Source organism: Marinomonas ushuaiensis DSM 15871 (assembly GCF_000521805.1).
Classification (GTDB): Bacteria; Pseudomonadota; Gammaproteobacteria; order Pseudomonadales; family Marinomonadaceae; genus Marinomonas; species Marinomonas ushuaiensis.
Genome location: NZ_JAMB01000010.1, coordinates 1 through 57,671, shown reverse-complemented (window position 1 = coordinate 57,671; position 57,671 = coordinate 1). Strand labels below are relative to the sequence as shown.

Sequence of the window (57,671 nt, the reverse complement as noted above, 5' to 3'; positions counted from 1 at the left end):
TAGGCATTGATTCAACGTTAGAGATTGATTACAAATCTGTTCCTATAAGCCAAGGCGATGTTTTTCTATTAACCACAGATGGGATTTACGACTTCCTAACAGAATCACAGATTACTGACTGTATTTCACAATCAAAAATTCTGAATGATGCAGCAAATCAACTTATTGAACTTGCACTAGCTGCAGGCAGTGATGACAATTTAAGCGTACAAATTGTTCGTGTTGAACATATACCAAACTATCAACTGGACGAAGTTCAACAACAGGTTAATGGATTGCCTTTGCCACCACCCTTATCGGCCAGAATGATACTGGATGGTTATGAAATCATTAGACCTATCTATGTGAGTAGTCGAAGCCATGTATTTCTCGCACGTGATATAGAGTCATCTCAAACGGTTGCATTAAAAGTGCCTTCTATTGAACTAGGTAATGATCTTGCTTACCTTGAAAGCTTTATGTTGGAAGACTGGATCGCCAAGCGCATCACTAATCCACATGTAGTCAAAGCAATCGAACCAACTCGAAAACAGAATTACCTATATATCGTAACCGAATATATTGAAGGGAAATCATTGGCTCAATGGTTGATTGACAACCCAAAACCTACCTTAGAAAAAACTCGAAATATCATCTCTCAAATTGCTAAAGCCTTACAGGCATTTCATCGCCAAGAAATGATTCATCAAGACATTCGCCCTGCCAACATCATGATTGATGATACGAACACCATAAAGATCATCGATTTTGGTTCAACTCATATTGCAGGCGTATCAAATACAGAAGAGGAAGTGTTAAAAGGCACCATGCGTTATTCGGCACCTGAATATTTTTTAGGACAACCTGGAACCGCACAATCCGATATTTATGCACTTGGTGTGATTACCTACCAAATGCTATCAGGCAATAAATTTCCCTATGGCGTTAACATTGCTCAGGCAAAAAGTGTAGCAGCACAGCGCAGAATCAATTATACCAGTTTGATTAATGATGAATCCGAACTGCCTTTATGGGTCGATGATGCATTGCAGAAAGCAGTACAAATAAACCCTTTAAAGCGCTATGAAACCTTGTCTGAATTCATCTACGATTTACACCATCCGAACAAAATTTTTCTAAATCGAACTCGACCACCATTAATTCAGAGAAACCCCGTTATGTTCTGGCAAGGTGTCTCTTTTAGCTTACTATTGATCATTGCTTGGATGATCTTAGGTAAATAGCAAAGTCGCCTATTACAATAAAATCATGCAGCAAACATAACTCTATTTCGACCAGCATTTTTAGATGCATAAAGTGCATAATCAGCAAGTCGTAGAACATGATCGATGTCTGTTTTATCTTCGGATTTAGCACAACCGATAGACGTTGTGATACTACCGTACACATCGGTATAACTTGGAATAGTCATATCCTCAACGGACTGTAAAATATTATTTGCAATCTCGGACATTTCGGGCGCTGTCTTTTGACTAAAAAAGAATGCAAACTCTTCTCCGCCTAAACGGCAAACTAAATCTCCTGGACCAACAAACTTATTCATAATCAAAGCAAACTCGACCAATACTTTATCGCCCATTTCATGACCCTCTGTATCATTGATTTTTTTGAAATGATCAATGTCTACCATCAAAACCCATGACGATAATTCACTAATATCAGACTTTTCTTTTATTAATGCCTCTGTCGCTTTCTCCATAAAGTGACGACGATTAGGAAGCTGAGTTAACTCGTCTGTCATCGCCGAAAGCTGTAATGCTTTTTCAACTTCACGGCGTTTTCCGTCCACTTGCTCTTGAACAATTGCACTTACAACCACCAAAAGGGCGATAAACCAACAAATAGAAACAACATAGATGCCGAAAACACTATTTTGGTCTGAATTCATTAACGAACGAATCACCAAATAGCCAATAATTAATGGAACAAAGTATCCCAACACAATCTGTATACGAGCAATTCTGCCACCGATATATGGAGATAAAATCGCACGAACCCCACCATTATCAGCAGTTATAGCTAACGTTCCCAAACATAAAAACACACCAAACGTCGTCGATAATAACGACATAGCGCCATAGAATGAAGTCAAACCATAGGCGTAACCTGTGATGGAAATCATAGGTATACATAAAGCAGTAAATGACAAAAGTTGAGAATAATTAGCTTGTCGAAAAATATACAACAAATGGGCAATTGCGAGCAGCAGCAACATGAGCGTTGTATTCATACCCATTGAGTTATTTTTACCCTGCATCAAGTCTTCATAAACCACAGACTCGAAAAGCATAAAAATTTGAGAAAAATCAGATATATAAAAAAAACTAGCTAGGTGAGTAACACAAATAACAATAGAGGCTATTGCTAAAAAAAATGAAAATCGATTACTTAACATTCGACCATGTATTTCAAGACCAAACCCTAAAAGTATAACAACCAAAGCTGTTAATGGATTAGTTGCTGGTTCAGTAGCAATAGGTCGATAGAGAAATTCAATACCAAAAGCATACCCAGCAAGTGTTACCATGCCTAATAAAGCTGTCGCCAAACCAATTTTTCGACCTACTTTTTTTACAAAATCACTTAAGTTCGTTTCTTTTACCTGTTCATTCTTTAACCCAGAAATGGGATGAATAACCGACATGAAAAGTTCCAATATTATGTTTTAATGATAACAATGCTAAAAATAAACAGGTAAAATTTTAATCCAACAATATTTTATCTATCCACATCAATCTCAATCTCAATCTCAATCTCAATCTCAATCTCAATCTCAATCTCAATCTCAATCTCAATCTCAAAAAAACTTAACATAAAGACCATTTTAAGTCTTTTAAAATTACAATTCACTTACCTAAAAGCTCTATATAAAGCCAAAAAAAACGCCCGATGAATTTCATCGAGCGTTTTCAATATGTCGTCATTAGCCATATTGACTAAATCAATTCATTTGGCTCTTCTTCCGCCACGTTAGCTTTTTCTGCTACTGGTTTATCTTTAGGCAATAAATCTTCACGAACCTTAGCTTCGATTTCTTGAGCAATTTCTGGGTTTTCAGATAAAAATTGAGCGGCATTTGCTTTACCTTGCCCAATTTTATTACCTGCGTAGGCATACCAAGCTCCGGCTTTATCGACAAAACCTTGTTTGACGCCTAGATCAATAATCTCACCCATGCGATAAATACCCGCACCATAGTGAATTTGGAATTCGGCCTGTTTGAAAGGAGGTGCAATTTTGTTTTTCACCACTTTTACGCGTGTTTCATTACCTATGACTTCATCACCTTGTTTCACCGAACCAATACGACGGATATCCAAACGTACAGAAGAGTAAAATTTCAGTGCGTTACCACCGGTTGTGGTTTCTGGGCTACCAAACATCACACCAATTTTCATACGAATTTGGTTAATGAAAATAACAAGACAGTTAGCATTCTTAATAGAACCGGTTAGTTTACGCATTGCTTGTGATAGCAAACGTGCTTGAACACCAACAGATGAGCTACCCATTTCGCCTTCGATTTCAGACTTAGGTACAAGAGCCGCTACTGAGTCAACAATGATAACGTCAACACTGTTAGAACGTACCAACATATCAACAATCTCAAGTGCTTGTTCACCCGTATCAGGTTGAGAGATTAGAAGGTCAGCAATATTGACGCCTAGTTTCTCTGCATAAGAAGGGTCCAATGCGTGCTCCGCATCAATAAAGGCACAGGTTTTACCTTGCTTTTGAGCTTCCGCAATAACACTTAATGTTAATGTTGTTTTACCTGATGATTCTGGACCGTAGATTTCACAGATTCGGCCATAAGGAAGACCGCCTGCACCTAGCGCAATATCCAAGCCTAAAGACCCAGTAGAAACAGTATCAATATCAAGTTTTGCACCCTCACCCATTTTCATGATGGCGCCTTTACCAAATTGACGCTCGATTTGAGAAAGCGCTGCGTCTAGGGCTTTTTTCTTGTTGTCTGCGATAGATGACATAATGAAATCCTTGTGGCTAATTTTCGTTGGAGTAACTCTATCGTTTTTTTTTGAGAATCTCAAGAAATACTGTATATAAAAACAGTATTATTTTTATACGTTTATTAATAGCTCTTCTACACCTTCCAATGCTGCTAAAACAGTCGCTTCTCTAATCGCTTGGCGATCACCAGAAAATTGATGACGTACAACCTTAGCCTCTTGCCCTACGATCTGCCAACCTATGTATACACAACCGACAGGCTTTTCTACAGAGCCACCAGCCGGCCCAGCGACGCCGCTCACCGCAACAGAAAAACTACCGCCTAGCTGTAAAGCACCAGCACACATTTCCGTTACTGTTTGTTCAGAGACAGCACCAAAAGCCGCTAACGTCTCGGCTTTAACTGACAATCCTTGCATCTTGGCTTCATTTGCATAACTAATAACACCACCATAAAACCAAGCTGAACTGCCAGCTATTTCTGTACACACAGCACCAATGAGACCGCCCGTACAAGATTCTGCTGTCACTAGAAGATGACCTTTGTCTTGTAATAAGCCACCAATGCGTTTTGCTATTAATGTCATTTTTTGCATCTGATTCATTACGTCTATCCCTTAAATACTGTGCGAATATCCCGTAGAATAACGCTCTATTTTTCAGATCACAATCGAGCAGTACAATGAGTAAGACATCAGCAGATAATCACACGCCTATGATGCGCCAATACTTCGGCCTCAAATCTGAGCATCCAAACCAACTGCTATTTTATCGTATGGGCGATTTTTACGAAATTTTCTATGATGATGCAAAACGTGCCTCTCAATTACTTGATATCACCCTCACATCTCGCGGACATTCTGGCGGAAAGCCTATTCCAATGGCAGGCATCCCTTATCACGCTGCAGAGAACTACATAGCACGCTTAGTTCGCATGGGCGAGTCTGTTGTGATTGCAGAACAAACGGGAGATCCAGCCACAAGCAAAGGCCCTGTAGAAAGAAAAATAGCTCGAATTGTGACACCTGGCACCATCAGTGATGAAGCCTTCCTAGAAGAAAAACGTGAGAACCTTTTACTCTCGCTTGCCCACCAGACACGTAAAGGCTTAGATGTGTTTGGATTCTCTTATCTAGACATGGCCAGCGGCCGTTTTTGTTTATTTGAAGTAGACGGTCACGAAGCGTTGTCTAGTGAATTACAACGTTTGTCTCCTATGGAAATTCTGATTTCTGAAGATTTCCCAGCACGAGATCTATTAAAATTAGAAAAAGGCGTTTCCGAACTTGGACCTTGGCATTTCGACTATGAGTCCAGCTACCGCCAATTAATCCAACAGTTTAATACTAAGGATTTATCCGGTTTTGGTTGTGAACCGTTAACCTCTGCAATTGCTTCGGCTGGCGCGTTACTGCAATACGCGAAAGATACTCAACGTTCAGCATTACCTCATATTCAATCTATTATGGTTGAACACAAAGACGACTCGGTATTAATTGATGGTGCCACTCGACGCAATCTAGAAATTGATGTCAATTTAACGGGAGGCACAACTAATACACTTGTTGAAGTATTAGATGAATGCGCAACACCAATGGGCAGCCGTTTATTAAAACGTTGGTTGCATACGCCGATTCGTGACCTCAATGAAATTCAATCTCGCCAACAAGCCGTTGCTGCGCTAAAAGAAAACCAAACCTATTACAACTTTACAACGCCTTTGAAAAAAGTCGGAGACTTAGAACGCATATTGTCACGAGTTGCTTTACGTTCTGCACGTCCAAGAGATTTATTACGTCTGCGACTTGCACTAGAAGCCGTACCTGACATTAATGAATTACTCACAAATTCAAAGTCAGAGCGTTTATCTCAACTTAATCAGCGCATTATTGCTCAGCCAGAAATAACGGCCACTTTGATAAAAGCTTTGGTCGAAAACCCACCTTCCGTGGTTCGTGACGGCGGTGTTTTTACCAAAGGATACGATGACGAACTTGACGAGTTACTGTCCTTATCGACTAACGCATCCGATTACCTTGCTGAAATGGAACGCAGTGAAAAAGAACGCACAGGTATCAGCTCACTAAAAGTAGGTTTCAACCGCGTCCACGGTTATTACATTGAGATTAGCAGACTGCATTCAGACCAAGCACCAGTAGAGTACATTCGTCGCCAAACATTGAAAAACGCTGAACGCTTTATTACGCCTGAATTGAAAACCTTTGAAGACAGAGCGTTAAGCGCGAAATCTAAATCGCTGGCAAGAGAGAAAGAACTCTATGAAGCCTTATTGGATTTGCTGAACCAGACATTAAGCGAGTTACAAACCACCAGCCAAGCGCTTGCTCAGCTCGACATACTCAATAACTTTGCTGAGCGTGCAGATGCCTTGAATTTAACCTGCCCAACTCTTCACAATAATGGTGGTATTCAAATCACTGGTGGTCGCCATCCTGTGGTTGAGGCGGTTATCTCTGAAGCTTTTGTACCCAATGACCTTGAACTCAATGAAAAACGTTCGCTGTTGATGATTACAGGTCCAAATATGGGTGGTAAGTCCACTTACATGCGTCAAATAGCCTTGATTACTTTATTGGCTCATACGGGCTGTTTTGTACCAGCTGAATCCACCTCTATTTCGGTGGTCGATCGTATTTTCACTCGTATGGGATCATCCGATGACCTTGCCGGTGGACGTTCAACCTTCATGGTCGAGATGACAGAAACCGCCAACATTTTAAATAACGCCAGTAAAAACAGCTTAGTGTTAATGGATGAAGTCGGACGCGGCACCAGTACTTTCGACGGATTGTCTTTAGCCTGGGCGGCGGTTGATTATTTAGCAAAAGAACTGAAATGCTATGTCCTTTTTGCCACACACTATTTCGAGTTAACTACGCTTGCTGATCAATTAGAAAACGCCGCAAACGTTCATTTAACCGCAACAGAATATGAAGACGACATTGTCTTTCTTCATAAGGTTCACGAGGGGCCAGCGAGTCAATCTTATGGACTGCAAGTAGCCCAGTTAGCCGGTGTTCCTAGAGGCGTGATCAGTCATGCGAAACTAAAGCTCAAAGAGTTAGAAGTCGTAACAGGTATTGATGCACCGATTAATATTTCTGACAACAGTATTGCGGCAAAACCATCAGCGAAAAAAATAGAAGAAAACAGTTTAGCGTACCACCCAATGCAAGCGGATCTATTTGCTCAGGTAGAACAAAGTACATTGAAAACAGCTATAACCGAACTGGATTTAGACAATATGACGCCTTTAGAGGCGATGAATGCCCTCTATAAGCTAAAGTCTCAATTATAAGTTGGTATAAGCTAATATCAGATAAATGTAGAGTATTTACGATTGTTGCTTGCTGACAAATGGTCTATACCTCTAAAATAGTGCGCAATCATTTTTATAGCTTGTAAGGAGAAGTCGAATGGCTTTCATCGTTACCGATAACTGCATTCGTTGCAAATACACAGACTGCGTAGAAGTTTGTCCTGTTGACTGTTTCTACGAAGGCCCGAATTTTTTAGCAATTAACCCTGACGAGTGTATTGATTGCGCCTTATGTGAACCTGAGTGCCCAGCAAATGCTATTTTCTCTGAAGACGAACTGCCTGAAGATCAAGAAGTGTTCGTAGAATTAAATAAAGACCTTGCTATGATTTGGCCAAATATAGCTGAGAAAAAAGACGCACTTCCTGATGCAGCACAATGGGATGGCGTAGAAGATAAATTAGAGCATCTAGAACGCTAATTACCGCTTCTCACAAAAAAAGCGACTTACATGTCGCTTTTTTTATGTGTGGAATATATTTATAAACAAAAAAAGGTGACCAAAGGCCACCTACATTTTGCTTAAATCCCTTTCAGCTACTCATCCTATAAGTAAAACATCACTGTTTTTTTCTTCCATGAAGAATCCAAATGATCCATTTTAGCTTTCCATTGCTCTCGAACATCCAGTTCGCTCTTTAAACACTATTCTAGGTGTTATTATGCATTCCATATGCTCATCTTCATTCTTGAAGTCCATTTGAATTTACACAATTTAACAGGTTCGAACTTACAATCAAGCACAAGAAAAAAAGGAGGAAATCTATTTTAATCATATATATCAATAGGTTAAATTTTAATTGATTGCGATGTTGCTTTAATTTACATGAAAAAAAGAAAACACCTACAGCCATGTAGGAAAGGGATTACGAATGATTTTAATTCAGAAATAAAACTATAAGTCACACAGCAACAAGAAACTCATCAACCCATTTAACAGCGGCAAAATATGTTACCTTCAAACCATCGAAATCTTGTTGATTTTGAATAGTACCGCCATTGCTATAACACTCAACTAGATTCAAAGCATCACCAACTCGACCAGATCGGTGAATAATTGCGTTAATAAATTCGCTAGGTAAAGGCAATTCGCCAAGAACAGTCTCTAACTTGATTCCGGTACAGACATCTATCATAGATAACATACCCGCAAGAAAGTATTTATCTTGATTATCATAACCCCGGCTTTCAGCAAACAGCTCAGCGTGCTTGGCTCGAACCATAATCTGCTCAAGCAATACACCTCTGTCTCCTACCATTTCCGACATTAGTAGTAGATTTGTTAATGACTTTAGTTGATTGACACCAATTAACATTATGGCTAAACGAACAGAATCGACAGAAGCAACCAACCCTGTCATAGGAGAGTTTAAATAACGCAGCAACTTATGCACTAACCCAGCATCTTGACTAACGATTTGCTCTAATTCAGCGATATCACTTGATGTATTTAATAACGAAGACATGAGCTGTAACAACGTCATGCTGTTCACTTTAGAGGCTTTGCTTGTAATCATTTCAGGTTTTTCAAAAAAGTAACCTTGAAAGTATTCTATGCCAAGTAAACGACAGAACTGATAGTCCTCCCAAGTTTCCACCTTTTCAGCAATGATTTTGACGTCAAACCCTCTAAGCGCTTCAACTTGCTTGTGGATACCATCATGACCCAAGGCTAAAACATCTAATTTTATGTAATCTGCCAACTCAACAAAAGGCGTTAATTTACTCTCAAAGACAAAATCATCTAAAGCGATAGAACAGCCTTCCTTGGACCAACGTCGTAAAGAAGACAATAAAACAGCATCAAACCCTGCATTCTCTAACACTTCGACCACGACATTATCTTTATTGATCGGTATGCCACTAGGACTCAATAAACAAGCTCTAGGAAAGTTAATAAAGGCTTTATTTGATCCGACAATATTTTCCATACCTATTTCAAAAATACTGGCAGAAATAACTTGAGCAGTTGCACTGACGTCATCCATTACATCCGCTTCAATCGATGTTGCACGCTTTCTATATAGAAGCTCATAACCCATGACTGTAAGGCGACTGTCTACAATTGGCTGCCGTGCTAGCGCAACATTTGAGTAATCTAACAATACATTGTCTGTCATATAATTTTCGTCTCAAGAAAAAGTGTAATCATCCTATTTCTACAGTGTCTCAATATTGTCTTAAAATTGCCATTGGGCACAGACAATAAACTTGGTAATATAAGTAACTATATAAATATAAAATATCTATCTGTGGGGAAAAAAATGCCAGTATATCGCTCCAAAACAACCACCTCAGGCCGTAATATGGCAGGTGCTCGTGCTCTATGGCGCGCAACAGGAATGAAAGACGACGATTTTCAAAAACCAATTATTGCCGTCGCGAACTCTTTCACTCAATTTGTACCAGGTCATGTCCACCTTAAAGATATGGGACAACTTGTTGCTCGTGAAATAGAAAAGGCCGGTGGCGTTGCCAAAGAATTTAATACTATTGCTGTTGATGACGGTATCGCAATGGGTCATGACGGCATGCTATATAGCCTTCCGTCACGTGATTTGATTGCTGACTCTGTTGAATACATGGTGAACGCACACTGCGCTGATGCGTTAGTTTGTATCTCAAATTGCGACAAAATCACTCCAGGAATGCTAATGGCCGCTATGCGTCTGAACATTCCTGTTATTTTTGTTTCTGGTGGACCAATGGAAGCCGGCAAAACAAAACTATCAGAGCATAAGCTTGATCTTGTTGATGCTATGGTAATCGCTGTTGATGATAGCGCGAGTGATGAAAAAGTTGCTGAATACGAACGTTCTGCATGCCCGACCTGTGGCTCTTGTTCTGGTATGTTTACAGCAAACTCCATGAACTGCTTAACGGAAGCGCTCGGTTTGAGTTTGCCAGGCAACGGCACAATGTTGGCAACACATGCTGACCGTCGCAGTTTGTTTGAAGAAGCAGGACACAGAATTGTTGATATTACAAAACGCTTTTACGAGCAAGATGAAGCGCATTGGGCACCAAGAGCCATTGCATCATTTGAAGCCTTTGAAAACGCTATGACGCTTGATATTGCCATGGGCGGATCATCTAATACCATTCTGCATTTATTGGCCTTGGCGAACGAAGCTGGTGTTGATTTCACTATGAAAGACATCGACCGTTTATCACGTAACATTCCTCAACTCTGTAAAGTAGCCCCAAATTCGCCGCTGTATCATGTTGAAGACGTTCATAGAGCGGGCGGCATTTTCGCATTATTAGGTGAGCTTGATCGTGCCGGTTTATTGCACAATCAAGTACACACGGTGCATTCTAAAACCATGGAAGAAGCATTAAAAACGTGGGACATCATGCGTTCACCTACGCCAGAAGTAATGCAATTCTACAAAGCTGGCCCTGCTGGTATTCCAACACAAACTGCGTTCAGCCAAGCGACTCGCTGGCCAACACTAGACGGAGATCGTGAGAACGGCTGTATTCGTTCTCTAGAGCACGCTTTCTCACTAGAAGGTGGTCTAGCGATACTTTATGGCAACATTGCTTTAGATGGCTGCGTGGTTAAAAGTGCTGGCGTAGACGAATCCTGCTTGGTCTTCGAAGGTCCAGCTCATATCACTGAGTCACAAGATGAAGCGGTTAAAAACATCTTGGATGATAAAGTTAAAGCCGGCGACGTCGTTATTGTCCGCTACGAAGGCCCTAAAGGCGGGCCGGGAATGCAAGAAATGCTTTACCCAACGTCTTACATCAAATCCAAAGGATTGGGCAAAGCCTGTGCACTGTTAACTGACGGTCGTTTCTCTGGCGGCACATCTGGTCTATCAATTGGCCACGTTTCTCCAGAAGCGGCATCAGGTGGAGCCATTGGCCTCGTTGAAAATGGTGACATTATCCGTATCGACATTCCAAATCGTACCATCAATGTTCTACTTTCTGATGAAGAACTTGCCACTCGTCGAGCGGCAATGGACGCAAAAGGAAAAACAGCGTGGAAACCTGTGGAATATCGCCCCCGTAAAGTCACACCAGCACTAAAAGTCTATGCGCATTTTGCGACCAGTGCCGACAAAGGCGCTATACGAAACTTAGATTTACTAGAAGATTAGTTATCTAGCTCTAAGTAACGTCATTTGGTTACATGATTGATCATGTAACCAAATTAATAATATAAAATGGCTATGGGATACTGTATTTCATAGCCATGTTTTTTTAAACCACACCCTTTAGAGTATTTATGCTTAGCTACCGCCATATCTATCATGCAGGTAATCATGCCGACATTTTGAAACATCTTGTCGTCAGTCAAATATGCCGTCACTTCGTCAAAAAAGACGCGCCTTTTTTTTATTTGGACACACATGCAGGTATCGGCCAATACTCACTGAGTTCTGAGCAAGCACAAAAAAACAAAGAGTTTCACTCAGGCATTGCTCGCTTACTAACAGAAAAAAACTTACCTGAACCCGTTGATGCTTTGTTAGATATCGTCAGAGAAATGAACACTAGCGATGATTTAGAGTATTACCCCGGCAGCCCAAAAATTGTAGATTACTATGTGCGCCAGAAAGACAAGTTACACTTATGCGAATTGCATCCAAATGACTATCCAACACTAGCGGCGTTATTCCCGAATAAACGCAAAGCCAATGTTTCAAAGAGTGATGGATTTGCTGCTGTTAAAGCCATGTTACCTCCACCACAAAAACGCGGTTTTGTCTTAATGGATCCTCCATACGAGGTTAAAAAAGACTACCAGTATGTTGTACGTGCATTGGAAGACGGATATAAGCGCTTTCCTCAAGGTACTTATGCTATCTGGTATCCAGTATTAAACCGTCTACAAGCAAATGACTTAATACGCGATGTAAAAGCGACTAATATTCGAAGTGTGTTATTACTTGAACTTTGTATTCGAAACACAGAGCAAGAACGAGGCATGGCAGGAAGCGGTATGATTATCGTCAATCCACCTTGGACTTTAGAAAAAGAAGCCAAAGAATTTCTACCTGCTCTTAGCAAAATTTTGGCAGAAGATGATGAAATGAGTTACCAAGCTACCTGGATTACACCGGAATAATCAACACACTATTATAAGGAGAGCGTCATGAACACACCTTTTAAATTGGCTTTTAAACGCATGCCAACGCCTGCTTTTATAATAGAAAGTAGCACAGGAAAACTACTGTCATACAATCGTAACTTTGAAGCGTTTTTTGAAAAATTTAATGCGACACCAGCGACGACTTGGGACACACTTTGTGAAGATGCCGCGACATCAGCCAATTGGCAAGTCCTCAATGAGACTATTAGAACAGGAAAAATTGACCGCTGCGAAAGCTTGATCCGTGTTGGTGATAAGCTCATTAATATGCAATTAGAGTTACAGCATCTTGGGGAATCTGTACTGGCTTGTGTTTACGAAACAGACCATATGGATCTTTCTGCCGCTGAAAATACATTACTCAAATTTGCTTTGACTGAATCGTCTGCAGGTCTTTGGATTTGGGAAACAGACTCTGATCTCGTATCTTGCTCTAAATCCATTGCCATATTGTTAGGCTGCTCGCCAGAACAAACACCACGATCCACACCTGAGTGGCATGCTCGCGTACACCCTGATGATGTGAAAAAACTAGACACACTTGTCAACGAACACGTTACCCACAATCAAGACTATTATGAAGTTGAATACCGCATACGAAAGGACGACCTGACTTATCTATGGGTAAAAGAACGAGGTAGAACTTACACTAAAAATGCAGATGGCCACATCAAAAAAATCATTGGTTTTGTTGTTGATATTAGCCATCAGAAAGCGCTTGAAGAACACCTTAGAAACCAAGCAACCTTTGACGAACTCACTGGATTATTAACCAGAGGCGCGGCTCTTACTCACTTCAAAAAACAATTGGGACTGGCAAAACGCCAATACACACCACTGACAATGGCAAAAATACATCTTGATGCGAACAGTCGACTCTTGGCATTACCCATGGAAGAACGCAATATTGCGATTCAAACTTCGGCCAGATACATTTATAAAAAAATTCGAGAAGCTGATGTATTAGCTAGAGTAGAAGACGATAAATTGCTTTTACTGTTACCCAACACTAGCGTAAGAGATGCCAAAACACTGCTTAACCACATTATTAACCCAACAAACGATGAACAAAAATTGCTGAAAGAAGGCAATTCTGATTCAGTCGATTTCTGTATTGGCATCGCCACATTCCCAGAAGACGGTGAATCCATCGAAGAGTTAGCACTCAGTGCAAACCAAGCCGTAGAAGAAGGTCAAGCTAAGCAACAGAAAATCGTTGTGAACTAGAAAAGACCTTGTTAATAACGCCATACATTATATGGCGTTATTAATTTTTTTATAAAAAATTACCCTTTCGATTTCCATACTACTTTAACAATGCTACTCGGCACTGGTTCTTTGATAGACGGAAAAACGGTAATCGTAAGGATTCGGCCCTTCCGCAGCAAAAGCCTCTTCACCCATTAATGTAAACGACGGCCAATCCACTTCTGGAAAAAATGCATCGCCTTTTACATCTGCATCTACATGGGTAATATACAAACGATCCGCTCGCTCAAGTGCTAATTCATAAATTTGTGCGCCGCCAATGACCATGACTTCTTCTTGACCATTCACCAGACAAATATCTTCGCCAAGTGAAATAGCGTCCTCTAGCGATGTCACCACATCAATACCTTCTGCTTGATAAGAGGCGTCTCGGCTGATCACAATATTACGACGACCAGGTAATGGTTTACCAATGGACTCAAATGTTTTGCGCCCCATCACAATAGGCTTCCCCATGGTCGCTTGCTTGAAATATTTTAAATCATTCGGCAAGTGCCAAGGCAACGAGTTATTGATACCGATAGTTCGGTTAGTAGACATAGCGACAATAAGTGACAGCATATAAAGGCCTTATTTCGAGTTTCAATTCTGGTATAGTTGGAATCATTTTATTATACCTATCGCGAGTCAGATTGCATTTGCTCGATCTTCTACATTCGCACTCAGAAAAGGCATCACATGAAACAATATTTAGACTTATGCCATCGCATCGTCAATGAAGGCGAATGGGTAGAAAACGAACGCACAGGTAAGCGCTGCTTAACGGTTATCAATGCTGATCTTACTTACGATGTCGGTAAAGGTGAATTCCCTCTTGTAACGACACGTAAAAGTTACTTTAAATCTGCTATTGCTGAAATCATTGGTTATTTAAGAGGTTATGATAACGCGGCGGATTTTCGTGCACTGGGTACAAAAACATGGGATGCCAACGCCAACTTAAACGATGTTTGGCTAAACAACTCGTTTCGTAAAGGCAAAGACGATATGGGTCTTTGTTATGGCGCTCTTGGTCGTAACTTTCCAACCGCAGACAACAGTGGAAAAATCGATTTATTAAAGCAAATCATCGACGATTTAACCCGTGGTGTGGATAACCGTGGGGAAATCCTCACATATTATCACCCAGGAGCTTTCCACATGGCGTGCTTACGCCCTTGCATGTACAGCCATCACTTCTCATTGCTTGGCAATACGCTTTACCTTAATAGCACCCAGCGAAGCTGTGACGTCCCCTTAGGACTAAACTTCAACATGGTTCAAGTTTACGTACTACTTGCTATCGTTGCGCAAATTACAGGAAAGAAACCGGGTCAAGCTTTCCATAAGATAGTAAATGCTCACATTTACGAAGACCAACTAGAACTGATGCGTGACGTTCAACTTAAGCGTGAGCCCTACCCTCTGCCTAAACTCAAAATAAACCCTGAAATAAAAACGCTAAAAGACATCGAAACTTGGGTCACAATGGACGATTTCGAAGTCGAGGATTATCAATTCCATGAAGCCATTTCTTACCCTTTTTCGGTGTAGTAACAACTTAAACAGAAATAAATAAAACCCAAAGCGGCGAGCTATTCTTGAAATCTAAGATTAAGCTTGCCGCTTTTTATTTGTATTAGGATCTTTATTACTACTCACTAGGCCTTGATACAGCACTATTTGAGTTTCGATAAAACCAAGCGTATTGTTTCTCCGAAAGTCGATTCATAAGGCGGGCTAACAAAGCGATAGCAATGATACCAAAGGTAAGTCTTAGCCATAAAACCGTAAATAAATCCGCGCCCATAAGCAGCATTAACAAAGTATCTTCAATCAAACTGTGAGATAGACCTAAAAATGCCATGGTTAAAAAGATATCTTTGTTATCAATATGGCCCGTCTTGGATTCACGAATCAAGATGCTGCCACCAAATGACAAGCCTAACGTAAGTCCAATAACAACAATGTTTGATGCCTTCGTACCAATTCCAAGTAAACGCAATAAAGGTGACAATAAAATATGAATAATTTTTTCAATACCAAGATAATTTAATATGCGAATAATAAGCGTTAATATAGCAATAATAATCAATGCAGCAATGAATGTTTGGCCTTGCATCACCAACCAACTCACCCAATTTGATTCGTGACTATCTGGCTTCCACAGAGTATTAATGGGTGTTTGTAGTACATCGAGCGCACTGTAGCTATGATGCAATAAAAAACCAAACAACATAGCTCCACCTATACGCAACACCAAAGTAAACCTGAGTTTTGACCCTACTGCTTTTGCGATCGCAGCTTCTATAGGTAAACCATGAGAAACCAGCATCATGGTGCACAATACGCTAACCTGAGCAATCGTTAGTTGCTCAGCACCACCTAATTGATAAAAAATAGCCATCCCTGCATATAAATTACTGCTCATAGCAGTCACCCAAACTAAACCCATTTCTCCCGGCAACCCGAACCAAACCATAATAGGGCTAATCGATTCACCTAAAATACTTATCCAACCCAATAGCTCAATGATTCTTACTACCAGCAAAATTGGCACCATAATTTTTACCAAGCTCCAAAATATACCTAGTACGTCAAACACCCAACGCCCTATCGCAGTTTTCTCACACTGATAAAAGAGAGCATCTGCAATATGGTTAATTTTGCTATGAAGGTAACGAATCATCTGATTGCCTATGAATGATAATGTAATTAAAGAAGAATTAGATTAGCAAGATACAAAATAATTAATGCTTTATATTCACGATTTGAGAAACTATAATTTCTTATACCTTAATTTTAAGAAATATAATTAATGAAACTACATCCAATAGATATTCGTATTCTAAAAGAGCTGCAGCAAAACGCGGATCAAACGAATTTAGCATTAGCCGACAAAGTCGGTTTGTCAGCTCCTGCATGTTTAAAGCGTGTGCACAAACTAAAAGCAGAAGGCATTATAGAACGCGTTGTTGCAATTGTTTCTTCGAAAGCCATTGGCCGACGTTTAAACATGGTTGTAGAAGTAAAAATGACCACAGATGACCTTGCCATTGCCAATCTATTTATTGAAGCGGTCAATCAGTCGCCTGAAGTAAAGCAATGCTATAAGGTAACGGGAGAAGTGGATTTTGTATTAATTGTGAATGTAACGGATATTTTTGAATACGAAGAGTTTTGCCAGCGAGTCATTTACGCCCAGCCTTGTATGAAAAAATTCACAACATTACTCAGCTTACACTGTACAAAGTTCGACCTTTCGCAAGGTGGTTTATCATCTATTTACAACACACCCAAGACTTGAGCTCACACTACGAAATCAAACAAAAAGGCACCAACAAGTCATCTTGTTGGTGCCTTTTCTCAACCGTAAAGATTAATTCATTTCTTAGAGAACTTTTCCATAAGGCTATCAGCCAGCTCTACGTTTTTATTCTCTTGCAATGCTTCTGCCGCTACTCTTAACGCTTTCGCATCACTAATAAGTAGGTTTCGATCTGAATCAAAGTAATCTTCTGGAAGATTTTTCTTTTGCTCTGTTCCCCAATAGCGCAACATCTCAGCAATCATCTCATCGTCTAACTTAAGCATTTTTTGAACACGATCTGAGACTTTACGATATTTTTTAGCCTTCAAATCGTCACGATTATATTGACGCCAAATCTTAAATAGCTCTTTGTAATGACCTTTGTATACCGAAGCAGGAACACATGATTTCATCAACAGTTTTTCTGCTGCCAAAACCTTTCCTTCCTTCTTCAATTGCATTGCTTTTTTATAGCCTTCAAGTAACTCTGCTTCAGTTGGAGCGACTGGTTCTTTATCTTGTAATATTTCAGTTTCCGAGGCTTTAACTGTCGGTTCTTTTGATGTTTTTGGTTCTGTAGTCGCTGGAACAACAAGCTCTTCCGACTTTACAACAGGCTCTTCATTTTCAGAAACAACGTCATTTTTAATTTCTTCAGGTGATTCTGTTGCAGGCTTTTTCACTAATTTGCTTAGAAGCCAATTCCATATATTCATTAATATCCCCTTAATAACCTTAAAGTTTCATTTAATAGCGAAAATTGATTGTGAAAAATTGATTCGTGGTGAAATGTAGACGTACCAATCAAATCGCATTTTAATTGACGAAATAAGGTCGTTATTGCTTATGAAAATTGAAAAACTCAATACAATTATATGAATCTTCTGTTGTTTTTTGCAACTCTAGAGCTCTTATTGTTCATTCTATAACCTCTTTTCAAGATAACTAAATAATAGCCATTCTTTAGAATTGCAAATAAGATGGTGAGATTATAACCAAATACTGCTTCTATGGAATAAAAAACCAACTAGGTCTCTGGCCTTTTTAGTGCCACAAAGTTGTCACTTCAACATTCTAGTTTTGTGGAAACTTCTTAAATTTGAAACCAGCAATAATTAATGCAATGCCACCAACAACCATAGGAAGTGATAAGACTTGCCCTTGCGTCACCCAGTTAAATGCTAAGTAACCGATTTGAGCATCTGGCTCTCTTACAAATTCAACTAAGATTCTAAACAGTCCATAGAAAAGTAAAAACATGCCAGAAACACAATAGCGTGGTTTGGACTTTTGCGAGAATAACCAAAGAATACAAAACAGCGCAACGCCTTCTAAAGCAAACTGATAAAGCTGAGAAGGGTGACGAGCCAGCTGCAATGGATCATTTGGAAAAACCATAGCCCAAGACACATCACTTGGTTTACCCCATAGTTCACTACCAATAAAATTTCCTATGCGACCTGCACCCAATCCAATAGGAATGAAAGGCGCAAGGAAGTCAGTAACATCAACAAGGTGTTTGTTATAGCGGCGAGCAAAGAAATACATGGCAGCGATAACACCAAGCAAACCACCATGGAAAGACATTCCTCCTTCCCAAATACGAACCATAACAAGAGGATTATCAACAAAAGCAGGAAATTGATAAAAAAGAATATAACCAATTCGTCCACCCAATATAACGCCCAGTGCACCATAAAAAATAGCATCACTGACCATATCCGGTGCCCAAAGACCATTGGATCGTTTCGCTCGATACATACCAAGTACATAGGCACTCGCAAAACCGATTAAATACATGATGCCATACCAATGCACCGAAATCGGCCCTATAGATATAGCAATAGGATCAACTGCTGGATAAGAAATCATAATTTAAAAGCGAACCTCAGAAATAGACATTAGTTTTCGTTTGTTTTGGCAGGACGAATCAAGCGCTCGATATTCGCTTCACGCATAAGCCGTGTCATGGTCTGTGTGACCGCTTCTGCATGAGATAGTTTCATGACTTCGTTTAACATATATTGTGCTTGTGCCATGGAAATATTTCGTATGACAGCTTTCACTTTAGGCAGGCTCGTCGAGCTCATAGATAATACATCGTACCCCATGGCCATCAATAAAATAGCGCCCATGGGATCACCTGCCATTTCACCACAAACGCTCAGGCCAACACCCTCGCCTCTTACTTGGTCGACAATGCTAAATAAAGCACGCAGAACAGAAGGATGAAAAGAATTATAAAGATCTGCGACACGCGGATTATTTCGATCTACTGCTAATAAATACTGTGTCAGGTCATTACTACCAACAGACAAAAAATCAACCAATTCAGACAATTCTTTAACTTGATAAACTGCGGCCGGAATTTCTATCATCACGCCCACTTTAGGCATTTTGACGTTATAACCTTCTTCTTTTATTTCAGCGTAGCCTCGACGAATCAAAGCTAATGCTTCTTCCACTTCAGCAACATTGGAAATCATGGGAAGCATGATTTTTAAATTATGTAGGTCTGCACTGGCTTTAATCATGGCTCGAATTTGCGCCATAAAAATTTCCAAATGATCCAATGTTACTCGGATACCACGCCAGCCTAAAAATGGGTTTGCTTCGTTTATTGGAAAATAAGATAACGCCTTATCACCACCAATATCTAAGGTTCGAACCGTTACCGGTGCTGGAGCAAAGCCTTCTAACTGCTGACGATAAATAACAACTTGTTCTGCTTCAGTAGGAAAACGATCTCGTACCATGAAAGGTACTTCAGTTCGGTAAAGCCCAATCCCTTCTGCGCCACGATCCAGAGATCTCGCCACATCAGCCGTTAACCCTGTATTTACATACAAAGCCAAACGATAACCGTCTAGTGTTTCACAAGGCAAATCTTTGAGCGTCTCATACTCTTCTTCTAACAAACGCTCTTCATCAACGATTTGCTGATAATTTTCGATTAATGCTTCAGAAGGATAGGTATAAATTTTTCCCAAATAACCATCAACAATCAGATCGACTTTATCTAATTGAGCATAAGGTAAATCAAGCGCGCCCATGACAGTCGGTATACCCATCGCACGTGCCAAAATAGCCACATGAGAGTTACCCGAGCCCATGACAGATACAAGACCTTTAATTTTGTCGATTGGTATTTCGCCCAACATAGACGCAGTAAGCTCTTCACCAACAATAATCGATGGCTCGCTGAATCTTTCAACAATATTCGGCGCTTTTTCTTGGAGATGAGAAAGGATGCGACGTCCAAGATCGCGAAGATCCGAAGCTCGTTCCCGTAAGTACGGGTCATCCATACGGTTAAACTGGCCAATATGAGCCAAAATAACGTGGCGTAATGCGCCCTGCGCCCAATTACCTTCTTTGATCTTTTTGACAACTTCCCCAGCAATAGAATTGTCATCCAATATTTTCAAATATACATCGAACAGCGCTTTTTCATCTGCAGAAAGATGTTGGCTGATTCGATTACTCGCACGTCGAATGTCTTGCCTTACAGCCTCAAGTGCTTGATAGAAATCTTGAATCTCTTCGTCAAAATCAGTAGTACGTCGATCTGGAATAACATCTAGATCAGCAGGAGGAAAAACCACCACACCACGACCAATCGCTACGCCAGAGCTTCCTGGAACGCCTTTGTAACGAAAGTCGAAACCTTTCGGCGCTGTATTAGCATTAAGGTTCGCAATGGCTCCTGTCGCTTCAGCGTGAGCAATAACACCTGCTAATTGAGCCGACAGAGTAATAAGAAAGGCTTCCTCCCCTTCATCAAAACGACGTTTGTCTTCATGCTGAACAACCAACACGCCCAAGACTTGACGATGATGAATAATAGGAACACCAAGAAAAGAACGGTAGCGCTCTTCTCCTGTACCTTGTAAATAATGGAACGAAGGGTGAATGTGAGCGTCTTCTAAGTTAACAGGTTCGGCTCTTCGTCCGACCAAACTCACCAAACCTTCGTCAGACTTTAGACTAACTGTTCCGGCAACATCCGCATTTAAGCCACGAGTTGCCATCAAAACATATTCGGATGTGGAGCCATCTACCAAGTAAATCGAACACACTTCTGCGCGCATAGACCTACGGACACGTCGGACAATAATATCCAACGCCGCCGGTAAAGATTCCGCCGCAGTAACTTCTTGTGTAATTCGCCTTAGCAAATTTAGCATAGCTCTCCTATTGTCTTAATTAGCCGTCACATTGATTATTCGATGAGTTTACCACTTTTTCCAAGCGACGATGTGCGCTCGGAATAAGCTCTTTCAAAGCTCGACGATAAACATCTTTTTTGAACGCAACAACTTGACCAAGTGGGTACCAATAACTTACCCAACGCCAACCATCAAATTCAGGGCATTCTGTTCCATCTACGCACACTGAAGCATCGGGGCAACGAATAGACAGAAGAAACCACTTCTGCTTTTGCCCAATACATAAAGGTTTACTGTTGTGTCTTAACATGCGTTTAGGAAGACGATAACGCAGCCAACCTCGGGTTTTACCTATAATTTCAACCTGATGAGGATCAAGCCCTACTTCTTCTTTAAGTTCTCGAAAGAGTGCTTCTTCAGGTGTCTCATCGGATTTAATACCGCCTTGGGGGAACTGCCATGCATTTTGCCCAACACGTCTTGCCCAGAGAAGTTGTCCACGCTCATTCATCAGTATGATGCCCACATTCGGTCTGTATCCGTCTGCATCAATCACGAGCCATCACCTTCTAATATAAGAATAAATTAGATTCATTGTTCCATAATTCGCCCATCTGCACAATTAAGACTAATGTTATTTATTGTCGTCAGAGCTATAATCCATGCATATTTGAAGAATTGAGGACAGCTTGTGACACTCGCAATATTTGATCTAGACGGGACTTTATTAAACGGCGATAGCGATTACACTTGGGGACAATTCCTTGTTGAAAAAGGCTTAGTCGACACCCAAACCTATAAAGACGCCAACGATAATTTTTTTCTACAATATCAGGCTGGCAGCCTCGACATTCAAGAATACTTAGCATTTAGCCTAGCGCCTCTAACACGATTTTCTGGTGCTGAACTGATAGAGCTCCATGCCACCTTTATGAAAGAAAAAATACAGCCAATGATGCTAAAAAAAGCAACAGATTTGCTACAACATCATAAGAATCAAGGTCATTTCTTACTGATGATAACAGCGACCAATCAGTTCGTTACAGGCCCTATTGGCGAAGCATTGGGCATGGATCATATCATTGCGCCAGTCCCAGAAATCATTAATGACCGCTACACAGGCAAAACCGTAGGCATTCCAAGTTTTCAAGAAGGAAAAGTTACACGCTTAAATGACTGGCTAACTGAAACAGGGTATTCAATGGAAGGCAGTTACTTTTACAGTGATTCACGCAATGACCTGCCACTACTAGAACTTGTTACTCATCCTGTTGCGGTTGATGCTGATGAAACGCTGACTAAAATAGCCGAAGAACGTGAGTGGCCTCACATTTCTCTACGTGACTAGATACCAGCAAGCACAGATTAAAAAATGCCAATAAAAAAGCGCGATTGAAAAACTTTCAGTCGCGCTTTTTTTTAACAATAAGATTTTTTAACAATAAGGTCCTTTAAAAAACAAAGTCGTTATAAACCCATATTATTATGAATGCGATAAAACAGAGCTTTTAGATACTCAGTCTCTTCAATCGCAGGATGTACTGGATGATCTGGCGCTTGAGTACCGCGATAAACCAACTGAGAAAATCGCTCTAACTGACGACTATTACTACGAACAAGATCATGTAAACGTGCGGTTTCAAGATGCATAGAACAAGACGCCGAGACAAGAATACCGCCTTTCGCAACCAATCTCATCGCTAGCTGATTCGCTCGGTGATAAGCCCCCTCGCCCGCTTTAATGTCTTTACGACGAGCAATAAATGCAGGCGGATCCATAACAACAACATCGAAACGCTGCTTATCTTCAATCAAAGAAGACATCGCCTCAAAAGCATCCCCATGCATGAGGTTAGAAACCCCTTCATATTGATTCAGTTTTAAGTTTCCATTAACATAATTTAGTGCACTTTCAGATGCGTCAATAAAAGTGACATCCGTTGCGCCTGCTGAAGCGGCTTGAACTCCCCAGCCACCAACATAAGAGAAAACATCTAGAACGCGTTTGCCGTCACAAAAACCTTGCATAGTTTTGCGGTTTTCACGGTGATCATAGAACCAACCAGTTTTCTGTCCATCCCAAACAGGCGCTTCAAATAACACGCCATTTTCTTGTAGGAAAACCGTTTCTGGTACCGTACCGAAGGCTTCCTCTACGTAAGTTTCCAACCCTTCGATCTGACGCATTTTCCCGTCGTTTTTCATCAAAATAGCCGTTGGCTTAATGACATCTTGCAGTGCTTCAACGATTTCGCTTTTAACGCGTTCCATTCCTGCTGTTGAAATTTGCACAACAATAATGTCAGCAAAGCGATCCACAACCAAACCAGATAAACCGTCAGAATCACCGAATACCAATCGATAATATGGCGCTGGATAAGTCATCTCACGCAATGACAAAGCAATCTTAAGGCGATGAACCAATGTGGATTTATTCAGCAACGTATCCGTACTACGGCTAATTAAACGACCACAAATCAGCGTATTTGGGTTTATCGTGGCAATACCAAGCGGTTTCCCTTGTGCTGTTTCGACAACAACCTGATCTCCTGGAGTAAATTGCTTTAATGGTGTCTCAGAGGTGTTTACCTCGTTGCTGTAGATCCATTGATGCCCAGCTCGAAGACGGCGATCAGCCTGGCCTTTTAGTCGAATAACGCTCAAAGTTTTCACCTAGTATATTTTAAAAAAACGCTATTATAGAGACTCTAGAGTCAATTGCCATTTATTAAGGAAAGTTACACAACAGAAATTGCTCAGCTATATATTACTTGGCTTAAATTACTTCCTTCTAAAAAAAGGCAAACAATCTAAAAACCAAGTGATCTGGAAACCAAGAATAGTACGGAAGTTTATTCGCGGGGAAACATAACCAAATGATCGAGATGAACACTCAGTCCAATCTCTTGACCAACAGCATGATCATGATGGGAAGAAGCAAAACAATAAACCACTTTGCCAGAAGACAATTTCACACGATATAAAAAGTGTGAACCTCTAAATAACTTACTAACAATTACCCCCACAAACTCACTATCATCATCATGTAGAATATCATCAGGACGAATCAATAAATCTACTTTGGTATCATCCGCAAAACCGTGGTCTAAATCGCCGTGAATGTTACCCAAAGCAGAATGCACACAATTTGCTCCACACACGGTCGCAGGTAGAAAATCGCCATGACCAATAAAACTGGCAACAAAGCGAGTCTCTGGCTCATGATAAATTTGATACGGTGAGCCTGTTTGATGAATCACCCCAGCATCCATAACAAACACCTGATCCGCCATGGAGAAGGCTTCCATTTGATCATGAGTGACCAAAAGCGCACTCATTTTTTCATGTTGTAATATCTTACGAATATCTGGAACCAACTCTTCACGCAACTTAGCATCAAGACCAGAAAAAGGTTCATCCATTAATAATAGCTTCGGTTTCGGGGCAATGGCACGAGCTAACGCGATTCGTTGCTGCTGACCACCGGATAAAGAGTGCGGGTAACGCATTTGAAAGCCAGACAATCCCACTAATTCGAGTAAATAAGCGACTCGCTCTTCTGCGCTTTCTTTTGGCCAAGCGGATAATCCAAAAGCAATATTCTGGGCAATAGTAAGATGGGGAAACAAAGCAATATCTTGAAATACCATACCTATTTTTCGATGCTCTGGATTCATGCCATAAGAAGGCGTAGAAATCACCTTTCCATCCATCTTAATATCACCAGACATTAAGATTTCAAACCCTGCGATTGCTCGCAACAAAGTCGATTTACCGCAACCACTTGGTCCAAGCAAGCAACCGATTTGCCCTTCTGATAATTGAAAAGAGGCATTTTCGACAACGACACTCCCACTATAACCAACCGAAACATTGGTTAATGTCATTACTTTTAACACTTCATGAGGAGGTAACAACGTCATATTCAATCCTAGTTCGAATGCTCAATACGTGAAGAGATAGAGCGACTCAACAAAATCACTGGCACCAAACCCACCAGCACTATCATCAAAGAAGGAGGCGCTGCATCGATTAGTCTTTCATCAGATGCCAATTCAAACGCCCTAACCGCCAAGGTGTTGAAGTTAAATGGACGCAATACCAAGGTGGCAGGTAACTCTTTTAAAACATCAACAAACACAATAAGTAATGCTGTTAATACTGAGCCCTTAAGCAGTGGCATATGAATTCTTTTCAACACCTTCGCTGGTGATAAACCAAGAGAGCGACCAGCCATATCCATGCTGGGTTTAATTTTACCAAGACCATTTTGTACAGCACCAAGAGAAACAGCCATGAAACGAACCGTGTAAGCAAACAAGAGTGCAAACAAGGTACCAGAGAAAATCAGACCAACATTTTCACCCGTATAATATTTTATTAAATCAATCAGTCTATGATCTAACCAAGCCAAAGGGACAATGGTTCCGATCGCAATAATCGTTCCTGGCAAAGCGTAACCTAATCCTGCGATACCAACAGACGCCCTCACGCTACGATCATTATTTAACCGTATGGCATAACAAAGCAATAGAGATAAACTGACTGCAATTAACGCCGCCAAAGCAGCAAGATAGAAAGAGTTCCACGCCAATTGAACGAAATCCCACCCAGGCAATTCTGCCTTAAATAGCGCCCAATAGATCAACACTCCCACAGGGAGAATGAAGCCAAACAATACGGGTAACCAACAAAATACAGTCGTCAAAATACCTCGACTACCTTTCAGTTCAATTCGCCGATTGGTTGCCTTGCGTAATCCGGATGAGTGATAACGAATACGATGTCGAGAATAGCGCTCTAATAAAATCAAAACCGCCACAAACAGCAAAAGCACACCCGCTAATTGTGACGCAGCCGCTATATCGCCGAAACCATAAAAAGTCCGCAAGATACCCGTTGTGAAGGTGTTTACACTGAAATACTGCACCGTGCCGTAATCAGCGAGGGTTTCCATTAACACTAAGGAAAGACCAGTCACAATAGCAGGGCGAGCAAGAGGAAGGGCGAGTTTGAAAAATGCTTTTTGGCTTGAGTAACCAAGCGTACGACTGACTTCAAGCGTGTTTGCTGATTGCTCTAGAAAAGCCGCGCGGCTCATTAAATACACATACGGATAAAGAACCAAGGTCAACATGACAATGGCACCACCAAGCGAACGAACCTCAAAGAACCAATATTCTCCGTAGCTCCAGCCAGTCACATCACGGATGAAAGTTTGTACTGGTCCAGCAAAATCAAACACGCCAGTATAGGTATAAGCGATAATATAAGCTGGCACTGCCATAGGAAGTAACAGTGCCCAAGATAAAAACTTGCGACCTCTAAACTCACACATACTGGTAAACCAAGCACATGGCACACCAATAGCAAATGCACCAAAGCCAACACCAAGCATTAACAGCAAGGAATTTTGTACGTAATCAGCTAAGACAGTATGATAAAGGTGTCGCCACACTTCACCATCGCCAATGAGGACATTTACTAAGACAACCAATATAGGTATCGACAAAATCGCTGCAATAAAAATCGCAGCGATCTTTAGCCAATTCCAATTGGGTTTTCTAGCGAAACTAGAGTGTGTTGAATCAACCATCAATAATAGCAGCTCATATTAAAAACGAAATTATTTCCAACCACCAATGTCCATTAACTCAACTGCTTCGCGATTGTTTTCACCTAGTTTGCTCAACGAGATAGTGTCAGCTCGGAACGTACCAAATGGCGCCAACATTTCTGGTGCGCTGATACCTTTTACAACTGGGTATTCATTATTAACATGAGCGTACCATTCTTGTGACGCGTGACTGGTCAAAAACTCAATTAACAAGGTCGCATTTTCAATGTTCGTTGCCGATGCGGTAAGACCTGCACCACTTACATTGACATGTGCTCCACGCTCACTTTCACCTTGGTTTGGCCAAAATAACTTCACGCTGTCATAAACTTTTCGCTCAGCTGCATCACTACTTTGTCCAAGACGACCGTAATAATAGGTGTTCGCTAAAGTAACATCACAAACACCTGCCGAAACGGCTTTCAATAGATCAATATCGCCACCAAAAGGAGGGCGTGCTAAATTCGACACTAAACCTTTAATCCAAGCTTGAGTCTTTTCTCGACCATCCGCTTCTAACATAGAAGCAACCAAAGATTGATTGTAAATATTTGCGGACGAACGTACGCAAATACGCCCCTTCCATTTTGATGTAGCTAGATCTTCGTAGGTTGAGAAATCTCTCTCGGAGACCTTTTTGGGATTATAAAAAATTACACGAGCACGTTGAGACAGGCCGAACCAATAACCATCGCTATCGCGTAAGTGACTAGGAATATTAGCATCTAGTACGTCACTTTGAATTGGCTGTAGAACACCGGCGTCTTTCGCTCGATGTAAACGCCCAGCATCAACAGTAATGAATAAATCAGCTGGGCTTGCATTACCTTCAGCTCTTAATCGGCTCAACAAGGCATCTGCCGATCCTGTGATCAGGTTTACAACAACATCATTTTCTTTAGAAAAATCGTCTAACACTGGCGCAATTAAAGATTCTTTACGTGCAGAGTAAATATTTACTTCGCCTTTCGCCTCTACACTTGTAGACACAAGCAAAGTTGACGCTAACGCTATAATCCCAATCCCACTAAAAATCGATTGTCGATCCATCATATCGACTACTTTACGTAACTGCACTGACATATAAACCTTCCACAAACGATGGTTCTCTGTGCATAAAAAATCTAGAGGAACCAACCAGAAAAATGAGACAAGAAATTAACACAACAACAGGTTGAACACTAGCGATTCTCATTCAATATCAATCAAGTATCTGATTCAATTCGTCGCTAAGAATCAGTGCATCGTCTAACTCGTAAATAATGCCTTCAGATAAACCAGCTGCCGTTGCAACAGCCATCGGGAAACTTTCTCGAACCAAATCCGAGTCTCGATCATTACGGATACAGGCATTAAGATAACAAGCGAGGTTTAGTACACAAGCAAGCGGCTTAGGCTCACCATCCGCAAACGGACGTTTATGATGCTGCACCGCATCGCCTAAATTTTCAGGAAACTTCCACAAATCCATCAAAGCTTTACCAGCATCTTGAGAGGTAAAACCCAATAAATCCAATTCGGCCTTTACTCTTCCCGCTTTACGGTTTGCAACCAAGGTGTTAATTTCTTTCGCGGTGTCTGCAGCAGTCAAATGCAATAATAATCGACCAATATTATGAACAATACCGACTGTAAATGCTTCATCCGCTTCAACTAAAGGTGTGCGTTTCGCAAACCATTGAGCCAGTTCAGCAACACGAAATGAATCAGCCCAAAACTCAGGCAACACAATGCCATCAACTTTCGTCACAGAATTAGAGAAGCCAGAAGCAATCACTAGGGTTTTTAGTTTATCAATTCCTAGTAATACGGTTGCTTCATCAATCGATGAAATTTTTCTAGAAAGGCTAAAATATGCCGAGTTCACAACTCGCAAGACTTTTAATGAAATTGTCTGGTCATGGGAAACGCGCTCAGTAATATCTGAGTACTTCACATTTGGATCGCTGAGTAGCTGAATAAGCTCACGCACAACATCGGGAACATTAGGCAGCTTATCGGTTTGCTTAAGAAGATCCTGAATTTGCATACCATCACACCTTATATTTTGTTTATTAATCAATGTCTCATTGTACAGAAGGGTATGCCAGCAGCCATTATTTTCAATCGAAAATAAGTAGCGTTTTGCAAACAGCAAAATACCTCTTCCATAATAAACTTTTAAAAAGCCTTCATAAATCAGAAAGCATGAGCTGCATTATGAAAAAGAAGCCAATCCTGCGGCACGGGCTATTAATTTCTTCTTCAGAGAGGCATTACAATCGAAGCTTTTCATACCAGTATTTCGAAGCTCTACAATCAATGGATGCTGAGTTGAAAATAAACGTTTAAAGGTCTCCATTCCTGCCGCCATTCCAATATTGTCTAGCATACGAGCCCGTTGATAACGCCTTAAAACTTTGCTTGCACCGAGGTTTTCACCTCGTTTATGCGCCTTACTCAAGACATCAACCAAAGCCTTAACATCGGAGAAACCTAAGTTTGCGCCTTGGCCCGCCAAAGGGTGAATCGTATGAGCCGCATCACCAATCAAAGCAATGCCTGATTTAACGTATTCTTTAGCATGTCGTTGACGCAATGGAATCGCTTGTCTAGAGCGAGTAATAGCAAGTACGTCAAAGCGCTTATTAATGGCGTAATGTACACGACGACAAAAGGCATCATCAGATAATACTTTCAAAATGGCCGCCTCTTCAGGAGGAACACACCAAACAATTGAGACAAAATGTCTACCCCCAACCGCAGGCAAAGGCAAAAAGGCCAAAACACCTTCTTCACCGAAACTTTGCCACGCGGTATTATTATGTGATTGATCAATTTCAATCGTAGCAGCAATCGCGGTATGACCGTAATCCCATTCCACTGTTGCAAAGTCATTTTCTGAACGAAGTTTGGAACCACCACCATCTGCTGCAATCAAGACTTGCGACTCTAGCCGGTCGCCTGATTCTAAGACCACTTTCGAACCAGTCTCACTTAATTCATAAGACGCCAATGCATTATTGAAATACAGGTCGATACTTTTATTCTTCTGTATTTGCTCCATCATTTGCTGACTTAAAACGGTGTTTTCAACAAGATCACCCAATTCAGACATAGCCGCTGAACCAGCATTAAAGTCGATATAACCTGATCCAAGGCCATCCCAAACGACAATATTGTCATAGGAAGCGATTCTTCCTTGTGGAATATTTTGCCAAACGTCAGCGGATTCTAATAAAGCTTTTGACTGACTGGAAATGGCACTTACTCTGGCGTCATAAGCAGGCGGTGTTGACAGTGTGTAATCACCACTGTGTTTATCAATAAGTGCAATTCGTAAAGAAGATTTCGCCAAAAGTATCGCCGATAGTGCGCCAACCATTCCAGCACCGACTATGATCACATCGTACGATTTAGCCATCTTTGCATTACTCCAGTCTGTTGTTTATTCGACTCAATAACTTTTACATTCAATAACGTTTACATTCAATAACCTAGTGACTTTGAGCCATTAAGGCTTCAATGTCTTTGATTTCTTTTGCTAGGCCATGAGTTAAAACATACGGGCCTTCAGTACGAATAAGCACATCATCTTCAATTCGAATACCGATACCTCGCCATTTTTCATCGACAGACTCGTTATCGGCAGAAACATACAAACCCGGTTCAATGGTTAATACCATACCCTCTTTAAGCAAACGAGATTCACCCGCTACTTTATAAGCACCACAATCATGAACATCCAACCCCAACCAATGCCCTGTATTATGCATATAAAAATCTCGGTATGCCTTGCTTTCGATCAGGAGGTCGACGTCACCGCTTAACAAACCATGAGTCACCAATCCCTCTGTTAGGGTTCGAACCGCTGCGTTATGGCAGGCTTCGTAAGGTGTACCGACAGTTAACTGTTTCATACCCGCATGATACGCATCTAACACCACTTGATACAAAGCAGCTTGAGGCTCACTAAACTTACCATTCGCAGGAAAAGTACGAGTAATATCAGCTGCATAACAACCTAGCTCAGCCCCAGCATCGATAAGAATTAAATCACCGTCTTCAATAAGCTCATCGTTCTTAATGTAATGCAAAACACAAGCATTACTTCCTGACGCTACAATATTATTATACGCAGGCTGACGTGCACCGGATTTCATAAAGACGTAATTCAATTCCGCTTCTAACTGATATTCCATCATGCTAGGACGAACCGAACGCATTGCTTGCTTATGAGCTTCCACGCTGATTTGTGCAGCGGCCTCCATAATGGCTATTTCTTCTGCGTCTTTGCATAAGCGCATTTCAGCAATCACAGGACCAACGTCCGTAAATTGTGTTGGAGCAATCGCACCTGCTCTTGCACGAACAGACAATGCATCACGCCAGCCTGCAATTTTTTCACGTAAAACGCTATCATTGAATAAGTAGGCAATATTGGTTGTGCCATTTAACGCCGTCATCGCCACATCATCTAATTGATCAAGGTCTGCAGCGTCATCCGCGCCAAAGCTTTTTATCGCACCTTCTGTACCAAATCGAAAACCTTCCCATTGCTCTTTTTCTGGGTCTTTCGGCAAAGTAACCAAGGTCATATCACCATCAGCACCAATGACTACGTAAGCGCTTGGCTCTGAAAAACCAGTCAGATAAAAGAAACTACTATGAGGTCGAAACTCATACTCACAATCATTATTACGAGTCGCCAACCCACCAGTACGAATAACAACCACACTGTTCTCAGGCAAAGATTGCATCAAACGCTCACGGCGCGCTTGGTAAGTTTGAGTATCAATTTTCATAAAATGTCTCTCTTTCAGCGGTCGGTACACATTATTAATGTAACGGATTTTTCTTCGTATGATCGATATTAGGGTTCACATCATGATGCTCTGTGTACATCATCATGGCAGACAACCGAACGTATTCAACCAATTCGGTTAAGTCCGCTTCATTATCATTGTTTTCTTCTAGCATTCTCATTTCCGCTTGCATGCCGGAAATATTGGCAAAGTCACGAAGGATTTGTTTTGTTTCATCAGAAAGCGTATTTTTCTGTCCTGACAAGCCATAACCAGCCAAGAAACCATGCGCCCATTGGGACAAGGTCACACCTCTTTCACAAAGCTCAGCATCATCATCTGAAATACTTGGTACAAGCGCATATTCACCGTTTTGCAACAAGGTCAGTGTCGCTGTATAAAGTTCAACAATTGCCGCACGACTGGCTTCTTCTTTCCAACCTTCTATATCGCAAAATTCAGCAACCATGATTAACCAGTCTTCTAGCGGTAAAGCCACACCGGAAGCAAGATAACCACATAATTGACCATGCAGCTCTGCAGGTGATGCAGTAATCGATTCGGAAACAAAAACATCTGCAATTAAATCAAAGTCCAATGCATCTTTTAACATTTCTGTGGACATAAGCTGTCTACCTACTTTTATTCAATTCGTTATAAAAAAGAAGCCGCACCTAATGGCGCGGCTTTTCGTTTCAATCTTAACAATTAGCCTAATTGCTTCAGGCCAGACTCCAACGTTTGTAAAATCAGAGTATTAATCGTCATTGGACCCACACCACCAGGAACTGGCGTATAAGCAGCAACGCGTTCCGTTAGTGGAGCTAATTCGATATCGCCAACACCACCTGGGTGATAACCGGCATCAACAACCACTGCGCCATCTTTGATCCATTCTGCTTTAATAAATTCTGGTTTACCCACAGCTCCAACCACCACATCGGCTTGTTTGATTAAGTCTGCTAGATTCTGAGTGCGAGAATGACAAATAGTGACAGTTGCATTCGCGTTCAGCATCATCATTGCCATTGGTTTACCCAATATAGGACTACGACCAACCACAACAACATGTTTACCTTCTAACTTCACATCGTATGCTTCAAGTAAACGCATAATCCCTGCTGGTGTTGCCGCACCATAGGCTGGTTCTTGCATCGCCATACGACCAAAACCAAGACAAGTCACACCATCTACGTCTTTACGAGCTTCAATGGCATCAAAACAAAGACGCTCATCAATTTGCTCTGGCACAGGGTGTTGCAACAAAATACCATGAACATCAGGATTAGCATTCAGCTCTTCGATGGTATTTAGTAATTCTTCTGTCGTGGTACTCTCAGGTAGCTCAATTGCTCTCGAATCCATACCAACTCGACGACAAGCATTGCCTTTCATTTTCACATAAGTCGCTGACGCTGGATCAGCACCCACTAAAATCGTTGCCAAAATAGGCGTACAACCAGTACGCTCTTTAAGCTCAGTAACTTGAGCCTGTAGGCGGTTTTCAGTTTCTTTGGCGCAAAGTTTGCCATCAAGAACCAATGCAGTCATGAAAGAGCTCCAGTAATAATAGAGTGATATATGAGGGAGGGACATTGTACCCCAAGTTTTGATTCGATAGGCAGTGCCGAGCAAAATTTGTTATTCAAAATTACAGTAAAACCTACCTTATGCAGGCTCTAAATAATCCACAAGAAGCTGTAAGTTACGCTGCCCACGAAATTCATTGATATCCAATTTATACACTAGGCGAATTTTATTCGCTGTATTATTGGGCCACTTTTCCAAATCCACAAAGAAGCTAATCGCATCCAAAAGAAGTCCACTGTTTGGTTCACGCACCATGAGTTTTAGATGCTTTTCTCCCACCAAACGCTGTTGAAGTACATCGAAAATGCCATCGAAAACAGGCTCTGGAAAAGCTTGCCCCCAAGGGCCAGATAATCTCACCTGCTCAGCAAAACTTAAGCTAAAATCTTCTGCTGCAAGCGGCCCATCAGTGAGCAACTTCGCCTCTAATAACTCAGGTGTTACCCATTCAGTAATAATTGCGTCGAACGCCAAACGAAAGGCCTCGTAATGAGACTCTCGAATCGTCATTCCAGCAGCCATAGCGTGACCGCCAAACTTACTCAACAATTGAGGATAACGTTTAGCCAATAAATCCAGGGCATCACGAATATGAACACCAGCAATAGAACGGGCCGAACCTTTTAACTCGTCTTCACCCACTCGAGCAAAAGCAATGACTGGACGATGACATTTATCTTTCATTCGAGAAGCTAAAATACCAATAACGCCTTGATGCCAATCAGCATCATAAAAGCAGACACCATTTGGTATTTCTTGCTCATCGTCCAACAAGTCTTCCAAAACAAGCTCTGCCTGCTCTTTCATGTCCGATTCAATGGCTTTGCGTTCACGGTTAAATTGATCAAGCTGTTGAGCATATTCACGAGCCTGATGTGGGTGAACCGAAAGTAAGCACTCAATGCCAATAGACATATCATCAAGTCGCCCTGCGGCGTTTAGTCTTGGGCCAACAGCAAAGCCTAAATCGGATGCTTTGAGCTGCGTATGATCTCGGTGCGCAATATCCAATAAAGCCAAAATACCTGGCCGCGCCAAGCCTGCTTGAATACGCTTAATCCCTTGTTGTACAAGGATGCGATTGTTCGCATCCAGTGACACAACATCTGCGACTGTACCTAAAGCCACTAAATCCAAATAATCTGCCATTTTAGGCTCTGGGATATGCTGTTCGACAAACCAATTACGTCGGTTCAACTCAGCCCGCAAAGCCGACATAACATAAAAAATCACCCCAACACCGGCTAAATTTTTACTAGGAAAGCCGCATTGTGGATGATTTGGGTTCACAATCGCATCTGCTGCGGGCAAGGTATCGCCTGGTAAATGATGATCTGTTACGACCACCTTCATTCCATAGGATTTAGCCGCCAAAACACCATCGATACTGGCGATTCCGTTATCGACAGTGACTAAGACAGCTGGCTCCTTTTCTTTGGCTACCTCAACAATTTCTGGCGTCAAACCGTAGCCAAACTCAAATCGATTTGGTACTAGGTAATCTGGTGCAATGGCACCCATGGCTTCTAACGCCAAAATACCAAGACTGGTACTGGTTGCACCATCGGCATCGAAATCACCAACAATTAGGATTTTCTGACCTGCTACAATAGCATCCGCTAAAATACTGCCTGCAGTCGCAAGATCAAACAAAGAGTCTGGTCGTAATAAATGTGGGAGACGGTAATCTAAATCCGCTTCAGACATAACGCCGCGAGCCATAAAAACTCGCTGCAGTGTTGAGGACATACTGTTTGGAAAATGATTTTCTTCGGTAGGAACGATCCGACGTTCAATGCGCATATAAGATCTCGAGAATCAAAAAAATGAATCGAGAAAGGATATCACGAATCCGAACATCTATTAAAAAATGCTAATCCGTGCAAACTTGGTTACGACCAGAATGCTTTGCACGATATAATCGATTGTCAGCTAAAGTAATTGCTTCTCTTAAGATGACAGATGGAGTAGTACTTGCAACGCCCACACTAAGCGTGACATTAAAGACTTGGCCTTCATAAGAAAACTTATAGCTTTCTATACGTTTGCGTATCAATTCTGCTAGTGCATTAGCTTCTTGAATGTCACCTTCAGATAGTGCCACCAAAAACTCTTCTCCACCCCAACGCGCAGCAAAGCCGTATTCAGGTAAAGATGTTTGAATGATCTCTGCTATTTTCATTAGTGCATAATCCCCTGCATCATGACCGTATTGATCATTGACACGCTTGAAAAAATCAACATCTGCCAATAACAAATGAATGACTTCCTGCTCTTTGATCTCTAGACGCTGCAGCATGCCTCGGCGATTTAACAACTCAGTTAAACTATCAATATAAGCCAGCAACTTTAACTTTCCTGTTTTCTCCTTCAATTCATCATTAAAGCGAGACATGGAATATTCGTAAATGCCAGATAAAAAAATCACCACCATAAAAGAAAATAAAATTCTAGAAGGTAATGTTTCATGATACCCAAATTCAGAGAAATAATTATCAGTAAAAAACATAACAATAATTAAGGCAATGGTGAAAACCGCTAATTCAATTAAGCCTTGTTTCATTCCATGTAAAAATAAAGAAACCGCAGGGACACAAAAAATCCACACATGGCCTGTACCGTTCATACCGCCAGTATAAACAAGATAAATCATCAAGGCATAAAGGGGATAAATAACAAAACTACCAGAAAGGGAATGGTTGCGGGAAAACCGAAGAAAAACATGGTTTATCGCATATAAAACAGCAATAAAGACCAAGCACCACCCTAATGTGGTTTTACCTGTAAAAAGAGAAATAATGCCCAGCGGAAGCGTAAAAAAAACACCAACTATGGTAAATAAATTAATAATAAGAATCCGGCGAGCATCTTCAGAAAAAGACACCTCTTCGGTTCCAACATAAAAGAACGTCAACCAAGCTGATTTATTTTGTGTTTTGTTACTAGGCTTTTCAGGCTTAGTTTTATTTGAGTTGCTCATAATATCGACCTAAAAGCTATCAAAACTATCAAAGCTATTTGATAATTAACATTACACCAAAACACAAATGGACTCTCTTAATATTACCCAATTATTACAAATTACAACATTAAACCATCCTAAAAAGATCGCTAAGCAGGATACAAACGAGACAAGAGCACAGGCACAACAGTTTCAACTTTCAATATTCGTTCACCTAAATGAACAGACTCCATACCTGCTTCTAGCCATTTCCCCACTTCAAACTCGTTCCAACCACCTTCAGGACCCAGTGCCAAAACACAGGGCTCTTGAATATTAATAGGACAAGATTTTGCTAAATAAGGATGGGCCAACAACCCTACTTTATCTTTTAAAAGGTCAGGCAATTTATCTTCAACAAATGGCCTAAAACGAGGGATTAACGACCATTTTGGCATTACCGTGTCTTTTGCCTGTTCAAGCCCCTCTAACAATGACAGCTCAATGGATTCCGTCTGTAGAACAGGACTTTGCCAGTAGCTCTTTTCCACTTTCGCAGAATGGATCAAATACAATTCTTTCACGCCCATCGCGGCAATATTACTTAATGTTCTTTTCAACATTTTAGGTCTTGGTAACGCCATAGCCAAAATAATTGGCAGAGCATCAGGCGCGGGCGATGTTAAGCTTAATGAGTGTATATAACCAAGCTGATCATCGGTTGGTGGTTCATAAACCCCTTCTCCTATTTTCCCATTTAATAATCCAACTCTTAATACATCACCCTGATTTGCTTTAATGACTTTAGAGATATGCGTCTGTTGTCGAGCAGACAAGGCAAATTGGTCAGGCTTAAGAGAGAGATTAGGATCAAGTACAATTAAATTCATGGGAAAGTCGATTATCAGCAATGGTTGATAGGGAATACAAAAACGGCCAATCTATGATTGGCCGTTTCATTAGTTCAATAGACGTAATCAGATGTGTTCAGCAACAAAAGCTTGAACATCGCTCAAACTATTATCTAACACTTCATAAGACTCTTCACGTTCGAAAAGTTCTTTCATATGTTCAGGAAGTTTTGGCGTTTCACAACCAGCTTTCTCAACTGCTTCTGGGAATTTAACCGGATGCGCTGTTGCCAAAGTAATCATAGGGACGGACTTATCTTTCCAACATTGACGAGCCGCTTCAAGGCCAATCGCTGTATGTGGATCAAGCAGATACTGAGTCGATGCAAAAACATCAGCGATGACTTCACACGTCTTATCATCATCCACTTTATAACTGTCAAAATTGCCTTTCACAAATGACCAAGCTTGATCGTTTAAAGACACATCACCTTTATTGAATCTTTCCATCAAATCATCAATGGCTGCACCATCGCGACCATGTGCATCAAACAACAAACGTTCAAAATTACTGGATACCATGATATCCATACTTGGAGACAAGGTAACGTTCAACGATTGACGACTCATGTCATTCTCAGCAATCACACGATGCAAAATATCATTCTGGTTTGTTGCAACAACCAACTGATCGATTGGCAAGCCCATTTTCTTAGCAAGATAACCCGCAAAAATATCGCCAAAGTTACCCGTCGGAACAGAGAAAGACACTTCACGGTGCGGTGCCCCAACAGACAATGCAGAAGAAAAATAGTAAACGATCTGAGCCATAATACGAGCCCAGTTTATTGAATTTACTGCCCCTAACTTAGCGCCTTTTAAAAAGCCTTGATCTGCAAAGCTGGACTTAACCATACCCTGACAATCATCAAAATTTCCTTTCACTGCAATGTTAAAGACATTGTCGTCAATCACAGTTGTCATTTGACGACGCTGCACTTCAGAAACACGCTCGTAAGGATGCAAAATAAAGATATCTAGACGCTCTGAGTGACGACAACCTTCGATGGCGGCAGAACCCGTATCGCCAGAGGTTGCACCTAAAATCACAAGTTTTTCTTTGCGCTCAGATAAAACGTAATCCATTAGACGACCGAGCAATTGTAATGCAAAATCTTTAAAAGCCAATGTAGGACCGCGGAATAGCTCTAAAATCCATTCGTTATTGCCCACTTGAACCATAGGGGCAATAGCAGAGTGATTAAAGCCAGCATAAGCCTCATCGATCATTCTTTTAAATTCGCCTTCAGGAATATCACCTTCCACAAAAGGCCACATCACTTTAAAGGCCAATTCTTGATAAGAAAGATTCGCCCATGAAGCAATCTCTTCTTTGCTATAATGGGGCAGACTTTCTGGCACATACAAACCGCCATCATTTGCTAAACCAGCCAGTAAAACATCACCAAAAGACAACGCTGGCGCTTTGCCTCGAGTAGAAATGTATTTCATATCGTATTCTCTCTTACGCCAAGTTTTCGACACGGATTCGTTGAACAGTACCTGCAACATCCGGTAAGGCTTCAATCGCAGCAATCGCTGCGTTCATATTGCGTTCTTTTACGTCGTGGGTCATGACCACTAAAGGCACCAATTCACTGCCTTCGCGCTCTCGCTGAATCAATGACTCAATGCTGATGTCATTATTCGATAAAATTTGTGTGATATTCGCCAATACGCCTGCACGGTCTTTGATCGTCATGTTTAAGAAGAAACCACATTCAATTTCTTCAACGGGCAAAATTTGTACCGCGGACAAGGCATCCGCTTGGAACGCCAAATGCGGTACGCGATTGGTAGGATCTGCGGTCAAGGTGCGCGCTACATCTATCACGTCAGCAATAACAGACGAGCCAGTTGGTAACGCACCGGCGCCTGCGCCGTAAGTCAGAGTTGGCCCGACCACGTCACCTTGCACCATAATAGCGTTCATCACCCCGTTAACATTAGCCAATAATTGCTTGTGTGATATCAACGTTGGGTGAACACGCAATTCAATACCGGTTTTGGAGCGACGCGCAATACCTAAGTGTTTAATGGCGTAACCAAGATCATCGGCAAACGCCACATCTTCGGCTGTAATTCGACTGATGCCTTCTGTGTATGTTCTCTCAAACTGAAGAGGAATACCAAAAGCGATAGAAGCGAGAATCGTAAGTTTGTGAGCAGCATCGATCCCTTCCACGTCAAACGTAGGATCTGCTTCGGCATAACCCAATTCCTGAGCTTCTGCTAAAACGTCATCGAAATCACGCTGCTTTTCGCTCATTTCAGAAAGAATAAAGTTTCCTGTGCCGTTAATAATACCAGCTAACCAATCAATTCGGTTTGCAGATAAACCTTCACGTAAAGTTTTAATAATTGGAATACCGCCAGCAACTGCCGCTTCAAAAGCAACGATAACACCTTGTTCTTGGGCTCTAGCAAAGATTTCATTGCCATGTTCAGCAATAAGCGCCTTATTTGCTGTAACAACATGCTTGCCGTTTGCAATCGCTGTCAGAACCAATTCTTTAGCAACCGAAGTGCCGCCAATCAATTCCAGTACAATATCAATCTCTGGATTATTAACAACGTCGAAAATGTCACGTGTAACATTCATACCTGTGGTGTCACACATATCGTTATCACGACGAGCACCAATTTGCTCAATCACAATACTACGGCCAACACGTCGTGTAATTTCTTCTGCATTATTCCGAAGAATATTAAAACTACCGGAACCAACAGTCCCTAGCCCACAAATTCCGACTTTTACCGGTTTCAAAACAATACCCCACAGTGATGATTTAGTTATTCTAAGTAATCTTATTAAATATAAAACAGATTGATTATACCGCTAGTGCAATGCAAAACCCAACGCACAAAAGACTGAAGTAGACCTGTGCTTGGTAAAATATTTCACGATAAGGCTATAACCCAAGACGTTTAACCAATTCAACTGCTGGCAAATACCCAGGTAAAAGTGTGCCATCGCCCAATACAATACTCGGAGTGCCACGCACACCAATTTCGCCACCTAAGTTATATTGATCCGCAACAGGATTAACACATTTATTTTCTGGGATTGCTTCGCCTAACTTTGCCTCAGAAAGCCACTTTTTAGGATTGTCAGAACACCAGACACTCACCATTTTCTGATAGGACTCAGAACCAATTCCTGATCTAGGGTAAGCCAAGTAACGCACTGTCACACCAGAATCATTAAGCTGGGGAACCTCTTTATGAAGCATACGACAATAAACACAATCTACATCAGTAAAGACAGTAATATGAGCCTTCTCATTCTCAGCCTTATAAACAATCATATCTGACTCTGGTAACGCTTCAATTTTGGCTAGCTTGGCTTTTTCTGTTTCGTTCTCAAGCGCATCACCTTCTACGCGATAAAGGTCACCCGCAACAAAATATTTACCATTTTGTGTCACATGCAATACCGGCCCACCTTTAAGTGCCACCACATACAACCCAGCACTTTCATGTAGCACAGCACTTTCTATTTCGTATTGAGGTAAAGCAGCTCGCACTGAAGATAAAACATCAGATTCATTGGCAAGGATTGCATTCGAGAACAATAAAAACACTGTACCCAGAGTGACTTTACGGGACAGTAAAAAGAAAATTTTATTCATGAAGAACCTCAATGAGAAAAGTAATCTCTATTAGGCCATACAGCAGGGAGTTAGTTCCATAAAAAAAGGCGACTTACGTCGCCTTTTTTGAAACAGAAAAATTAACGCTTAGTCAATTTCTCTTTAATACGTGCAGACTTACCAGAACGCTCGCGTAGGTAGTAGATCTTAGCTTGACGTACGTCACCGCGACGCTTAACTTCAATGCTATCAACTAATGGGCTGTAAGTTTGAAAAGCACGCTCAACACCGATACCGTTAGAAATTTTACGAACAGTAAATGCTGAGTTAAGACCACGGTTACGCTTAGCAATTACAATACCTTCATAGGCCTGTAGACGCTCACGTGAACCTTCTTTTACTTTAACTTGGACAACAACAGTATCACCAGTACCGAAGGCTGGGATTTCTTTTGTCATCTGTTCAGCTTCTATCTGCTGAATCAATGTCGTTTTATTACTCATGGATGTGACTCCCAATAATATAGTTTCTTATTAGCACGAAGGTTTCCTACTAATAAGCCGCAATTCTTACTCTGCCGAGGTTGAATCTTCAGTTTCGCGAATAAACTCTTCTAACAACTTCTGCTGTTCCTTGTCCAACTCAAGTTCTTGCAGAAGGTCTGGCCGGCGTTGAAAAGTTCTTCCGAGCTTTTGCTTCAATCGCCAACGTCTAATCTCCTCGTGGTTGCCACTAAGCAGCACTGCCGGTACAGGTTCACCGTTTAGCACTTCTGGGCGAGTATAATGCGGACAATCCAGCAAACCATCAGCAAACGAGTCTTCGTCTGCAGAAGCCTGCTTTCCTAGCACTCCAGGAACCATACGAAATACAGTATCCATAAGCACCATTGCCGGCAACTCACCACCACTTAGGACAAAGTCACCAATGGACCATTCTTCATCAATCTCAGATTGAATAAAACGCTCATCAACGCCTTCATAACGACCTGCTACCAGAATAAATTCTGCTTGCTTAGCGAGGTGTTGCACGCCTTCTTGCGTTAGCGTACGCCCTTGAGGGGATAGATAAATAACTTTTGCATTGGGCACCAATTTCTTAGCACACTCAATTGCATCTTTGAGAGGCTGAACTTTCATCAGCATCCCTGGACCACCACCATAAGGTCGATCATCTACAGTCTTATGTTTGTCATGAGTAAAGTCTCGGGGATTAAAAAAATCCACCTCAACCAACCCAGACTTAATGGCTCTGCCTGTTACTCCGTATTGGGTAATGGCTTGAAACATTTCCGGAAAGAGCGATATAACGCTAACCTTCACGTTGCGACCTCAGCTTCTTCGTTTAAAATTCCGGATCCCAATCAACTACCATTTCCTGCAGTTCTAAATTGACATTTAAAACATACGTTCCAGGAGCATAAGGAATTAGGCGCTCTTCACGATCAAAACTGCCTTCACACGCACGGATAACAACAACATCATTCGCACCGGTTTCCATAAGTTGAGAAACCTTCCCCAAGAGGACACCCTCTTTGGTAATAACCCTTAGACCTTCCAACTGACTCCAGTAATAATCACCTTCATCTAATGCTGGTAGCTCTTTGCTATCGATATAAACATCCATACCGCAGATCTCTTTTACTTGATCTCTGTCGCTATAACCTTTAACCGATGCAACCAAACCACGCCCTTGCAAACGCCCTTGGCTTAATTCTATGGTTTTCCACCCACTAGGAGTTTTCAACCACCAATGCTTGTAATCAAAGATTCCTTGCATTGGGTCGGTGTGTGAATATAACTTCACCCACCCTTTAACACCGTAAACTGATGTAATGCGTCCAACGACAAGGGCTTGCTCAGGAGCGGCCGCTTGTTTTAATGTAGACATAGCATTACCTCAATATTAAGCGTTTTTGCTAGCATCTTTTACAAGCTGCGCAGCACGGTCAGAAAGTTGAGCGCCTTGGCTAACCCAATGATTTACGCGATCTAGATCGATGCGTAGACGTTCTTCTTGACCACGAGCAACAGGGTTAAAGAAACCCAAACGCTCGATGTAACGACCATCACGTGCACGACGGCTATCAGCCACGTTCAAATGATAGAATGGGCGCTTTTTAGAGCCACCACGAGAAAGACGAATAGTTACCATATTATTGGCTCCTTATTGCTTAAGAAACCCCCTTGCCGAGTCGAATTTTAGACTCATACTACAAGAAGGCGGCATATTCTAGTCGATAAACCAGAAAAACAAAAGGGCGATTTACTCGCCCTTTCAAATAAACTGACAGTTTTTAAAAAACCACCAGTAAAAACAGCTAATTCACTCTACATTTTAGGGAAACCGCCGCCTCCTGGCATACCACCGCCAGGCATCATACCACCTAGTCCGCGCATCATTTTCTGCATCCCACCTTTAGAGCTAAATTTCTTCATCATTTTTTGCATTTGCTTATGCTGCTTAAGCAAACGATTCAAATCTTGGATTTGCAACCCAGCACCCGCTGAAATACGTTTTTTTCTAGAACCATTTATAACATCAGGATTGCGACGCTCTGCAGGTGTCATAGAATTAATTAAGGCCTCCATTTGAACGAACATTTTGTCGTTCACTTTATCTTGGATATTCCCCAACTGCCCCATACCAGGAAGCTTATCTAACATGGAGCTCATGCCGCCCATGTTTTTCATTTGCTGAAGCTGCTCTTTAAAGTCTTCTAAATCAAAGCCTTTGCCTTTTTTTAATTTACCAGCAAGCTTCTCGGCTTTCTCTTTATCAATTTTCTGCTCTGCTTCCTCGATAAGAGAAAGCATATCGCCCATCCCCAAAATACGAGAAGCAAGACGGTCAGGGTGGAAAGGTTCTAGTGCATCTGTTTTTTCACCGACACCCAAGAACTTAATAGGCTTACCAGTGATATGACGAACAGATAAAGCAGCACCACCTCGGGCATCACCATCTGTTTTCGTCAAAATAACACCGGTTAGCGGCAACACATCGCCAAACGCTTTAGCAGTGTTTGCAGCATCTTGCCCTGTCATTGCATCGACAACAAATAAGGTTTCAATCGGGTTAACTGCAGCATGTAATGCCTTGATTTCTGCCATCATGTCGTCATCAATAGCTAAACGACCTGCAGTATCAACAATCAAAACATCTTTGTGTGCTTTTTTAGCGTAATCAATCGCACCATTAACAATATCAATAGGCTTTTGTGACAAATCGCTCGGAATGAAATCCACACCCACTTCGCCAGCCAGCGTTTCAAGCTGTTTAATAGCGGCTGGACGATATACATCAGCACTGACAACAGAAACGGATTTCTTTTCACGTTCTTTTAGATATTTTGCCAGCTTAGCAGCAGAGGTAGTTTTACCTGCACCCTGCAAACCAGCCAACAGAATAACAGCAGGACCCGCAACACGAAGGTTCAAACCATCGTTCGCTTGGCCCATTACATTTTCAAGTTCTTGTTTAACTATCTTTAAGAATACTTGGCCAGGACTTAGGCTCTTTGAAACCTCAGCACCTATTGCGCGCTCTTTAACAGCAGCAATAAAGTCTTTTACAACCGGCAGAGCTACATCTGCCTCAAGAAGCGCCATACGCACTTCGCGCAAGACTTCCTGTATATTATCTTCTGTTAATTTAGCTCGACCCCGAATACGGTCAAGCGAGGAAGTTAAACGATTCGATAAATTGTCGAACATATTGCCCTCAAATTTTGCTCTAAATGGAAAAAACCTACAGTTTCAGTTTATCCAAGGTGAAATTGCCTCTATTATAACGGATAAATGTTTTTCACCCTATACCTTTACCCTGCGGAACTTTAGTTTCATGATTCAATTATCGCTTTGGCTTGCTTGTATTGCTTGTTTAGTTGCTAGCGCAGCATACTTCTTTCGCCCTGAACGACGCTACACACAATACGTTGGGGCGATTGCTATCGCGGCTCACACTTTTTCATTGACACAATTATTACTCAATCGCGATGGTTTTAATTTTTTAACCATTGGTTTATTAATCGCGATCATTGGAAACAGCTTACTTTGGTTTAGTAACCGAGATAAAGACCTCTCCATTCTATTAGGAACAGCCTTATCTCTAGGCGCGGTCATTATAACCTTAAATGCTATTGAACCATGGGACTTGATGCAACTGTATAGTAACTCGTGGGGAACAAGCGCTCATATTCTTATCGCTTCTGCAGCCTACAGTTTATTCACTGCTGCCTGCGGTGTCGCCATTTTACTATCAATGCAAGAGTACCAACTAAAACACCATAAATTAAAACAGCTGCTTCGAGTTCCTCCATTACAGGTTCTAGAGCAACTCATGTTTGAATTTATCTGGGCGGCATCAATCTTACTCACAATAACCATTGCGACTGGCTTCTATTTTATTGAAGACATGTTCGCACAGCACCTTGCTCATAAAACGTTTTTTACAATTGCCTCCTGGTTTGTTTTTTCTGGCCTTTTATTGGGTAGACATTTAGTTGGCTGGCGTGGCCAACTAGCCGTTAAGTTAACGCTTAGTGGCTTTTTTCTACTCATGCTCGGCTACTTCGGAAGTAAGATCGTCCTACAAATATTACTACAATAGTCGACAAATTGACGAAGTAGTTTGACAGCAAGATCTTAAGAACCAATAATCCATTTATCTAAATAATTGAGGCGATCCCTTTTTGAACGAAGTACCCTTAGGTATTCTTGGTGGAATACTTTTTTGTCTAATTTTGCTTTCTGCTTTCTTTTCGAGTTCTGAGACAGGGATGCTGTCGATTAATAAATATCGACTCAAGCACCTTGTGAAAAATAAGAACCGATCTGCAATGAAAGTAAGTTCCCTTCTTGAACGACCAGATAGACTTATCGGTGTTATTTTAATAGGAAATAACTTTGTTAATATCCTTGCCTCCGCAATTGCAACTATCATTGCAGTTCGCCTATGGGGCGATGCTGGTATAGCAATAGCAACAGCAGCACTTACCATGGTTGTATTGATTTTCGCAGAAGTGACACCTAAGACGTTAGCAGCTATTCATCCAGAAAAAATAGCTTTCCCTGCTTCTTGGATACTGGCCATTCTATTAAAAGCACTTTATCCATTAGTATGGATTGTAAATGGTTTATCAAATGGTTTATTGCGCTTAATTGGTGTTCACGCCTCTCAAAACAATCACGACACACTTGATTCTGAAGAGCTCAGAACCGTCGTGAACGAAGCCAGCGGCTTAATACCTGCTGCCCACCAGGAAATGCTAATTTCTATTTTAGATTTAGAAAAAGTATCTGTTGAAGATATCATGATCCCTCGTAATGAGGTTGTTGGTATCGACATTGAAGATTCTATAGAAGAAATTATCGACCAAATATGTCAAAGTAGACACACAAGAATGCCCGTCTATAATGGTGAGATAAATAAAGTCATCGGTATTCTGCATGCTAGACACGCCGCAGTTTTCCTTCGTGATCCAACGCCTTCTAAAGCCGCACTATTAAAAGCGACTGTCGAACCTTACTTCATCCCAGAGAGCACCTCACTAAACACAGTGTTATTAAATTTCCAAAAAGACCACCAACAAATGGGCGTCGTTGTTGATGAATATGGTGATGTTCAAGGAATTGCAGCCCTGGAAGACGTACTCGAAGAGATTGTGGGTGAGTTCTCTCCACCAACTCAGGACGAAGAAGAAGAAATTCAAACACTCGACGATGGCTCATTCAGAATTGAAGGGTCAACACACATCAGGGAAATTAACAAAGTACTAAATTGGCATTTACCAACAGATGGCCCAAAAACGCTGAACGGACTTATCATTGAAACATTGGAATTCATCCCAGAGCACCCAATCAGCTTATGGGTTGGGCATTACATGATTGAGATCCTAGAAATAGAAGACAAAGTCGTCAAATACGCAAAACTTCATATAAAACGGTAAGGTAACACAATGAGATACTGCTCGAAATGCGGCCACTCCGTAAATATGAGCATCCCTATTGGGGATAATCGCGCCAGAGCAGTGTGTCCAAATTGCGAACACATAGAGTATGACAACCCGAGAATAATAACAGGGACCATTCCTCTTTATGAAGGCCAAGTTTTATTATGCCGAAGAAACATCGAACCTCGTTTTGGCTTCTGGACACTGCCTGCAGGCTTTATGGAAAACCAAGAAAGCACAAGTGAAGGCGCATTAAGGGAAACTTTAGAAGAAAGCGGCTCGATTGCCGTGTGCAAACAAGCCTTTAGCATGTTTAGTATTCCTCATATAAATCAAGTTCACTTGTTTTATATTGCCGAATTAGAGCGAGACGACTTTCATGCCACAGAAGAGAGTTCTGAAGTAGCATTATTTGACTTGGAAGACATACCCTGGGATGAGTTAGCCTTTAGCAGCGTAAGTAAAACATTAAAACTTTTTATCAAAGATCATAAAAATGGCCATTACGGTTTTCATGACGACGTAATTTCCGCAAACCAACTATCATCAAGCTAACAAACGATACTCAACTGTATCAATAAAATAGTTTTTCTCACCTGCGGCAAGGCGAATGATCACCTCATCACCCTCTTGTTTTTTAAGTAATGCGCGAGCTACAGGAGAATCAACACTTATATAGGCTGAATTGTGATCCAATTCATCTGGCCCTACGATACGATGCGTACGCAGCTCGCCACCTTCATCCTCTAAGGTCACCCAAGCACCAAAAAAAACGCGTGCCTGATCTGCGGGAAGACGATCAACCACAGTACAGATATCCAAACGCTTTTCTAAATAGCGCACTCGACTGTCTATCTCACGCAACTGCTTTTTCCCATATATGTATTCCGCATTCTCCGAACGATCGCCTTGCGCTGCTGCCTCTCGAACGGTTTCCGTAACAGCTGGACGCTTTTCTTTCCACAAATACTTAAGCTCAGCCAGCAAGGTCTGAGCTCCTTCGTGTGTGATATATGCAGATTTAGGTGGAGATGGTGGACGATAACGACTCATTAACAACAACCTAGAATTAAAAAATTGAACGCGACAAACTCTTACTCAACAGAAACAAAAATGCCGCTAAGCAATAGTAATCACTTGGCGGCATTTTGAAAACGTGAATCTCAAATATTATGATTCTTGTTTGTGAAGATGAACATCCATTTGTGGGTAAGGAATACCAACACCACGCTCATCAAATGCATACTTCACTTTTTCAAGAAAATCTGCACGAACTACCCAATAGTCGGCAGCATTAACCCAAGGACGAACAACAAAATTAACAGAGCTATCTGCTAATTCAGAAAGCGCAATAGTACATTCAGGATCTTTTAAAATACGATCGTCTGCCAATACAATTTCTTGCATAATCTGTTTTGCCAAACGAATGTCTGCGTCATAACTAATGCCAACAACAAGATCTACACGACGCGTTTTTTCACGAGAGAAGTTAACAATCGAACCATTCATCATTGCTGAATTAGGAATAATAACAACGCGGTTATCCGTCGTTTTTAAATAAGTGTGAAAAAGCTCGATACGATCTACCGTACCCATTTGTCCTGCACCATCAATAAAATCGCCGCTTTTAAAGGGTCGCAAAATAATAATAAGTACGCCTGAAGCAAAATTAGACAGCGAACCTTGCAATGCCAAACCAACAGCTAAACCCGCCGCACCAAGAATCGCAATAAAAGACGTTGTTTCAACACCAATTTGACCTAGCGCCATCAAGGCAACCGCTGCAAACATCAAAGCGTAAAGAATACTTGATGTAAAACCTGCTACTGCTTTATCAACAGAAGATTTCAACATGCGACTTTCGCACCATTTGGCTACTTTAGAGGCAACAAACTTGCCAATAAAAAATATAACCAAACCTATAAACAGATTAATCAATCCATCCGTTATAAGCGGCAACCATGCGGATCCTTGATCCAATAAATCCTGTATATCATTCATATTACTTGCTCCATCATTATCCGTTGGTAAACACACTTAATAGTGTTTCTATTTACATTTTTTACTTCTTAAAAAACCATATTTGCGTGGCTATTTAATAAATACATAGTTTGTACACAACTCTTATTCATAAATAAACAGCTTTATCGTAAAGATACTTAAGCACGAAAAGTGTTTAAAAGGCCGTAAATAGAGGCCTACAAGCTCAAAACCAACAAGGCTCTATATTTAGCCATCATTAACAAAAACATACTATATTCTTAAGAAGAAATGTAATAGCTACTCACAGACATCAAGAATTAAGAAAAAGAATGAGCACTAAGAGCATCTCGAGCACGCAATAAGTGCTCGACATAATCCTTTTCACAAGCTCCCATTTCCCGACGAAACTTCACTTTTGCCTCTTTGGGCAAATCTTTCCACTGCTCATGCGTTGGAATATGCTCTGTCTTTTCAGTTACTATATAAAAAGCGGAGATATCCTCATGCCCAGATAAATCTACACCTAATTGATCTAGCAAATTTTTAATTCTAATACTCGCTTCAACCCAGTTTATTTCCTTGGTATTAGCAACTTTTAAGAGCACATTAATGCTATCAATACGCTTCTGGCGTTCAGCAGCAACTCTCGCCTCGCCATCCACAACTCTCTGCTCACGCACTTTATTAAGCCTAATTTGGCGAAAAATAAACCAAGTAGACACAGCTATAACGCCCATAGCAACAAACAAAAAAATTAGAAACACAGTTAAAGACATAATAAATTCAATCCAAAGCTAAAACACTAAGCCATCACATCTGACTTTTTTATAGAAAATAAAGTTATTCAAGATGTCCACTATATAGACATAACAAAATCTAAGGATAAAAGCGGGTTAAGCTAAGCGATCATTCAGCCAAACAGAAATATCTTGAACCTGTTCTGGGCAAACAGAGTGCGGCATTTCATAAGTTTGATAGGACACAGAATAACCTTTTGAAATTAACAAATCCCTTGCCTGACCCCCTAAGGCTGGCACAACAACAGGATCTTGTCGCCCGTGATGAATCAAAATAGGTGTTTTACCGTTAGCACAATCTGTTGCTTCTGGTACTTCATCACTTTTAACCAAATAGGTTGATAATGCGAGAATACCAGCAAGGGCATGCTTTGTTCGTAATGCAGTTTGATATGCAATAACACCACCCTGAGAAAAACCTGCCAAGATAATACGGTCAGCAGAAATTCCTTTATTAATCTGATCGTCAATCAACGCTTCTATCTGATCATAAGATTCATCGATATTGGCCATATCCACTTTTCGATCAAGCGTCATCTCATAAATATCGTACCAAGCACGCATTTCCATACCACCATTGATTGTTACAGGACGTTTAGGCGCATGAGGGAAGACAAAACGCACACCAAGATTTGGCGATAAAGACAAAGCAGGCACTAAAGATTCAAAATCATGCCCATCAGAGCCAAGACCATGCAACCAAATAATAGCGACATCAGGTTGATCATTAGTTTCCACGATGACAGAAGGCAATAAGTCAGTCATTCTTTAATTCTCCAAAAATAAGCTACATTAATTCGACATAGCCTATCATATTGAAGTTTCTCACTCGACATAGTAAAAACATCAAACCCTAGTGCTCAACAGGAAAACGTATGTCTATTACCTCTTGCGCTTCATTCAATTTAAAAAGTACATCCGTTTTGTCAGGCATTACCGCCAACAAATGACAGGTTAACCGTTCATAATACTGCATGAAACGCCTTAACTCCTCTTCGGACATCACTTTTAAGTCAATTGTATCCAATAAAATTCCGTGAATATCATGAAGGTGGCTTTCTAACATTCGCTCTTGCTTATTACGCCAGTCATAAACCACATCGTAATGAGGCGCCTGCATCCAAAGCATCAAATCAATTTTGGCAAACAAATCTTTATAATCTTTCTTTAAACGATCGTTTATTGTTTTTCGCCATAGACCATTTACATCCATTTCTTGCTCAAGTTGGTTTATTGGATGCTTTAAAGCACTATTCATCGGCGGAGCACCAACGCACCAACCCTCAAACAAAACAACATCAACAGGACCTTGAACCTCTTGCCACAAATGCACTGCCTTACGGTCGTCTATTGATTTATCAAAACAAGGAAGTCTCATCACTTCACCCTCTTTAAGATTTCTCAACCTTTCAAAAAGCACCATCGCCAGCTCAATATCATGAGTACCCGGCACCCCTCGGACAGAAAACATATCCGTTGTTTGATTAGCGTATTTAAGTCGATCATATCGAGTGCTGTATAGATCATCCAAACTCAGTACAACACAATTCAGATCAAAACCTTTACGCAACACTCGACTAATCACACTACAGAAAGTCGTTTTTCCACAGCCTTGAGCACCACCAACACCAACAAACAAGGGCCCTTTACCTATATTAGCCTTCTTATCGATCCAACTAGAAAAGGGTAAGTACAAGCTATCAAGCTGATCAATCAAAGAAGGGGCCGCATATAAAGAAGCTAAAGTTTGCTCCACTTCAAAACGCAATCGATGTGATAAGGAGCCGGGTTGACTCGCATGCATATAGTTAGATTTACAATGCTGCTTAAACATGATGAACACCTCCCATATAATTTATTTCATTGAGTATAGTCAGATGTACAAAAAACAAACAACATTTACACTAAGCAACTAAGCAACTAAGCAACTAAGCAACTAATCAAATGACAAAACAAGCTGAAGAGGCTCTGGAGGCGACAATCGATAACCAACTCCAATTAAGCGCACAGGGCGTCTGGACCGGGCATAGGCTTGCGCCAATAAAATAGAAAATATGTCATCGTTGAACTTACTTTTAATGGATTGTTCTACTGTCGTTTGCTTGAAATCATCAAACTTTATTTTTAGATAATATTTACTCAGCTGAGACTCGACTTTTTTCCCCGCCATACGTTTTTTCAAATCCGCAAGCAACATAGGCAACACGGCTAGACATTCGTTGAGACCAAGCAAATCTTTCAAAAAAGTATGTTCAACGGAAATACTTTTCCTTTCCCTTGAAACAGTAACTGGCCGATTATCTACCCCTAAGGCAAATTGAGATAATCGGAACGCCATACTTCCAAATTTCTTTTGCAGTAACGCAAAGTCTAATTTTTGTAAGTCAGCACAACTAAATACATCTAATGAAGCCAGTTTTTCTTGTGCAACTCGACCAATGCCAGATATTGATTTGACTGGGATATTAGAGACAAATTCAAACTGCTGATCAGGCGTTACGACAGTTAATCCATCTGGCTTTTTCCAATCACTGGCTACTTTGGCAATAAATTTATTTGTCGCAACACCTGCGGAAACCGTTATTCCAACCTCCTCAAAAACCCGAGCCCGAATCTCTTCAGCGATACGAGTCGCACTACCTTGAAAATGCACGGAATCGGTTACATCAAGATAGGCTTCATCTAAAGACAATGGTTCGATAATATCGGTAAAATCACGAAAAATAGCCTGCATCTGTTGTGAAGCAAGTCGATATTTAGCCATATCACCAGGAATCACAAGCAACGAAGGGCAAAGACGCTTAGCGACAGATGTTGGCATTGCCGAGCGAACACCAAAAACGCGCGCCACGTAATTTGCCGTAGATAACACACTGCGACGATCAACAGAACCCCCAATGGCAATTGGAATATCTCGTAAACTAGGGTCGTCACGCATTTCTATCGCGGCATAAAAGCAGTCAGCATCAATATGAATAATTTTGCGGTTAAGTAACATAATAATTTAAAATCAGAATACTGTATAAAAAACCAGTATACAGCACGCCACCATTAAGTAGGCAAGCACCAACCCCAACACGCGTAAACTTTTCTTAATAGGTATGGCTGATAAAGGAAAATAATTAAGTTATTTAACAAAATCACTTAAAAACCGTAAATCCATCCTCAAAAGCAAAGAAAATCACATTTTTAGGTTCGTAGGCATGGACGCTAGCAAGTAAAATAGTTTACATTTTACCCATTAGATTAGTTATGTTAAAAAATATTTTTATTTAAGGTAAACTATTCAGAATTAACGCTTGCGGCAATGATTTGTCAAATTGAAATGACTTAAAAATCAACACTTTTCGTATTTCAATGCAGGACATTAGGATAAAGACTTCCACATAAAGGGCACCATAATGAGACTACCACTTAGAATTTTTTTAATTGCCATAGGTGCAATAATTCTTACCGGCTGCCAAAACCTTAACCAGCAAGAAACCGCTGGAACAACTTGCACCTCTGTTGCGCCATGTAATGGCAACGTTGTTGGAAACTCAACGCCATATGGGTACTCTCAAAATAATGGATATGTTCAAAATGGAGCCATCAACGCAAACAACACGATTGCAGTAATCAAACAAGAACCTATTGTTGTTACTGCAACGGGCTACGCAGCCCTGACAACAAACAAACGCCTAACAAAGTCCCAAGCACGCATTATGACACTACGTAGCTCCATGTTAGATGCTTACAGAAATCTATCAGAACGAGTTTATGGTTTGAAAATTGATGGCTCCAGCTCCTTGAGCAATATGGTTTTACAGAATGATGAATTAAGAACATACGTTGATGCTTATTTAGTTGGCGCAAAAGTAGTCTCTCAAAGAGAACATGAAGACGGTACATTCGAAACTGTTGTTGAAATGGCCTTACAAGAAAATTTTCGCCAATGTGTAATTTCTAACAACGGAGTAAGCACTGATCCTAATTGCCGAGTTACTCCTGGATATCGTGCCATCAATGTTGAAAACTCTACTCCAACGACCAATTTCTACAGCATTGAATAATAATGTTAACTATTAAACATTTTTTCATTGTTTGCTTCAGCGCCTTACTTTCAACGACTTCTTTCGCAAAAAGTATTGAAGCTATTGGTGAAGCCGTTATTTATAATGACGATATTGTAGATGCACGCTACAGAGCAACTCAACAAGCAATAAAGCAAGCGGTCTTAGAATCAGGTTCTCGAGTCAATGTTAAAGACGAGCTGAGTAATGGCGAACTAGAATCCAGCCTAGAAATTCGCAGCTCAAGTCACGTTCAAAGAGCTAGAATCATCTCCGAAGAACAAAACGGAGACTTCCTTACCGTTATCGCGCGAGTGGAAGTCACTCCAGATTCTCAATGCAGCACTGGCCCGACCAATTACTACAAAAAAACAGTTGGTGTAACAGGGTTTGAACTACAAGTCCCACAACAAGCAAGATTAGGTGAGCTCAGCAATATCTCCCGCGAACTCCCTAAAAACCTAGCAAATGAAATAAATAAACAAGGCTACCTGAAAGCCCTAACTGCAACAAACATCGCCATTTACCCCGATCTCATCAACGCTCCATCCTCAACCAATTTTGATGGCTCACTAACCAATGTCACTCGTATTAGCGAGCAATTAGGCGTTCAATACATTGTTAGCGGTGTTATAAGAGATATAGGTGAAGTCTATCTAAGGCGTCCAAATGACAAAAACGCAAAAGACTTTTTAGATGAAGATATAGATAAAGAAAGAAACTTTGTGGTCGATATATATATCTATGACGGCTTTAGTGGCGCTCTTTTATTTGAACATCGTTACAATGAAATAGGTAACTGGGATATTTCAGACCACGCCAGAGTCGGTTTTGGTAGCGCTAAATTTTGGTCTATCCATTACGGAAAAGTAGTTCACCAAGCCTTAAGAGAAAGCGCACTAGACGCAAGTGAAGAACTTCGGTGCCAACCTTTTATTGCAAATATATTCCGTACCGAAGGCAATAGAATTCATATTGCTGCTGGCTCATTAGCAGGCATCAAACAAGGCGATAAATTCAACATTTACAGACGCTATGAGGTTTTCAATCAATTACAATCAGCACAAACACAGCTGAACAATGCAAACATCAGTGTTACAATAAAACAAGTGCAACCCAACTTTTCAGTTGGTGAATTGATTGTTGACTCTCATATTTTAAATGTACAACAACAAGATGTTGTAATTGCATGGTAGTTTTCAACACAACCGCGCCCATACACATATAAATGGCGTTTTTATTTTTAGTTAATTTTTTAGGAAAAACATTATGAACAACGAACTACTACACCACTTAGAACAACGCATTAACGAAGCAGTTGAAGAAATCAGCTCATTACGCCAACGCACTTCTGAATTAGAAATGCAAAACTACGAACTCAGCGAAGAAAAAAGCGAACTCCAAATCGCCCTAAACCAATCAAAAGAACAGCAATCTAGCTGGGAGTCATCACTTTCAGACATGCTAAACAGATTAAATAAAATGGATGACAAAAAATGAAATCTATCTTGCTTGCAACTTTAATTTTAGTTAGCGCAGGCGCATCTGCTGAAGACCAAATTGCAACGCTTATCAACTTTGAATCGGCCGCTGCTCGACCAGATAGCAACGGCAACCTAGACAATGTCACCTCCATCCTTCACACAGGCATGGAATACACCACACCTGCCAACGTTTCTGTATATGGTGGATTCGCATTCAAACTAGGAGAAACATTTGAAAGCTCTTTGTCATTTGGGTCTCGTTATTACAGCGCCACTCCAGCATTTCAAATTCTTGCCGGCGCACCTGTCTGGTCATTCATTGGTGGAGGCATATCTTTCTTTGAGGACAGCGTCTATTATCCAGAAGCCGGTTTTCGTGTTGCAATATCTAACGCCTCACGCTTAGATGTGTACGTTAAAATACTCAATAGTAGCAATGACACTTACGATAAACACGTCATGATTGGCGCTGGCCTTACTTTTTAAGCAATATGAAACTAACATTCGCGGTCATTGTCAGCTTTTTAATTATCACCACCTATATTCAGTGGAAAAATAATAAAAACATATCGTTCATTTTACCAAGCAACGATCAACTTAGAGAAATGATTGGTAAAAGTAATGCTCCACATATCCCTCTATCACCAATAAAAAAATGAGTCCTGTGCTTTTATGGAACAACTTATTGCCAAACTAGAAGCAAGGATCAACTCGCTAGCTAAACAACTAGAAAGCGCTAACGAGGAAATTAAGCAACTAAAAGAAAAGAATCACGACCCCATTGAATACAGCGCCTCAATGGATTTATTACAACATATGACAGATAGCTCAACAGAAGACTCATTGCAGCTTTATATTGAAGACTCTTTGGATCTTTTGATAACCGTAGCGCCCTCTGAACCTGTAATAGAAGAAAAACCAGCTGAATATCAATTGAACTTTGAGCTACCCTACGAGCATGCTGAGACCAGCAGCACAACAACCACGACAATAGAACAGATTGATTACATGACTACACAACAACCTGAGCCTCACGACCTGCAAGAAAACAAGTTCCTTGACGAGAATACCACTAGCGCACCAGAAGCAAGTGAGAGTACCGTAGAGACAGCAACCTTGACGCCAGAACAAAAAAAACGTCAAAAAAATCAAAAGAATAATCGCCGCCTTATAAAGATGCTTGAAGATCGCTATCCTAAAGCCTTCGACTGGAACCAACCTAAGCCTCTGAAAGTCGGCATAGACAAAGACATGGTTCTAGATGATGACTTCAATGCTAGCAAACAAAAACGCGCCTTAGCTGCATACACTCGCTCAGACAGATATAAAAAGTGCCTATTGTCTGGTCAACCTAGAATTGACCTAGAAGGCGTTGCTATTAACAACGAACCAGCCCTGCCTGAATCAATGATTCCTGCGAAAGCCAAAACAGCCACCACAAGAACAACCAACAGACCTGCGAGAGAAAAAGCCGCACAGTCTGAAAAAAACAAGCAAAAACCTCAAGCGAAAGCCAAGGCGAATAAAAAGCCTGCGAATACACCCCGTCAAGATGAGGTTTATGATAATTTGTCCCCAGAAGAGCGAATGAAAGCCAAATTGGAAAAATTATTAAATAAACCTTAAAAAAGTATTTACATATGAAAGCGCGGCTTATAATATATGCCGCGCTGCTGTGGAGGGGTTCCCGAGTGGCCAAAGGGAGCAGATTGTAAATCTGCCACGAAAGTTTCGGTGGTTCGAATCCACCTCCCTCCACCATTAATTCTTTTCTTTATAGATCAATATCTTATCTATAACACCAAAACACTTACACGCTTAAAACAAGATCCAAAAACCACACCTTAATTCATCATTTCACACAACCCGCAAAACAAATCATTCAAAAAACTAAAATTTAAACCCACAAACCTACACACAAAAAATCCTCTCCTCACAACCAAACCACAAGCACTTTTTAGATGCTAGATGCTAGATGCCAGATGCCAGATGCCAGATGCCAGATGCCAGATGCCAGATGCTAGATGCTAGATGCTAGATGCTAGATGCTAGATGCTAGATAAAACATTAAGACATAGAGAATTTATAAAACAAGATTTTATTGATAAGAAAGAGAGATAGAAAGAAAGGACGAAACTTAGAAGTGGTGGGCCGTACTGGATTCGAACCAGTGACCAATTGATTAAAAGTCAACTGCTCTACCAACTGAGCTAACGGCCCGCTCAAAACTTACTAATACAAAACTAATGGTCGGAGTAGAGAGATTCGAACTCCCGACATCCTGCTCCCAAAGCAGGCGCGCTACCAGACTGCGCTATACTCCGAAATGGCTCCTCGAACTGGACTCGAACCAGTGACCCAATGATTAACAGTCATTTGCTCTACCAACTGAGCTATCGAGGAATTAATCAGGTAATGCAAAGTTAAAGCACTGGGATAGTGGTGGGCCGTACTGGATTCGAACCAGTGACCAATTGATTAAAAGTCAACTGCTCTACCAACTGAGCTAACGGCCCGACTATCTATAGTAATGGGGTGGACGATGGGGCTTGAACCCACGACCGCCGGAATCACAATCCGGAGCTCTACCAACTGAGCTACGCCCACCATTACAAGATGGCGATAAAAAATGGTCGGAGTAGAGAGATTCGAACTCCCGACATCCTGCTCCCAAAGCAGGCGCGCTACCAGACTGCGCTATACTCCGAATGGCTCCTCGAACTGGACTCGAACCAGTGACCCAATGATTAACAGTCATTTGCTCTACCAACTGAGCTATCGAGGAATTAATCAGGTAATGCAAAGTTAAAGCACTGGGAT

General features: G+C 41.1%; 53 protein-coding genes and 8 tRNA genes (1 of these 61 running past the window's edge). 18 read left to right on the top strand and 43 right to left on the bottom strand.

Annotated elements, in window-relative coordinates:
• Positions 1 to 1,223: the 3' portion of a bifunctional protein-serine/threonine kinase/phosphatase gene (locus MUS1_RS11600; protein WP_036162728.1), read on the top strand. The gene continues 490 nt to the left of window position 1, outside the view; 1,223 of the gene's 1,713 nt are visible here — the last part of the coding sequence; its start codon lies off the left edge, out of view; the stop codon is at positions 1,221 to 1,223.
• Positions 1,224 to 1,246: 23 nt separating this feature from the next.
• Here the strand turns inward: MUS1_RS11600 and MUS1_RS15710 are convergent, their stop codons facing one another.
• From MUS1_RS15710 to MUS1_RS11585, 3 genes are all read right to left on the bottom strand, one after another.
• The gene (locus MUS1_RS15710) at positions 1,247 to 2,644 is read right to left on the bottom strand and encodes a GGDEF domain-containing protein (protein WP_051436232.1); all 1,398 of its coding nucleotides are present in this window, start codon (positions 2,642 to 2,644) and stop codon (positions 1,247 to 1,249) included.
• Positions 2,645 to 2,936: 292 nt separating this feature from the next.
• A complete protein-coding gene (gene recA, locus MUS1_RS11590) occupies positions 2,937 to 3,992 on the bottom strand; it encodes a recombinase RecA (protein ID WP_211236459.1) in 1,056 nt (351 codons plus the stop codon).
• Positions 3,993 to 4,085: 93 nt separating this feature from the next.
• The gene (locus tag MUS1_RS11585; RefSeq protein WP_036162727.1) at positions 4,086 to 4,580 is read right to left on the bottom strand and encodes a CinA family protein; all 495 of its coding nucleotides are present in this window, start codon (positions 4,578 to 4,580) and stop codon (positions 4,086 to 4,088) included.
• Between the two features lie 77 nt (positions 4,581 to 4,657).
• Here MUS1_RS11585 and mutS point away from each other — a divergent pair, with 77 nt between their 5' ends.
• The gene (gene mutS, locus MUS1_RS11580) at positions 4,658 to 7,294 is read left to right on the top strand and encodes a DNA mismatch repair protein MutS (protein WP_036162725.1); all 2,637 of its coding nucleotides are present in this window, start codon (positions 4,658 to 4,660) and stop codon (positions 7,292 to 7,294) included.
• A 118-nt stretch (positions 7,295 to 7,412) separates the two neighbouring features.
• On the top strand, positions 7,413 to 7,736 hold the full coding sequence (fdxA, locus tag MUS1_RS11575) for a ferredoxin FdxA (protein ID WP_036162723.1): 324 nt from the start codon (positions 7,413 to 7,415) through the stop codon (positions 7,734 to 7,736).
• 481 nt (positions 7,737 to 8,217) lie between these two features.
• On the opposite strand, the gene MUS1_RS11570 is transcribed toward fdxA, so the two are convergent.
• Positions 8,218 to 9,435, bottom strand: coding sequence for an EAL and HDOD domain-containing protein (locus tag MUS1_RS11570; RefSeq protein ID WP_036162721.1), 1,218 nt, complete (start codon positions 9,433 to 9,435; stop codon positions 8,218 to 8,220).
• A gap of 144 nt (positions 9,436 to 9,579) precedes the next feature.
• Between MUS1_RS11570 and ilvD the strand changes: the two genes are divergently transcribed.
• The 3 genes from ilvD (at position 9,580) to MUS1_RS11555 (ending at position 13,649) form a co-directional block, all read left to right on the top strand.
• Positions 9,580 to 11,427, top strand: coding sequence for a dihydroxy-acid dehydratase (gene ilvD, locus MUS1_RS11565; protein WP_036162718.1), 1,848 nt, complete (start codon positions 9,580 to 9,582; stop codon positions 11,425 to 11,427).
• A 128-nt stretch (positions 11,428 to 11,555) separates the two neighbouring features.
• Complete coding sequence (locus MUS1_RS11560; protein ID WP_036162716.1) at positions 11,556 to 12,398, top strand: 23S rRNA (adenine(2030)-N(6))-methyltransferase RlmJ; 843 nt, start codon at positions 11,556 to 11,558, stop codon at positions 12,396 to 12,398.
• A gap of 27 nt (positions 12,399 to 12,425) precedes the next feature.
• Complete coding sequence (locus MUS1_RS11555) at positions 12,426 to 13,649, top strand: sensor domain-containing diguanylate cyclase (RefSeq protein WP_036162714.1); 1,224 nt, start codon at positions 12,426 to 12,428, stop codon at positions 13,647 to 13,649.
• 93 nt (positions 13,650 to 13,742) lie between these two features.
• Here the strand turns inward: MUS1_RS11555 and MUS1_RS11550 are convergent, their stop codons facing one another.
• Positions 13,743 to 14,252, bottom strand: a complete 510-nt coding sequence (locus MUS1_RS11550; protein ID WP_036162712.1) for a dihydrofolate reductase — start codon at positions 14,250 to 14,252, stop codon at positions 13,743 to 13,745.
• A gap of 117 nt (positions 14,253 to 14,369) precedes the next feature.
• Here MUS1_RS11550 and MUS1_RS11545 point away from each other — a divergent pair, with 117 nt between their 5' ends.
• On the top strand, positions 14,370 to 15,224 hold the full coding sequence (locus MUS1_RS11545; protein ID WP_036162711.1) for a thymidylate synthase: 855 nt from the start codon (positions 14,370 to 14,372) through the stop codon (positions 15,222 to 15,224).
• 100 nt (positions 15,225 to 15,324) lie between these two features.
• Here MUS1_RS11545 and MUS1_RS11540 read toward each other — a convergent pair whose 3' ends face one another.
• Positions 15,325 to 16,359, bottom strand: a complete 1,035-nt coding sequence (locus tag MUS1_RS11540) for a nucleoside recognition domain-containing protein (protein WP_156924887.1) — start codon at positions 16,357 to 16,359, stop codon at positions 15,325 to 15,327.
• Between the two features lie 129 nt (positions 16,360 to 16,488).
• Between MUS1_RS11540 and MUS1_RS11535 the strand changes: the two genes are divergently transcribed.
• A complete protein-coding gene (locus MUS1_RS11535) occupies positions 16,489 to 16,977 on the top strand; it encodes an Lrp/AsnC family transcriptional regulator (protein ID WP_036162709.1) in 489 nt (162 codons plus the stop codon).
• 77 nt (positions 16,978 to 17,054) lie between these two features.
• Here the strand turns inward: MUS1_RS11535 and MUS1_RS11530 are convergent, their stop codons facing one another.
• The 4 genes from MUS1_RS11530 to MUS1_RS11515 form a co-directional block, all read right to left on the bottom strand.
• Positions 17,055 to 17,696 carry a hypothetical protein gene (locus tag MUS1_RS11530; protein ID WP_051436231.1) on the bottom strand — a complete coding sequence of 214 codons (642 nt, stop codon included), beginning with the start codon at positions 17,694 to 17,696 and terminating at the stop codon, positions 17,055 to 17,057.
• 358 nt (positions 17,697 to 18,054) lie between these two features.
• Positions 18,055 to 18,852, bottom strand: coding sequence for a prolipoprotein diacylglyceryl transferase (gene lgt / locus MUS1_RS11525; protein WP_036162707.1), 798 nt, complete (start codon positions 18,850 to 18,852; stop codon positions 18,055 to 18,057).
• A gap of 29 nt (positions 18,853 to 18,881) precedes the next feature.
• The gene (gene ptsP / locus MUS1_RS11520; RefSeq protein WP_036162706.1) at positions 18,882 to 21,167 is read right to left on the bottom strand and encodes a phosphoenolpyruvate--protein phosphotransferase; all 2,286 of its coding nucleotides are present in this window, start codon (positions 21,165 to 21,167) and stop codon (positions 18,882 to 18,884) included.
• A 19-nt stretch (positions 21,168 to 21,186) separates the two neighbouring features.
• Complete coding sequence (locus tag MUS1_RS11515) at positions 21,187 to 21,705, bottom strand: RNA pyrophosphohydrolase (protein ID WP_036162704.1); 519 nt, start codon at positions 21,703 to 21,705, stop codon at positions 21,187 to 21,189.
• A gap of 135 nt (positions 21,706 to 21,840) precedes the next feature.
• Between MUS1_RS11515 and MUS1_RS11510 the strand changes: the two genes are divergently transcribed.
• On the top strand, positions 21,841 to 22,497 hold the full coding sequence (locus MUS1_RS11510; protein ID WP_036162702.1) for a histidinol-phosphatase: 657 nt from the start codon (positions 21,841 to 21,843) through the stop codon (positions 22,495 to 22,497).
• Positions 22,498 to 22,616: 119 nt separating this feature from the next.
• Here MUS1_RS11510 and MUS1_RS11505 read toward each other — a convergent pair whose 3' ends face one another.
• The 20 genes from MUS1_RS11505 to ffh all read right to left on the bottom strand — a co-directional run bounded on the left by MUS1_RS11505 (position 22,617) and on the right by ffh (position 44,298).
• Complete coding sequence (locus MUS1_RS11505) at positions 22,617 to 23,813, bottom strand: class I SAM-dependent rRNA methyltransferase (protein ID WP_036162701.1); 1,197 nt, start codon at positions 23,811 to 23,813, stop codon at positions 22,617 to 22,619.
• A 188-nt stretch (positions 23,814 to 24,001) separates the two neighbouring features.
• Entirely contained in the window at positions 24,002 to 25,072 is a 1,071-nt protein-coding gene (locus MUS1_RS11500; RefSeq protein WP_036162699.1) for an ABC transporter ATP-binding protein, read from the bottom strand.
• 8 nt (positions 25,073 to 25,080) lie between these two features.
• The gene (locus tag MUS1_RS11495) at positions 25,081 to 26,745 is read right to left on the bottom strand and encodes an ABC transporter permease (RefSeq protein WP_036162696.1); all 1,665 of its coding nucleotides are present in this window, start codon (positions 26,743 to 26,745) and stop codon (positions 25,081 to 25,083) included.
• Between the two features lie 30 nt (positions 26,746 to 26,775).
• Entirely contained in the window at positions 26,776 to 27,849 is a 1,074-nt protein-coding gene (locus MUS1_RS11490) for a Fe(3+) ABC transporter substrate-binding protein (RefSeq protein WP_084035610.1), read from the bottom strand.
• 118 nt (positions 27,850 to 27,967) lie between these two features.
• Positions 27,968 to 28,795, bottom strand: coding sequence for an HDOD domain-containing protein (locus MUS1_RS11485; protein ID WP_036162694.1), 828 nt, complete (start codon positions 28,793 to 28,795; stop codon positions 27,968 to 27,970).
• A gap of 168 nt (positions 28,796 to 28,963) precedes the next feature.
• Complete coding sequence (locus MUS1_RS11480; RefSeq protein WP_036162691.1) at positions 28,964 to 30,169, bottom strand: UbiH/UbiF/VisC/COQ6 family ubiquinone biosynthesis hydroxylase; 1,206 nt, start codon at positions 30,167 to 30,169, stop codon at positions 28,964 to 28,966.
• Positions 30,170 to 30,242: 73 nt separating this feature from the next.
• Positions 30,243 to 31,550, bottom strand: coding sequence for an aminopeptidase P N-terminal domain-containing protein (locus MUS1_RS11475; protein ID WP_036162689.1), 1,308 nt, complete (start codon positions 31,548 to 31,550; stop codon positions 30,243 to 30,245).
• Positions 31,551 to 31,584: 34 nt separating this feature from the next.
• Entirely contained in the window at positions 31,585 to 32,175 is a 591-nt protein-coding gene (locus tag MUS1_RS11470; RefSeq protein WP_036162686.1) for a UPF0149 family protein, read from the bottom strand.
• 83 nt (positions 32,176 to 32,258) lie between these two features.
• Positions 32,259 to 33,101, bottom strand: coding sequence for a bifunctional methylenetetrahydrofolate dehydrogenase/methenyltetrahydrofolate cyclohydrolase FolD (folD, locus tag MUS1_RS11465; RefSeq protein WP_036162683.1), 843 nt, complete (start codon positions 33,099 to 33,101; stop codon positions 32,259 to 32,261).
• A 117-nt stretch (positions 33,102 to 33,218) separates the two neighbouring features.
• The gene (gene recJ, locus MUS1_RS11460; RefSeq protein WP_036162680.1) at positions 33,219 to 34,943 is read right to left on the bottom strand and encodes a single-stranded-DNA-specific exonuclease RecJ; all 1,725 of its coding nucleotides are present in this window, start codon (positions 34,941 to 34,943) and stop codon (positions 33,219 to 33,221) included.
• Between the two features lie 70 nt (positions 34,944 to 35,013).
• Positions 35,014 to 36,120: a GGDEF domain-containing protein gene (locus MUS1_RS11455; protein WP_036162677.1), complete on the bottom strand. Its 1,107-nt coding sequence runs from the start codon at positions 36,118 to 36,120 to the stop codon at positions 35,014 to 35,016.
• A 131-nt stretch (positions 36,121 to 36,251) separates the two neighbouring features.
• Positions 36,252 to 36,971, bottom strand: coding sequence for a 16S rRNA (uracil(1498)-N(3))-methyltransferase (locus MUS1_RS11450; protein WP_036162674.1), 720 nt, complete (start codon positions 36,969 to 36,971; stop codon positions 36,252 to 36,254).
• An 87-nt stretch (positions 36,972 to 37,058) separates the two neighbouring features.
• Positions 37,059 to 38,444 carry a threonine synthase gene (gene thrC / locus MUS1_RS11445; RefSeq protein WP_036162671.1) on the bottom strand — a complete coding sequence of 462 codons (1,386 nt, stop codon included), beginning with the start codon at positions 38,442 to 38,444 and terminating at the stop codon, positions 37,059 to 37,061.
• 13 nt (positions 38,445 to 38,457) lie between these two features.
• Positions 38,458 to 39,759 (bottom strand): homoserine dehydrogenase, encoded by a 1,302-nt coding sequence (locus tag MUS1_RS11440; protein WP_036162668.1) that lies wholly within the window; start codon positions 39,757 to 39,759, stop codon positions 38,458 to 38,460.
• Between the two features lie 145 nt (positions 39,760 to 39,904).
• Positions 39,905 to 40,624: a thioredoxin fold domain-containing protein gene (locus tag MUS1_RS11435; protein WP_051436230.1), complete on the bottom strand. Its 720-nt coding sequence runs from the start codon at positions 40,622 to 40,624 to the stop codon at positions 39,905 to 39,907.
• A 101-nt stretch (positions 40,625 to 40,725) separates the two neighbouring features.
• The gene (gene rplS, locus MUS1_RS11430) at positions 40,726 to 41,088 is read right to left on the bottom strand and encodes a 50S ribosomal protein L19 (protein WP_036162665.1); all 363 of its coding nucleotides are present in this window, start codon (positions 41,086 to 41,088) and stop codon (positions 40,726 to 40,728) included.
• Between the two features lie 66 nt (positions 41,089 to 41,154).
• Positions 41,155 to 41,907, bottom strand: a complete 753-nt coding sequence (gene trmD, locus MUS1_RS11425; RefSeq protein WP_036162661.1) for a tRNA (guanosine(37)-N1)-methyltransferase TrmD — start codon at positions 41,905 to 41,907, stop codon at positions 41,155 to 41,157.
• Between the two features lie 22 nt (positions 41,908 to 41,929).
• Positions 41,930 to 42,475, bottom strand: coding sequence for a ribosome maturation factor RimM (gene rimM, locus MUS1_RS11420; RefSeq protein ID WP_036162659.1), 546 nt, complete (start codon positions 42,473 to 42,475; stop codon positions 41,930 to 41,932).
• 15 nt (positions 42,476 to 42,490) lie between these two features.
• Entirely contained in the window at positions 42,491 to 42,739 is a 249-nt protein-coding gene (gene rpsP, locus MUS1_RS11415; protein WP_012071436.1) for a 30S ribosomal protein S16, read from the bottom strand.
• Between the two features lie 176 nt (positions 42,740 to 42,915).
• A complete protein-coding gene (gene ffh, locus MUS1_RS11410; protein ID WP_036162655.1) occupies positions 42,916 to 44,298 on the bottom strand; it encodes a signal recognition particle protein in 1,383 nt (460 codons plus the stop codon).
• A gap of 127 nt (positions 44,299 to 44,425) precedes the next feature.
• On the opposite strand from ffh, the gene MUS1_RS11405 reads away from it, so the two are divergent.
• From MUS1_RS11405 to MUS1_RS11395, 3 genes are all read left to right on the top strand, one after another.
• On the top strand, positions 44,426 to 45,193 hold the full coding sequence (locus tag MUS1_RS11405; RefSeq protein WP_036162652.1) for a cytochrome C assembly family protein: 768 nt from the start codon (positions 44,426 to 44,428) through the stop codon (positions 45,191 to 45,193).
• A gap of 82 nt (positions 45,194 to 45,275) precedes the next feature.
• Positions 45,276 to 46,532: an HlyC/CorC family transporter gene (locus MUS1_RS11400; protein WP_036162650.1), complete on the top strand. Its 1,257-nt coding sequence runs from the start codon at positions 45,276 to 45,278 to the stop codon at positions 46,530 to 46,532.
• 9 nt (positions 46,533 to 46,541) lie between these two features.
• Positions 46,542 to 47,090, top strand: a complete 549-nt coding sequence (locus tag MUS1_RS11395) for an NUDIX hydrolase (RefSeq protein WP_036162648.1) — start codon at positions 46,542 to 46,544, stop codon at positions 47,088 to 47,090.
• Here the strand turns inward: MUS1_RS11395 and greB are convergent.
• The 6 genes from greB to dinB form a co-directional block, all read right to left on the bottom strand.
• A complete protein-coding gene (gene greB, locus MUS1_RS11390) occupies positions 47,082 to 47,588 on the bottom strand; it encodes a transcription elongation factor GreB (protein ID WP_036162645.1) in 507 nt (168 codons plus the stop codon). The two genes, MUS1_RS11395 and greB, sit on opposite strands and share 9 nt — an antisense overlap.
• A 117-nt stretch (positions 47,589 to 47,705) precedes the next feature.
• Positions 47,706 to 48,536, bottom strand: coding sequence for a mechanosensitive ion channel family protein (locus MUS1_RS11385; protein WP_036162642.1), 831 nt, complete (start codon positions 48,534 to 48,536; stop codon positions 47,706 to 47,708).
• 299 nt (positions 48,537 to 48,835) lie between these two features.
• Positions 48,836 to 49,294, bottom strand: a complete 459-nt coding sequence (locus tag MUS1_RS11380; RefSeq protein WP_036162639.1) for a DUF2489 domain-containing protein — start codon at positions 49,292 to 49,294, stop codon at positions 48,836 to 48,838.
• Between the two features lie 117 nt (positions 49,295 to 49,411).
• Complete coding sequence (locus MUS1_RS11375; RefSeq protein ID WP_036162636.1) at positions 49,412 to 50,080, bottom strand: alpha/beta hydrolase; 669 nt, start codon at positions 50,078 to 50,080, stop codon at positions 49,412 to 49,414.
• A gap of 88 nt (positions 50,081 to 50,168) precedes the next feature.
• Positions 50,169 to 51,149 (bottom strand): hypothetical protein, encoded by a 981-nt coding sequence (locus tag MUS1_RS11370; protein WP_036162632.1) that lies wholly within the window; start codon positions 51,147 to 51,149, stop codon positions 50,169 to 50,171.
• Positions 51,150 to 51,251: 102 nt separating this feature from the next.
• A complete protein-coding gene (gene dinB, locus MUS1_RS11365) occupies positions 51,252 to 52,313 on the bottom strand; it encodes a DNA polymerase IV (RefSeq protein ID WP_036162630.1) in 1,062 nt (353 codons plus the stop codon).
• A 403-nt stretch (positions 52,314 to 52,716) separates the two neighbouring features.
• Between dinB and MUS1_RS11360 the strand changes: the two genes are divergently transcribed.
• From MUS1_RS11360 to MUS1_RS11335, 6 genes are all read left to right on the top strand, one after another.
• Positions 52,717 to 53,367, top strand: coding sequence for an LPP20 family lipoprotein (locus MUS1_RS11360; RefSeq protein ID WP_036162627.1), 651 nt, complete (start codon positions 52,717 to 52,719; stop codon positions 53,365 to 53,367).
• Positions 53,368 to 53,369: 2 nt separating this feature from the next.
• Complete coding sequence (locus MUS1_RS11355; protein WP_036162614.1) at positions 53,370 to 54,563, top strand: flagellar assembly protein FlgT; 1,194 nt, start codon at positions 53,370 to 53,372, stop codon at positions 54,561 to 54,563.
• A 73-nt stretch (positions 54,564 to 54,636) separates the two neighbouring features.
• A complete protein-coding gene (locus MUS1_RS11350; protein ID WP_036162612.1) occupies positions 54,637 to 54,867 on the top strand; it encodes a cell division protein ZapB in 231 nt (76 codons plus the stop codon).
• Complete coding sequence (locus tag MUS1_RS11345) at positions 54,864 to 55,337, top strand: hypothetical protein (RefSeq protein WP_036162609.1); 474 nt, start codon at positions 54,864 to 54,866, stop codon at positions 55,335 to 55,337. The genes MUS1_RS11350 and MUS1_RS11345 overlap by 4 nt, the downstream gene beginning before the upstream one ends.
• Positions 55,338 to 55,523: 186 nt before the next feature.
• Positions 55,524 to 56,477, top strand: a complete 954-nt coding sequence (locus tag MUS1_RS15705) for a ProQ/FINO family protein (RefSeq protein ID WP_051436229.1) — start codon at positions 55,524 to 55,526, stop codon at positions 56,475 to 56,477.
• Between the two features lie 51 nt (positions 56,478 to 56,528).
• Positions 56,529 to 56,612: transfer RNA gene (locus MUS1_RS11335), tRNA-Tyr, on the top strand.
• A gap of 383 nt (positions 56,613 to 56,995) precedes the next feature.
• Here MUS1_RS11335 and MUS1_RS11330 read toward each other — a convergent pair.
• From MUS1_RS11330 to MUS1_RS11300, 7 genes are all read right to left on the bottom strand, one after another.
• Positions 56,996 to 57,071, bottom strand: a tRNA-Lys gene (locus MUS1_RS11330).
• A gap of 27 nt (positions 57,072 to 57,098) precedes the next feature.
• Positions 57,099 to 57,175 (bottom strand) — tRNA-Pro (locus MUS1_RS11325).
• A gap of 3 nt (positions 57,176 to 57,178) precedes the next feature.
• A tRNA-Asn gene (locus MUS1_RS11320) sits at positions 57,179 to 57,254 on the bottom strand.
• Positions 57,255 to 57,291: 37 nt separating this feature from the next.
• Positions 57,292 to 57,367 (bottom strand) — tRNA-Lys (locus tag MUS1_RS11315).
• A gap of 15 nt (positions 57,368 to 57,382) precedes the next feature.
• Positions 57,383 to 57,458 (bottom strand) — tRNA-His (locus MUS1_RS11310).
• A gap of 23 nt (positions 57,459 to 57,481) precedes the next feature.
• A tRNA-Pro gene (locus MUS1_RS11305) sits at positions 57,482 to 57,558 on the bottom strand.
• A gap of 2 nt (positions 57,559 to 57,560) precedes the next feature.
• Positions 57,561 to 57,636: transfer RNA gene (locus tag MUS1_RS11300), tRNA-Asn, on the bottom strand.
• Between the last annotated feature and the right edge of the window lie 35 nt (positions 57,637 to 57,671).

Excerpts from the sequence above, each read along its gene's own strand:
- MUS1_RS15710 (WP_051436232.1), bottom strand. The coding sequence starts at position 2,644 with ATGTCGGTTATTCATCCCATTTCTGGGTTAAAGAATGAACAGGTAAAA.
- recA (WP_211236459.1), bottom strand. The coding sequence starts at position 3,992 with ATGTCATCTATCGCAGACAACAAGAAAAAAGCCCTAGACGCAGCGCTT.
- MUS1_RS11585 (WP_036162727.1), bottom strand. The coding sequence starts at position 4,580 with ATGAATCAGATGCAAAAAATGACATTAATAGCAAAACGCATTGGTGGC.
- mutS (WP_036162725.1), top strand. The coding sequence starts at position 4,658 with ATGAGTAAGACATCAGCAGATAATCACACGCCTATGATGCGCCAATAC.
- fdxA (WP_036162723.1), top strand. The coding sequence starts at position 7,413 with ATGGCTTTCATCGTTACCGATAACTGCATTCGTTGCAAATACACAGAC.
- MUS1_RS11570 (WP_036162721.1), bottom strand. The coding sequence starts at position 9,435 with ATGACAGACAATGTATTGTTAGATTACTCAAATGTTGCGCTAGCACGG.
- ilvD (WP_036162718.1), top strand. The coding sequence starts at position 9,580 with ATGCCAGTATATCGCTCCAAAACAACCACCTCAGGCCGTAATATGGCA.
- MUS1_RS11560 (WP_036162716.1), top strand. The coding sequence starts at position 11,556 with ATGCTTAGCTACCGCCATATCTATCATGCAGGTAATCATGCCGACATT.
- MUS1_RS11555 (WP_036162714.1), top strand. The coding sequence starts at position 12,426 with ATGAACACACCTTTTAAATTGGCTTTTAAACGCATGCCAACGCCTGCT.
- MUS1_RS11550 (WP_036162712.1), bottom strand. The coding sequence starts at position 14,252 with ATGCTGTCACTTATTGTCGCTATGTCTACTAACCGAACTATCGGTATC.
- MUS1_RS11545 (WP_036162711.1), top strand. The coding sequence starts at position 14,370 with ATGAAACAATATTTAGACTTATGCCATCGCATCGTCAATGAAGGCGAA.
- MUS1_RS11540 (WP_156924887.1), bottom strand. The coding sequence starts at position 16,359 with ATGATTCGTTACCTTCATAGCAAAATTAACCATATTGCAGATGCTCTC.
- MUS1_RS11535 (WP_036162709.1), top strand. The coding sequence starts at position 16,489 with ATGAAACTACATCCAATAGATATTCGTATTCTAAAAGAGCTGCAGCAA.
- MUS1_RS11530 (WP_051436231.1), bottom strand. The coding sequence starts at position 17,696 with ATGAATATATGGAATTGGCTTCTAAGCAAATTAGTGAAAAAGCCTGCA.
- lgt (WP_036162707.1), bottom strand. The coding sequence starts at position 18,852 with ATGATTTCTTATCCAGCAGTTGATCCTATTGCTATATCTATAGGGCCG.
- ptsP (WP_036162706.1), bottom strand. The coding sequence starts at position 21,167 with ATGCTAAATTTGCTAAGGCGAATTACACAAGAAGTTACTGCGGCGGAA.
- MUS1_RS11500 (WP_036162699.1), bottom strand. The coding sequence starts at position 25,072 with ATGACGTTGTTACCTCCTCATGAAGTGTTAAAAGTAATGACATTAACC.
- MUS1_RS11495 (WP_036162696.1), bottom strand. The coding sequence starts at position 26,745 with ATGGTTGATTCAACACACTCTAGTTTCGCTAGAAAACCCAATTGGAAT.
- MUS1_RS11490 (WP_084035610.1), bottom strand. The coding sequence starts at position 27,849 with ATGTCAGTGCAGTTACGTAAAGTAGTCGATATGATGGATCGACAATCG.
- MUS1_RS11485 (WP_036162694.1), bottom strand. The coding sequence starts at position 28,795 with ATGCAAATTCAGGATCTTCTTAAGCAAACCGATAAGCTGCCTAATGTT.
- MUS1_RS11480 (WP_036162691.1), bottom strand. The coding sequence starts at position 30,169 with ATGGCTAAATCGTACGATGTGATCATAGTCGGTGCTGGAATGGTTGGC.
- MUS1_RS11475 (WP_036162689.1), bottom strand. The coding sequence starts at position 31,550 with ATGAAAATTGATACTCAAACTTACCAAGCGCGCCGTGAGCGTTTGATG.
- MUS1_RS11470 (WP_036162686.1), bottom strand. The coding sequence starts at position 32,175 with ATGTCCACAGAAATGTTAAAAGATGCATTGGACTTTGATTTAATTGCA.
- folD (WP_036162683.1), bottom strand. The coding sequence starts at position 33,101 with ATGACTGCATTGGTTCTTGATGGCAAACTTTGCGCCAAAGAAACTGAA.
- recJ (WP_036162680.1), bottom strand. The coding sequence starts at position 34,943 with ATGCGCATTGAACGTCGGATCGTTCCTACCGAAGAAAATCATTTTCCA.
- MUS1_RS11455 (WP_036162677.1), bottom strand. The coding sequence starts at position 36,120 with ATGAGCAACTCAAATAAAACTAAGCCTGAAAAGCCTAGTAACAAAACA.
- MUS1_RS11450 (WP_036162674.1), bottom strand. The coding sequence starts at position 36,971 with ATGAATTTAATTGTACTTGATCCTAATCTCTCTCTTAAGCCTGACCAA.
- thrC (WP_036162671.1), bottom strand. The coding sequence starts at position 38,444 with ATGAAATACATTTCTACTCGAGGCAAAGCGCCAGCGTTGTCTTTTGGT.
- MUS1_RS11435 (WP_051436230.1), bottom strand. The coding sequence starts at position 40,624 with ATGAATAAAATTTTCTTTTTACTGTCCCGTAAAGTCACTCTGGGTACA.
- rplS (WP_036162665.1), bottom strand. The coding sequence starts at position 41,088 with ATGAGTAATAAAACGACATTGATTCAGCAGATAGAAGCTGAACAGATG.
- rimM (WP_036162659.1), bottom strand. The coding sequence starts at position 42,475 with ATGTCTACATTAAAACAAGCGGCCGCTCCTGAGCAAGCCCTTGTCGTT.
- rpsP (WP_012071436.1), bottom strand. The coding sequence starts at position 42,739 with ATGGTAACTATTCGTCTTTCTCGTGGTGGCTCTAAAAAGCGCCCATTC.
- ffh (WP_036162655.1), bottom strand. The coding sequence starts at position 44,298 with ATGTTCGACAATTTATCGAATCGTTTAACTTCCTCGCTTGACCGTATT.
- MUS1_RS11405 (WP_036162652.1), top strand. The coding sequence starts at position 44,426 with ATGATTCAATTATCGCTTTGGCTTGCTTGTATTGCTTGTTTAGTTGCT.
- MUS1_RS11395 (WP_036162648.1), top strand. The coding sequence starts at position 46,542 with ATGAGATACTGCTCGAAATGCGGCCACTCCGTAAATATGAGCATCCCT.
- greB (WP_036162645.1), bottom strand. The coding sequence starts at position 47,588 with ATGAGTCGTTATCGTCCACCATCTCCACCTAAATCTGCATATATCACA.
- MUS1_RS11385 (WP_036162642.1), bottom strand. The coding sequence starts at position 48,536 with ATGAATGATATACAGGATTTATTGGATCAAGGATCCGCATGGTTGCCG.
- MUS1_RS11380 (WP_036162639.1), bottom strand. The coding sequence starts at position 49,294 with ATGTCTTTAACTGTGTTTCTAATTTTTTTGTTTGTTGCTATGGGCGTT.
- MUS1_RS11375 (WP_036162636.1), bottom strand. The coding sequence starts at position 50,080 with ATGACTGACTTATTGCCTTCTGTCATCGTGGAAACTAATGATCAACCT.
- MUS1_RS11370 (WP_036162632.1), bottom strand. The coding sequence starts at position 51,149 with ATGTTTAAGCAGCATTGTAAATCTAACTATATGCATGCGAGTCAACCC.
- dinB (WP_036162630.1), bottom strand. The coding sequence starts at position 52,313 with ATGTTACTTAACCGCAAAATTATTCATATTGATGCTGACTGCTTTTAT.
- MUS1_RS11360 (WP_036162627.1), top strand. The coding sequence starts at position 52,717 with ATGAGACTACCACTTAGAATTTTTTTAATTGCCATAGGTGCAATAATT.
- MUS1_RS11355 (WP_036162614.1), top strand. The coding sequence starts at position 53,370 with ATGTTAACTATTAAACATTTTTTCATTGTTTGCTTCAGCGCCTTACTT.
- MUS1_RS11350 (WP_036162612.1), top strand. The coding sequence starts at position 54,637 with ATGAACAACGAACTACTACACCACTTAGAACAACGCATTAACGAAGCA.
- MUS1_RS11345 (WP_036162609.1), top strand. The coding sequence starts at position 54,864 with ATGAAATCTATCTTGCTTGCAACTTTAATTTTAGTTAGCGCAGGCGCA.
- MUS1_RS15705 (WP_051436229.1), top strand. The coding sequence starts at position 55,524 with ATGGAACAACTTATTGCCAAACTAGAAGCAAGGATCAACTCGCTAGCT.